The organism is Mesotoga sp. B105.6.4 (assembly GCF_002896535.1).
Taxonomy (GTDB): Bacteria; Thermotogota; Thermotogae; order Petrotogales; family Kosmotogaceae; genus Mesotoga.
Map to the genome: position 1 here is coordinate 1 of NZ_JWIM01000050.1, position 57,671 is coordinate 57,671.

The following is a 57,671-nucleotide window of genomic DNA, read 5'->3' on the forward strand; positions in this document are numbered from 1 at the left end:
ATACTGTTGGCGGTCTGTTGACTTCGTTCACTCTTATTCTAAAAGCTGCAGTACTTGTTCCACCCTTCTCGTCTTCCAGGAATACTGTAACAGATTCCTCGCCAGCTTCGCCGAAACGAGGAGTGTACTTGTACTTGCCATCGACAATTTCTCCCGGTCCTTCGATAGCAAAGCTTACCTCGTCTCCATCGGGATCGATAACCCTTTCGACGAAGTCAATTTCCACTGTATCGCCCTCGTTCAAGACGATGTCACTTAAGAGAAGCTTTGGGGGACGGTTAAAGTCTTTGACTTCGACCTCGAAGCTTGAAAAGGCTTCGTTCCCGTAACTGTCTTCTACCCTGATAATCACGCTCTTCGTTCCAGCATCTGCAAAAGAAGGCTCATATACGAATAAACCATCTTCAAGTAGTCCAGGACCTTGTTCTATACTGAAGAAGATTTCATCTCCATCTACGTCGACGACAGCAGAGGCAATATCCACCGATATACGTTCTCCCTCGTTGACTACTTGATTCTTGATTTGCATTACTACTGGTGGAGCATTGACATCAATGATTTCGAGTGGAATGTCGCGAGCTGTCTCATTACCGTGAGTATCTCTGGCAATTACTCTCAAGACGCCATTACCGGCATCGTTGTAGCCTGGGGAATAGGTGTAGATACTTCCTTCCAGCTCGCCCGGCCCCTCAACCGAGAATTCCAGGTTGTCTCCATCTGGATCAACGGCAATTGAATTCAGGTCTATAGAAAGCGTCTCTCCTTCATTCACTACAACAGGAGATGTATCGATTTCGGGAGGTCGATTCACCCTTATCACATTAACAAGCATTTCATCTTCAGAGCTCTTTCCTTGTTCATCCGTTGCGCGAATCCTGACAGCGATCTCCCCAGCGTACGAAAACCCTGGTTCAAAAGTGTAAGAAAAGCCAGACAAAACACCGGGCCCATCTATCAGTTCAAGAGCAACCTCGTCAACTTTTTCATCACTGACAAATTGCTTCAGATTCACAGAGAGCTTTTCACCCTGGTTGACCACCTGCACAGGTAATTCTATCTGCGGCTCCTTGTTTAGGACTCCGGGAAGCGTAATAATAAGTATTATTGCAGCCACACCAGCAACAACTAGAACGTAGACCATCCATCTCTTCATAAACATCCCCCTTTCTATCTAATCGAAACCTGAGTTCGTTGTATTGATTGACCTAAATGTTTTCATTTCGTGGACGTCAGCTTCTGTAAGCTCAACCTTTTCTTTCACTTCTGATCGTTTCAGATGAAGGTTGTGCGTCAGGCACCTGATCTTGCTCAAAAAGAACAACTACCTCATCGAATCCCATTCCAAGAAAGAGCCCATGAAAGAAGTTTCTCGCGCTTTCTTTTGAAGTCTCTTCAACCCCCATCTCATATGCACTCTGAAGTGCCTGTTTCTCAATCTCCTTACTGTATGACTGAAATGTCTTAAGCATATCCCTGTTACCAAAGATTCTTACGAGTACTCCGCTTTGATTGATTACTTTGATGTCTGGAATCTTACTCTGAGGTATCGTCACTTCGAGTTTGGGAGCAGGAAGGGTGAGTTTTATTCTTCTTGCTTCACCTTCATGGACCTCTATGGAATCTTCCCTTAATCTCCTCAGATCGAGATAACCACGTACCTGGAATGGAACGATGAAGATGAATCGTTGGACCGTTCCTGGAACGAGACTTCCTCTCTCGGGTTCGAAAATCAGCAAGGTAGTCATCTTGGCAGTGCTCAACTCAGAGATTCTCTCTACCTTATGGATTATCGATTCCGATTTGAAACTCGTCTTCTTTCTCGACTGGAAGAAAAGGAGAACGAGTATAGCTATTATTGCGAAAAGTACTATATTCAGAACGAACAACTAGTCACCTCCAAAGTTTGGCTATTTCAGAAGCTATTCATGTAATTTGCCATTAGACTACCCATAGCAGCCATGGAAACTATTGTTATAACTATGAATACAAGGGCTAGGATTATTAGTATTCCCTGAATTCTGAAGTAATGTCTAAGGCTGTCAAGCGCAATTTCCAAGTTGATTGACGCCTTTGATTGGACAAACGAGTCTAATTCCTTCTTCGAACTCCTAAGTTTCAGCCCCATAATCAAAGCAACTACTGCGCTTATAGCACCGAAAATCGAGAAGGGGTTTGCCACCATACCTACGATAGACCCAATAATCCCAAGAACGGCACCTACTATAGTCCATATACCGACAAATCCAGCCCAATAGCTGAGACCGCTCAAAGTTTGATAAGTGATACCTTCTATGCCGGATACCCCATCCGTTCTCTCCAACATATGCAACACCTCCTCTTCTTATCTCACTCCAAGTTTATCAGAGAAGAAAGAAAATCCATTCAACAACTGAGTTGTGTGTAACGGGTTCACTCCAATACTCTTTCTGTCGATGATAAAAAGTCGCCAAACGTTGATCCTATTCATATGTAGAAATCGAAGTCCAGATACTGTTGATGAGATCAGGGATTTGCCGAGTGCATGAAAGAAGCGGTGGACGGGCAACCAGAGGCTTACCATACGCAGTTTGACTGGCCGTTCTGGCTGCAAAACAAACCTTGCTCCGGCCCTTATCGTCCTGCTTTTTGACATCAAACCACGCTCTCGTGTTCTCAAAAGCTTTTTGCTAACCGATTGTCGTTTCCCCCTTCACATGATCTGTTTCAAAGAATACAATGATATAATTAAAACAATCTATATCGGCATTGAGAAGGAGGTTCGACAAGTTATGGAATATCGCAAAGTTGGAAGAAGTGGTCTTCTTATTAGTGAGCTGAGTCTCGGATCATGGCTTACTTTTGGAGCGCAACTAGATATCGATAACGCAAGAGAAACCATGAGAGAGGCATATAAAGCGGGAATTAACTTCTTTGATACCGCTGAGGCATACGCCAGCGGTATGGCCGAATCAATGATGGGCGAGATCCTGAAGGAGTTCAAAAGAGAGGAAGTTGTCGTTTCCACGAAGATCTTCTGGGGAGGAAGCAAACCAAATCAGAAGGGACTCTCAAGAAAGCACCTTCTTGAGGGGACCTGGAATTCTCTCAAACGACTCCAGCTTAATTATGTTGATATACTATATGCTCACAGACCGGATCCCGAGACTCCGATGGAGGAAGTAGTCCTTGGAATGGATTACATTGTCAGAAACGGTCTTGCCTTCTACTGGGGGACATCTGAATGGAGTTCTAAAGAGCTGGAAGAAGCCCACAAAGCTGCCGAGAAGTTGAATGCCATTCCTCCTGTTGTTGAGCAGCCGCAGTACAACATGTTTGTGAGAGAAAGGGTTGAATCGGAGTATCAGTCTATCTACAAACAGTACGGTCTTGGTCTTACTGTTTGGAGCCCTCTTGCCAGTGGTCTTCTTACGGGGAAGTACAACAGTGGTATTCCGGAAAACAGTAGGTTAGCCAAGTTCCCCGGTTTGAAAAAGCACCTTGAAGAGAACAGAATATTCTCTGAAGAAAATCTAAGAAAGGTTGCCAAACTGGCAGATGTCGCAGAGAAGCTCGGGACGGGACTCGCTCAGCTGGCACTTGCCTGGATCCTCAAGAATGAAAACGTTAGTTCAATTATCCTTGGAGTTAGTAGGGTTGAACAGCTTAGAGAAAACCTCAAAGCCCTAGATTTGAAGGAAAGATTGACCGACGATGTTGTGAAAGAAGTAATGGCGATAATCGATTAAGATTCTAGTCTCAATAAATGGAAAATGAGAAGGGAGGCGTTATAAATACTGAAGAAAGCACTCTTGTTACTCTCTTGATCTTTCGTGATCATGTTCGCGAGTTCATGCTTGTACTTGTTTCCAGTATCTATTCCGATCGTTGAAGGGATAAAAGAAGCCATTGATTTTGAACTTCGCGGGAGTTCCGTTGCGTTTTCGAGCTTTGCCTTCGGAACCGAGACAGTTCCTTAGTTGGACGAGATCATTTGCGTATTCACCCCCCAGGGGAATTGGACAAGTAAGTTAGGAATAGTAGACTAAGAAGGGGTGAATATGGATGAAGCATCCGAGAGGCAAGAGTTATGATCCTGAGTTCAAACTTAGATTAGCTAAGGAGTTTGCAGAGACAGACAAGACACTTGAAGAGATTGCACAAGAGAATGGAATAAGCTCCAAGGGTTTGCGAGGCCAGAAAGCAGACGCAGTTGGATCTTCCTGACAATTTCGCAGTTGTTGGTCTTGAAGTCATGGCGCGAGTTGAATGGGCTCTCCAAAACCCTCACCCACAAGACTCAATAAACATCGACTTTTACGTGTTCAGAGAGCCAAGAAAACAAAGATCTGCCGAGGTTTTTAGACAACCCGTCTGTCATAGCAGATCACAGGCTATTTAATGTGATTAATCCGGGAGAAAACTATTTCGAAATTGAATCGAGAGATTCCAAGGCTCTGGAAATACTTCTCGAGATTATCACTGGTGGGATGGCATAAGATATCCATTGGGTGGCAATCTACAAATATGCCGCCACTTCAACTTCAACGGCAACCATCCATCTCAGCGGAACAGTTTGGGTCAAGAGAGTTGTGGAGCGAAATTGATAATGCAAGAAGGGCCCGCAAAGGGCCTTCTTGCATACTAGAGGATTTTTTCGCTAATCGATTTTCCCTGGAGGAAAAGCAGCAAATAATCTCTTCCACCTGCTTTGGAATCTGTACCAGACATATTGAATCCACCGAACGGTTGAACGCCTACAAGTGCTCCAGTACACTTCCTGTTAAAGTATAGATTTCCAACGTGAATCTCTGCCTTAGCTCTCTCGATTCTCTTCCTATCCTTGCTGTAAAGCGCCCCGGTTAGTCCGTACTCCGTACCGTTGGCAATCTCGATTGCGTGATCAAAATCGTGTGCTCTGATAATCGCTGTTACCGGTCCGAAGATCTCTTCTTGTGCAATCACTGCATCAGGCGACACGTCGGCAAACACTGTAGGCTCTATGAAATATCCTTCTCTTTGGAGAGAGTTACCTCCGGTTATCAATTTGCCTTCTCTCTTCCCAACATCAATGTAGCTCAGAATCTTGGCCACTGCGCCTTCGTTGATGACGGGGCCGATGTAGTTGCTAGGATCAGTTGTATCTCCGACGGTTAGAGCCTCGGTTTTCTCCTTCACTAATCGAACTATCTCGTCATAGACATCCTCGACCACGATAATCCTTGATCCGGCGGAACATTTCTGCCCTTGAAAGCCAAACGCACTAGCTACAGCTCCAGATGAAGCTGCACAAATATCGGCCGTTTCATCAATGACCACACAGTCTTTGCCTCCCATTTCCAGAACCACTCTCTTCACCCATATCTGCCCATTGTTATGCTTTGCCGCCAGTTCGTTAATTCTCAATCCAACTTCTTTCGAACCCGTGAACGAGATGAACCTTGTAAGCGGATGCTCTACCAGATAATCGCCGATTTCACTTCCCGAACCTGGCACAAAGTTGACTACCCCATCTGGAAGTCCCGCTTCCTTAAGTATTTCAACAAATTTAGCAGCTATCACCGGTGAGTCCGATGCGGGTTTCAGTAGTACACAGTTTCCCGAAACTGCGGCCGCTGTTGTCATACCAGCCATAATCGCCCCAGGGAAATTCCAGGGAGGAATGATTGCCCCAACTCCTAACGGGATATATATCAGTTCATTTAGTTCGCCTGGAATCTGAACAAGTGGCTGAGGACTCGCGTATCTGAGGGCTTCTCTAGAGTAGAATTCAAGAAAGTCTATCGCTTCTGCAAGATCGGCGTCTGCTTCTATCCAACTCTTACCAACTTCGAGAATCATAGTTGCATCAAGTTCGAACCGTCTTTCCCTCATAATGCGTGCAGCTCTTAGGAAAGGCTTGACCCTTTCTGAAGCCGGCAGCCTGCTCCATGTTTTGAATGCTTGATAAGCGGTTTCCATTGCCTTGTCCACAAAGTCCTTGTTGGCTTTTGAAACCCTCCCGACGACTTCATTTGGATTTGCTGGATTTGTTGAGATGATTTTCTTGTCGGTCGAATAGTATTTGCCTCCGATGAACAGATCATAATCCTTACCTTGAGATCGGATCTTCTCAAAAGCATGATTCATTAAGGATCTTACGTCGGGATCGTCGGGATTGATATAAGGCTCGTTTGCAAAAGGCGGGATTATCTGGAAATCTGTCGCTTCAAACATCTTCGTAACCTCCTATACTACGTTTTTTTCTATTGTAAAGCCTTCCTGGAATCTATTTAGGCTCAGGTTTGAAATGTCAACGCTTCTCGGTTCTCCATGTACTATCCATTCGGCGACAGCCTCTCCAACAGCCGGTGCTAACATGAATCCGTGACCGGAGAACCCAATTGCATAGTAGAAGTTATCAATATCGACGGCGCGATCGATGATGGGTTGAGCATCGGGAGACATGTTATAGAGACCTGCCCAGTGTCTCAATACTCTAACGTCGCGTAGGAATGGAAAGAATTTAGGCATCTTCTCGGTCATTTCTCTTAGGAACTTCCAAGTTGGGGTAACATTATGTCCAGGGAGTTCGTCCTTGTCACCCTGCCCCATGATGAAGTTTCCCGCCTTTGTCTGTCTTATGTAGAAGTTATTCTCGAAACTTATGACCAGCGGATCCATAATATGCTCTAGAGGCTCCGTTACGAAGATCTGGTGTCTATAGGACTCAGTAGGAAGCTCAACTCCAGCCATCGCCCCCACCTCATGGGAGTATCCGCCGGCAGCGTTAACGACAACTTCTGTTTCGATCTTACCTTTGCTTGTTTGCACAGCCACAATTCTTCCATCTTCGGTAATGATATTTTCTGCAGATGTATGAGTTAAGATCTCAACCCCCATTCTCTCAGCGGCCCTAGCATATGCAAACGTTGTCAGGTGAGGATTTGCGTGACCATCACTTGAACAGTAAGCGGCGGCTCTAACACCTGACATGTCGATAAACGAGAACTTCGAAGATGCTTCGTTTTTTGACAGGAGCTCAACATCAAGATTCTCTTCCTGTTGCATCTTGGTGTTTCTTTCGAAAAGCAAAACCTCTTCTTCTGTGTAGGCCAGAAGAAGATAACCTCCCTGAAAGTATTCGATATCGAACCCCACTTCGCTTTCGAATCTCTTAAAATGCTCAACACTCCGCATTGCCAGTCTCACATTCATTCTCTCAGACCATTGCTGTCTTATGCCTCCGCCACACCGACCAGTAGAACCTGAAGAAAGATAGTCTTTTTCAAGAACAACAACATCGCTCACACCATTTTTTGCAAGATAGAAGGCAACTGCAGTTCCGATTACACCTCCGCCGATAACAACAACTTTGTACCTACTCTTCACTATCATCAACCCCAGTTTCAGCTATTGCTTTGAAGCTTACAGGCATAGAAGGTGGTCTGAATATCCCTGGAGCAAGCTCTTCAACAGGCACTCCCGTCTCCCTTGACAGAATCATCAAAGTATTTAGTCTGCACGTCCTACCTCCGCAGGGTCCCATACTTATTCTCAAGTACCTGCGCAGTTCTTCGAAATCCTTATACCCATCTTTTATCGCTTTTCTTATCTGATCTACTGTGACTTCTTCACAACGGCATACAATGGTTTCTGCCTCTTGTGAAGGCACGAAAATGTTTCTAACTCCTTGTGCAACTTCCGAAGGAACAATGATGTAGACAAGATTTGTTTTGTTTGGAGACCTTGCTACTCTTTCCACCTCTGCCGTACATATCACTTCCCCATTCCTTCCCAATGCACTTACATACTGACCCTTTACGGGCAGGGGAAGAAACTCGTAGGGGATACCGATCGATGAGGTTCCGTCTTTGTTCTCTCTGAACATAAAAATCGCAAGACCTGGGCACTTAGTGGCGCAAATGCTACAACCAGTACACCTGGAATAGTCTATTGTGGGAATAGAGTTGATGTTCTCTCCAACTCTTATCGCTCCAACCGGACAACTCGTTTCGCAAGGATTACAGGGGATCGGCTCAAAGCACTCGATTATGGGTCGCAACTTTCCTTTGTAGCTATCGAAGTCACATTCAATTCTTTCACTGAAAGAAGCCTCCTCAACTTTCCCTCCGAGTTTTCTTATACCGGACCTCGTCTTTGATGAAGAAGGACCACTGCGGAACTTCCTTAATGTTTCCTTCAAGTAGTTCAGCCGTTCCTGATCACATCTGCCAGTTAAGTCTTCAACGATTGTAAGTCCAGCAATTCTTCCTTCTATCATTGCCGTTGTTGCCTCTTCTATTCCCGAAACATCACCAGCCACGAACAGGTCGGGTATTGAGGTTCTCATGTCATCATTTCTCAGAGGGACATAACCTCCTAACTCCTGTATGTATTCAATCACGCAACCAGCTTGGGCAGCTAGTTCTATCGATGGGGATAATCCCACTGCGATGCATATGGTATCGACCACGAACTCTCTTTCTGTTCCCGGAATCGGTCTCCATCTCTCGTCAAGCTCAGAAACCACAGCTCCTTTGACTGAATCCTTTCCGATGGCTCTTGAGATTGTGTGCCTTAGATTTACTGGGATACCCAGTCGTTTCACTTTGTCGGCATGCACCTGATAGCCCCCGATTTTGTCAGAAGCCTCGATTATTGCTTTTACCTCTGCACCGGCCTGCATAAGCTGGTAAGAGACAATAAGGCCGATATTTCCCGACCCGATCATCAGAACATTCGTGCCGGGAAGAATACCGAACTGGTTCATGAGAGTCTGGACGGCACCGGCTCCGTATACACCTGGTAGATCATTGTTCTCGAACTGCAGGAATTTCTCTGATGCGCCCGATGCTAGAAGTATCTTCTTAGGCATTAACACTTCAGTCGTGTCCCTTTTCATATCTACTACTGGGACACCGTCGGGATAGATTGCGATGACAGAGTGCTCCGTCAGTATTCTGGCATTCTCGAATGAGTTCAGCTCTTCGTTCAATCTATCGGCTATCTCATATCCCCTAACTGACGCAAAGAAACCCTCATTGCCAAAGAACTTGTGTGTCTGCTTGATGAGCTGTCCTCCAGTGGAAACCGCTTCATCTACCAGCAGTACCGACAGACCGCTTCTCGCTGCTTCTAATGCGCCAGACAATCCGGCCGGTCCACCGCCTACAACAAGAAGATCGAGATTATTCAATGATCTCACCCTTGCCTGACTGCCTTCTAACTTTCATTCCGGGTCTCACCGGAGTTATGCAAGTGCGAACATTTGGTTTTCCATCTACTTCCATTAAGCAGGAAGAACACTTTCCTATTGCGCAGAAAAGCCCTTGAGGGCGGTTTTTCTTGGGGCTGTATCGCAGATTTCTTATACCATTTGCATGTAGAGCAGCCGCAATGGACTCACCCAAATACGCCAAAAGCTCTCTCCCTTCGAAAAAGAAAGTGATCTTCTCGCTGCGCTCAAACGAAAGCAATGGATGCTCAGTAATTCTCTCCAAGGTATCGCCTCCATATAATGTCTATTACAAGTATAATTCCTTTTCTTCTCCTGAAGAAAATCAGCATATTCACGTATACTCATGAACAGGCAAAGTATGCTGCTATAATTGTGAATATGTGCAGTTGCCGGAATTGAGGAGCGAGAAACGGGGTTTCAGATGTAAGTCAAGTTGATTTGCATTGATGAAAGTCATTTGCAGGAAACGGAGGTTCTTATGGATTCCAGACCTATAATTCTAGGACACAGGGGCATGGGTATAGGGGATGGGGAAAATTCCCTCCTTTCTTTAATCAAGGCAGTTGAGATTGGAGCAGATGGTGTAGAACTTGATGTTCAAATTACCAGCGATGGGGTGCTTGTAGTGAATCACGATCCCGATCTGAAGAGAACATTCGGGGCAGACGTTGTAGTCGGAGAGACGACTTTCAAGAACTTGAAGAAGATGAATCTCGTCAATCCAGAAGGCCTTACCACGCTCGAAGAAGTTTATCTTGAGCTTCCCGAAACGGCCTATATAAATGTTGAGATCAAGGATCCCCGGGCCGCTGATGTAGTTGTTCCGTTGGTGAAAAGCTTCAATGCGATGGAAAGAACTCTCTTCTCTTCCTTCCATCACGATTGTATGCGAAGAGTTAAGGAATGTGATATTCAGGCGAATATTGGGCTTCTTATCGGTGAAGAAGCAAGGGGAAAGAATCCTGCCAAGTATTTTGAAGAACTCATGGAGTACAAACCATTTTCATTTAATCTTCCGGTTCAGCTGTTTGATGAGATTGGTTTTGAGCTGGGAGTGAGTCTCATCGACTTTGTCAGAAGCAGAGGAATAAAAGTTGCGCTTTGGACTCTAAACGATCCTGGACTACTTTTGAAGATCAAGGGTGAAGCCGACATAATAATAACTGACAATCTTCAAGGTATAATGGCTGCACTTGGAGGAAAGAGCGAAAGAAGGTGACGGCATTGCTGTATCTTGAAAAATTCGCTTCGGCAATATTGACACCGCCAGGACTTTTCATACTCATCTTTCTAATAATTGCAGTTATCTTGATCAGAAAGGGCGAAGAAAGACGGACAAAGGTAATAGGAATTGTTGTTATTGTTCTGTGTTCCTTTGCGTATCTACTTTCAACTGGTCTTGGTACTTACCTTTATCTTCAGCCTTTAGAGAGGGCATACACTGCTCCTCGTGCCGTGAACGGTCAGGCAATAGTGGTACTAAGCAGTGGGATAGTCATTTCTCCTGAAGGTCAGGTGCTCGACAATCACACCGTAGCGCGGTTATCGAAGGCATATACTCTACATCTTCAGACAAAGTTGCCGATAATTGTGACAGGATCATTCATGCCCGGTCGATCAACGTCTACTGTTGCCGAGCTAATGAGGGATTGGCTTCTTGATCGAGGTGTCGCATCTGCCAGGGTGATTGTCGAGCCTAGAGCTCAGACAACCTGGGAAAATGCGAATTATACGGCAGATATCTGCAGTCAGTTCAACTGGAGCAGTGTAATTCTCGTGACTTCTGCCGTTCATATGAAAAGGGCGGTAAGTTCGTTTGAGAAGTTCTCTCTACGTGTTACGCCTTTTCCAACGGATTACATGTATGACCACACAAAACTCAGCTACGTAGATTTTCTTCCTAACCAGCGGGCGCTCGATGCAAATCTTTCTGCTCTTCATGAGTATTTTGGGCAGTTGAGATATCTTCTGAAGAGTCCATAAGAAGTGAGATCATGTGTGATTCCTTTGTAGTTCTTGGTAGTTCTACAGCAGATGGCAGAACGATTTTCGGAAAGAACAGCGACCGTGAGCCAAATGAACCGCAATCGATCCATTTCTTTCCTCGTTTATCAGGTAATGGAACGGATTTGTTCACAACAACGCAGAGAGTCAGCCAGGTTAGCGAGACTAACGCGATCCTCATTTCGAAGCCATCGTGGATGTGGGGTGGCGAAATGGGAGTCAATGACAAGGGAGTTGTTATAGGAAATGAAGCGGTTTTCACGAAGGAGACGGTCCGGAGAGACGGTCTCCTGGGTATGGACATATTGAGGATTGCGTTGGAGAGATCGGAAAGTGCCGAACATGCTGTCAAAACGATTGTTGAGTTGATTGAAGATTACGGTCAGGGAGCTAACGGAGGTTTCACCAAATATCTATATTATCACAACTCTTTTCTGATAGCAGATAGAGAAAATGCGTGGGTTCTGGAAACCTCCGATAGCTATTGGGTTTCGAAGAAGGTGAAAGGATCTGCCGCGATATCAAACTGTCTGACTCTTGGAGACGACTTTGATGATGGTCATCCTCAGGTCATTCGAAACGCAGAAAATCACGGATGGCATAAGCCCGGGAAAGCGTTTAGCTTTGCTGAATCATACGAAAAGAAACTAATTAGGAAATTCTCGGGCGCAGGAACAAGACTTAGAAGAATGCAAGAGCTTCTGGAAGAGGGAGAAGTAAGTATCGAAAGAAGCTTTGAGATTCTTAGAGATCACGAAAATAGCAAACACCTCGGTTCAATGCGAAATATTTGTATGCACGCCGGTGCCTCATTAGTCAGCAGTCAGACTACTTCTTCGATGGTAGTTGTTCTGGGAGAGAAGCCAGAAATATGGATAACTAATAGTAGTGTCCCCTGTCTATCTGTGTTCAAGCCAGTATGGTTTGATAGCTACGAATCAAGCCTTCCATTTGACGAACCGGAAGACGGGATCAACTACTGGGGGAGCTGGGAGAAATTCATCCGGCTAGCCATTCTACGAGACTCAAAGGCAAAAGAGTTGTGGAGAGAGTACTGCCTTCAGTTTGAACAGGATCTGTTGTTGACTGCCGGGAAAATGAAAGCAGATGATCTCTCGGAGCAGGCATTCGATAAGAGCAGGAATATTGCGAGAAAAATGACCTCGCTTCTAGAGGAAGAAGAGGTAGAAGCAGGCTTCTTCAATAGAAAGTACTGGAACAGACAGAACAAGAAGCTTCAGGAGCTGAAATCAAGGAACTTCAAGAAGGAGATTCCTACGTGAAAAAGGGGTTCTCCCTAAGAATACTTTGAGCCGTCGTTTCCGGTCCGTGGCCTGGAAGCACTATCAAATTAGGTCTTTCAATGAAGAACTGCTTGAGCTTTCTAAGACTCCTCTCCATCTCTATTCCATCGCCGTCTGGTAAATCAGTTCTTCCAACCGAATTCGAGAAGACTGTATCGCCAGAAAAAAGGTATCTCTCTCCGTACATGAAGCAGCAGGAACCCTTTGTATGTCCGGGAGTGTGAAGACACTTCCAGGGTCTGTGAAGAATCTCGGGAGTTACAATCATGCCTTCTTCTATAAGAAGACGGGTTTTTCCGAAAAAGGTGAGAAGGCTTTTATTTGGATCTAGTAGTAATGGTCTGTCCAATTCATGTATAATAATCGCGCTTGCGGCAATCTGATCGGCATCGTGTGTGTGATCGGCATGACCGTGAGTTAGAAGAATGCGTACTTGCTTGTCGCTCACAAGTTTGGTAAACTCTTCTGAGAGACCATAACCGGGGTCTACAATTGTTAGCACTTCCTCTTCTTCTATCACATAACAGTTCTCATCCAGAGCTTTGGCCAGGAGTTTCTTGACTTCTACCATAAACAGCCCTCCCGTCGAAATCGTTCCAGACACCTGCAAAGTCATCAGATATTGAGCAATTCCTATTGTCAGCACTTTAAACAGCGCTAACACTCATGGCAGGCAGCAATAATTGATGCTGAATGTCACTGAATAGCATGGACAGTGACATTAGTTCGCTTTTCTGATCGTAATGCATCATAATTAAATTTACTCAAGAGATTTTACCAGAAAGGCGGTCGCATGATAAAATATCGAGGGGAAGAGGAGTTGGATTTGAAGAATTCTAGAGTTTGCGGTCTGGCCTTAAGATTCAATTATGATGATCCCGAGAGTTTTAGGTCTGAGCTGAGGGCTATTCTTGATGAAGAGGATCTCTCGAGAGAAGATCTCGGAATATTGGTAGCTCTTGATTTTGCATACTCTCAAACATTCGACGAGACGGGTGTATTTGACTTCTCCGATGTGGAAAGTGAGCTTCTGGCAGAAGGAATATACTTTCTAGCGTATTTTTTAGCCAGGAATTCAGAGGACAAGATTGCTTACCTTGTTTCTAAGCTTGCAGTGGATCTAATTGCAAAGGAATGTGGAAAGGAACAGGAAATCAACCTCAAAATGCTCCATATGATGACTTCATTTGAAATGGGCTTTGGAGACGAAACACTCTCGCTTTTCGCCGAACTCGTGAAACTGGAGGAGTATGTACCGACCCAGAAGCGCTTTGAATACTACAATGATCTTGGCCTGGTCTCGACTCAGCTCCAGACCGGTGACAATCCATGGAAATTCTATGAGAGAGCAAAAGAAGTGGCCGAATCACCGGCAAGAATGCAAATGGTTCAGCTGAACATGATCGACTATCTCTACTCGAAGAACAGATTTGCTGAGGCAATAGAGCTTCTTGACCTGGTCCAAGGATGCGATGTGGTTTCAATAAAAGGATACAAACTAATGATTAACTTGAAGATTCTTCTTCAAATGAATGACCTCAGCAGAGCGGCAGTTATTGCCGAACAACTTGAATCGCTCATAAATTCTCATATCGAATGGACAGACATTGCAGTATCATATATTTTTCTTGGACACTTCTACGTGAAGAGCGGTAACGTTTCCAGAGCGGAGAATTATCTCAATCAACTCAAGTCTCTTCCGGATGAGTCTTTGACCAGTTACATCAAGGGAGAAACGCTGATTCTTGAAGCGTCAATAATGCAGGTTAAAGGAGAGCACTTTAGGGCTCTTGAAAACTCTGTTGGCGCATTCGAGTCTCTTACTCTCTACAGTACAACATCGCCTCATCTGAAGGACTTTGTGAACAATCTTTTCGAGAGCATCTCCTCAGTTTTCGGTCAGCTTATCAGAGAGTTAAGGCTTAAGGACGACTATACTGCTCTCCATACGCTTCGAGTCCTAAAAATTTGCTATGAGTTCGGAAAGGAACTTGACCTAGAGAAGATAGATCTTTTCAATCTTTCAATTGGCGCGATGTTGCACGATTATGGAAAGGTGGACATTCCTTTCGATACGCTGAATAAGCCGTCGTCTTTAACCGAAGAAGAGTTTACGGAAATAAAAAGACACCCGGTATATGGCGAACGTTACTTGAGAGACCTGAATTTTCCGAAGGCAGTAAGAGACATTGTTAGGCACCATCACGAGAGAATAGATGGAAACGGTTATCCCGACGGCCTGAAGGGAAACGAAATCCACATGCTTGTTCAAATAGTTGCGGTGGCCGATGTCTTCGACGCGCTGACAACCGACAGGCCGTACAGAAAGGCCATAACGAAAGCAAGAGCGCTGAAGTACCTAGAAGAAAAAGGCGACCAATTGATCTCAAAAGGTCTCCTCACAAGATTCATAGAATTTTCTCAGCGCAAAGAAATAAGTGTTAAAGAAGAAGAAATAACTGCATTGTGGCGTTCAATAATCTCCGAGCTTTTCAAATGAATCGGAATAATGTCAACTCTAATAAGATCAATGACCTTCAGGAATCTTCCAGAGTCCAGGTCCGCCGTCAACGGTTATCTCGTCCTCGGGGATCTTCCAGAGTCCAGGTCCTGCAAAAGCCATACTTCCAAAAGCAACTAAACCCAACAGAATGATCGCAACAATCTTCTTCATTAAAACAACCTCCCTTAATCCCAACAGGCTAAGTGTAGATAAATCAATGACCTTCAGGAATCTTCCACAGACCCGGTCCACCATCAACGGTTATCTCGTCCTCGGGGACAGAATGATCGCAACAATCTTTTTCATTAAAACAACCTCCCTTAATCCCAACAGGCTAAGTGTAGATAAATCAATGACCTTCAGGAATCTTCCACAGACCCGGTCCGCCATCAACGGTTATCTCGTCCTCGGGGATCTTCCAGAGTCCAGGTCCTGCAAAGGCAACACTACCAAAAGCAACAAGTCCTATAAGCAAAACTGCAAAAATCTTCTTCATTAAAACTACCTCCCTTAATCCCAACAGGCTAAGTGTAGATAAATCAATGACCTTCAGGAATCTTCCACAGACCCGGTCCACCATCAACGGTTATCTCGTCCTCGGGGATCTTCCAGAGTCCAGGTCCTGCAAAGGCAACACTACCAAAAGCAACAAGTCCTATAAGCAAAACTGCAAAAATCTTCTTCATTAAAACTACCTCCCTTAATCCAAACAGGCTAAGTGTAGATAAATCAATGACCTTCAGGAATCTTCCACAGACCCGGTCCGCCGTCAACGGTTATCTCGTCCTCGGGGATCTTCCAGAGTCCAGGTCCTGCAAAAGCCATACTTCCAAAAGCAACTAAACCCAATAGAATGATCGCAATAATCTTCTTCATCCAGTACACCTCCAAATCAGTCAACTTCCTTTTTACCTTCTCGATTCACCGTTGCTAATGCTCGTCTTCTTCAGGTATCTTCCACATACAATGCACCCCCTCGGTCAAGTGTTTGAGCAATAATGCGTACATTAACTGCTTTAATTCTCAGATACTTAGTTCTCACATCGTCAAGAATCAGTTGAAAAGAATAAGTCACTCGATGATCCATGGATCTAGAAACTTTCCATCAACTTAAGATTACAAGTCTATTGTAGATCACGTTCAGCTGATTTCTAAAACTTATCAAGAGAAAGCATAGAGATGATAATCGATATTGACGGTCTGTAAATGGTTATAATTGCAGATTCTCAAGATCTAATCGTGTAATCATACGCCTGAAGTATTATATAGTTTTAATCAATATATTCATTTTAATCTTCTTAATTATTCAAGTGGAGTCGTCGCTAGATCAGGAAGAAATTGATCAAATTACTCATGCGAATGAAAAATTCGATGTTTGCAATCAAAAGAATGAAGTTTTTCTTGACTCTATTGCACATGTGTGGCTCAGAAGCCAAATAATATAAGGTTTATAGGGGAAGGAACAAGCTCATGATTACTCCCATCAAACCCGTTCCGAGAACAATCCAGATAACTGAAGGTTTAAACTTATAGAGGATGTAAAAAGCAGCAATGCCAAGAATGAGTGCAAAAATACTATTGATAGATTCAATCCCAATTCTGAAAGTCGCCGAAAGAATCAGCGCGATTATGCCCAAACGTAGTGCATTGAATACTTCGACTGTATCGATCCACTTAGACACAAATTTCAGGATTTTCAATATCAAGAAGATCCAGAACACACTTGGAAGAACTACTCCAACTGTAGAGAATATCGATCCTGGTATTCCGGCAATTTGATATCCAATGAAGGTAGCAGAATTGATTGCTATCGGCCCCGGGGTCATCTGAGAGATAGAAATAAGAGTGAGAAATTCATCAAGTTCAATCCATTTGTTTATGTTAACTATTTGATCCTGAATGAGGCTGAGAGCACCGTAACCACCCCCGAAGGCAAGAAGACCGATTTTGAAGAAGGCCCAGAACAGGTTTATTAGGATCATTGCGTCCTCCGCTTGTCTATGAAGTAGATCAGCATAGAGCAGACTAGCAGGACCCAGATCGAAGATAAATTGAGAAGGACAATTGCAATTGTCCCCGCGGTAATAACCGCCAGTATCATATATCTCTTGAGACTTCTCCTCAGCAACTGGAAAGAAAGATTGGCCAATATGACGGTAACTCCGACCCTTGCTCCTGCAAAGAAGCCCTTGAAAACAGGTAGATCAACGAAATCAGTGAAGAAGCTTGCGATAACCAGTATTATTATGAATGGAGTTAACGAAGCTCCAAGAACCGCGAAAAATGCACCCCAGAATCCGGACAGTCTGCTCCCCAGTATCATCGCGGTGTTGATTGCAATTACACCGGGTACTGTCTGGGCAGTAACAATAACATCAAGAAATTCATCGTTTTGCATAATCTTGTACTTATCAACAATGAATTCTTTGATGACGGGGATCATCGCGTATCCACCACCTATGGTGAACGTGCTAACTTTGACGAATATCCAGAAAAGCCTAAGTGGGCTCATATAGCGCATTGTCCATCATATCCAAATCGGAGAGACGAACTTCCTCCTCTCGGTTTTGATTATTCCTTCAGCGAAGTGCTTTGACCAGTATCAGTATTTCTCTCTATCCTTGACCATTCAGCTCCTATATTTTACAACTCGTTCCAGTTTTCTGCAGTCATATAACCAATTGTCTTTGTGGTAGAGCATACCCTACGTGATAAACTTGTTTTAAGGGGGTGAACCTATGGAAAACAGAATTAGATGGGGTGCAAAAGCCATTTCTTCCGATGGAAAAGATCTCGGAAAAGTCATCCGGGTTGTTATTCATCCCAAGAACAATGAAGTCACTCATGTCGTAATAGAGAAAGGTATCTTCAACAGAGTGGCAAAGCTCGTGCCGATAACGACTGTCTTTTTTGCGGCTCCCGATGAGGTTAGGTTGAAAATTGAATCGAAGGATGTTGAAACTCTGCAGGATTACGAGGAGACATTCTTTGTGACCGGAGAGGAGATTGATAACTTGGAAAGCGGGGTTACTCCGGTATACTGGCTCAGACCGGTAGGTGATTATGCAGAGCTTTATCCTCTTCCGCCTCTCAATACTTCGATAAACGTTCCCAAAGATACTAAGTCACTCGAACCAGGTTGTGATATAGTTAGTGCTGAGGAAAAGATGATTGGAAGGTTAAGAAGCTTCGTTCTGAATGACGAAGGGAAGATAACTCATTTAGTTTGCGAATATGGTAGTTTTGGCTCCAAGTCGAAAAAGCTCATACCGATAGACTGGGTTGAGGAGATTGACGAATGTAAAGTAAGGGTCTCCGCGTCCTCAGTGATGGTGGAGAAACTGCCGGAAATGGATTGATGAAAAAGTTGACGGTTTACTATTTGGTAGCTACTGCAATTCTTTTTATACTCAATTTCGCCGAGGGCACTTATACGCAGCCCATTTTTTTCTTTCTTCCGCTAGTAATCGTTTTCGACTACTTGATTATAATGGGAGTACCGGGGGGTGGTCGCTCCAAGAAGATCTCTGCCTTTCTAGAAGATGTTCACAGTGTACTAACTCTTACCGATACCTTTAACGAAAGTACGAAAGGCAAGATAATCGATTCCGAGAATCTGAAGAAGCTTAAAGAAGTTGTGCTTTCTCTCGAAGAGAAGCTAAGAAAACCATCAGAGCTACAGAGAAAGCTGTACATATTCTCTGCCTATGCCGCACCGCTTTTTCCTCTTGCAGTAATGCTTTCATCGGTACTGGTTCAGAGGAGGACAGAAGTTGCGGCCGGTATATTCTCCTACTGTGCTTCAGGGATAATTGTTGCTTTATCTAGAAAGGCCTTTTCAAGTCTTGAGAAGACAATACAGAAGCTCAATAATGAGATAAGGAAAGCTGTGGACGATATTACTTTGTAGAAACTATCTTTCGCTTACTGAAAGGAGGTTCGAAATGGCGTTTGTTGAAGTTAGAAACGTTAGTAAAACTTATAGGTCAGGTGAGATTTCGGTTGAGGCTTTGAAGGGTGTATCCTTCGATATCTACGAGGGGGAGATACTGTCGATTCTCGGACCATCTGGTTGTGGAAAGAGTACGCTTCTGAACTGCCTTTCAGGAATTGATACCCCGACTGAAGGGAAAGTCATGATTAGAGGTGTGGATCTTCATTCTTTGAAGGACGACGAAAAGACTCGATTCAGGGCAATGAATATGGGATTTGTTTTTCAGTTCTACAATCTTATACCAGTACTGAATGCGGTCGAGAACGTTGAGCTTGCCATGCTTACAATGGGAAGCAACCAAAAAAAGGCTCGAGAAGCCGCTATGGAGATTCTCGCAAAAGTGAATCTCAAGGAGCGAGAGTATTATCTGCCTTCTCGACTAAGCGGTGGTGAGCGACAGAGAGTTTCCATTGCAAGAGCACTTGTTCATAAACCTGCAATCGTGTGGGCCGACGAACCCACCGGAGCCCTCGACACGAAAACCAGCGGCGACCTTATGAATCTTATAACTGAGCTGAACCAAACTCTTAATCAGACTTTCGTTATTGTAACCCACGATGAAAGAGTCTCCGATTATTCCAACAGGATTCTCCATATGGACAGCGGTCACATTCTGAAGATTGAAGAGAATAGAGAATTGAAGGTGGAAGAGTGCTAATACAGATAGTGAGTCTTTTTACGGGGATTGCTGTAATTGCAACCATTGTCTCCATGATAATGAATCCAATAATCTTCAAAATAGGTTACAGGAACGTCTACAGAAGAAAGTCCGATACTTTCCTCGTAATAATGGGATCATTGATAGGAACGGCACTGATAATGGGCTCCATGGCCATGAACGATTCCTTTCAGAAGTTTTTGTTTAGTCAGATTGAGAGAACTCATGGTGAGATAGATGAATTGGTCTACATTCCTTCAGATAATCAGAACGTCGCAAAAGAGTTCATCCCAAACTTCAAGATAGAAGCTCTTGTCGATTCACTGTCCAGAAATGAACAGGTTGACGGTGTTCTTCCCATTCTCAGCAGGACTGTTTCAGTGGGTCTCCCGGGTAACGCAAGAAGTCAAACCGGTCAGAGTATGCAGGTCACCATCATAGGAGTCTTGTTCGATCATTTGTCAAAGTGGCCCGACGCTTCCGGTATCGATCTAGCCATTCCTCCCCCAACGGATGGTGTACCCGGCGTCATAATAAACCGAGAGCTCGCTGATTCATTAAGCGTGTCGGTTGGAGACGAGATCGAAATCCTTGCGGATCCTGGACAGAGGTTGCTCTTCTGGATTCCTCTTCCACAAGTGAAAATTATTGACATTGTTGAAGGTAACGGTGTTTTTAATTATCAGATAGAGAATCAACGGCCAAACGCATTCACTATGCTTATGGATGTTGAAGTTGCGAGAGAGGTTTTGAAAATCGGTGTGGATGATTATTTCAACGCTTTGCTTGTATCCAATCGCGGTGATTTCTTAAAGGGGGAGAGGCTTACTGATGATGTTTTGGTAGCGATAAGAGAGGTGGCCGGCGAAGAGTTTGCTGTTAGAGAGGTAAAGAGGGATTCTATCAGGATGGTTGATCAAGGCAATATCGGTCTTCTATTCCTTATGTTAAGCGTTTTCGCAATATTCGCAGGAGCGCTTCTTCTGACAAATATATATTTGATGCTAGCACAAGAGAGAAGAACCGAGCTTGGAACTCTCAGAGCGATAGGCTATTCGAGAAAAAGGGTCTCAAGAACCATTTTCTATGAAGGATTCTTCTACTCGATAATATCTTCAGCAATTGGTGTGCTCGCTGGTTTGGCTATCGCAAGGTTGACTCTGGGAAGTTTTGTGAGTCTTTCCGAAGATATCGTAACGCTTATTCCCATTGAAGGAGCGAACATCGCATTTGATTCCATGCAGAGCTCGTTTGCCTTTTTTGTGCGTACCGATTCGATTGCTTATGGGTTTCTCCTTGGATTGATCATTCCATTGGTAATAATTCTATATACGGGAAGGAAAATTTCACGAACAAATATAGTTACCGCCGTAAGGAATATTCCCGAAGAACTGGACGAGCGCAAAAGACTCTTATTGAATATCATAGCTTCAGTTGGAGTTCTCTTGTCAATAGTAGTTGCATATAGCGCCTACTCTATAGGTAATGCAAACGGCTTTTTTACGGGTGTCGTATTGACAGGTCTGCTAATACCGATTGCTATTCCAGCGAGAAACAAGAGGTTAATCGAGTCGCTCTTCTCCATTGCGGTCATAGCGTTTACAATGGTCAGTAACTCTTTTTCATTAATAGCTTCCAGCGGTTCTTCCATCTATCTAACGGTTGCAAAAGGGGCTGCGATTCTTTTCGCCGGTCTTTTCCTGATTGTCTATAATCTAAAGACTTTCGAGTTTCTCCTTAATAAGTTGTTCCAAAAGGCGAGAGCTGCCGCACCAGTATTCAAGATTTCGATAGCCTTTTCTTCCAGGAATCGCATGAGGACAGGTCTTACCATTGCCATGTTTGCGGTTGTGATTTTCGTGATTACGCTTATCTCTGTAATACCTTACTCGATGGAGCAAATGCTTATAAGAAGCAGGGACGCGGTTTTCACTGGTTTTGATGCTGGCGCCTTCTCGCTTACAGGAGAGAGAACCATCTCCTTCACTGAACTTCAGTCACAGCCTGAAGTGAGAGAGATCTCGACCGTAGCGAGTTTGAACGTAGCTGTGAGAGAAGAGGATAGCTTTGGACTTGAACAGATATATCTAGTTGACGACCTTTTCATAGACAATAGCAGATTGACCGATATTCTTTATGATGAGCACCTAGACATATCAAGCGGTGAAGAGCTTTGGGATTACTTGCGTAGTAATCCCGGTACTGTAATAGTGTCTAATAGCGTTTTGCCGGATGTTGCTCCTGGAGATACTCTGGAACTCAGAGGGATAGTCGATCAGGGAGATTCCGGTCAAGGTATTGGCGGGTTGTTGAGAAGAGGGGTTTCGTCAGAGTCGATTGACACCAGTCCTGTTTATTTGGAAGTAATCGCTACAATTCCGGAAAATACTATCTCCTTCCTCAATGGACTCCTAATCTATGCAGGAAATGTTCCTAGCGAGTTAGCAGGAAGTGCTGCAGAGAGATACTTACTTTTCAACCTTGCAGGCACTTCTCCGGATCAGAAGAAAGAGAACTTTGACATCCTGCAGAGTAAGATCGAATCTAGGAGCCTCTTCCTCCTTTATGTTGACGACATAATCAATTTAACATCCTCTATGCTGCAAGGAACAGTCAACATTCTCAGATCTTTCCTTTACTTCGGGATGCTAGTCGGGATCGTAGGAATCGCGATCATTATGTTCAAGGCTCTTCACGAAAGAAAGCGAATAATCGGAATGCTTAAGGCAATTGGATTTACGAAGAAGATGGTGTTCTCCTCCTTTCTCTTGGAAAGTTCATTTATCGCGATTGTTGGTATTGTTCTCGGAATTGTAACCGGCACTCTTACAAGTATAGAGATCTACGCTTCTCCATTGATGGAAGGCATGAAACTGTATATTCCGTGGGATCAGCTTGCTGCCATGACCCTGATATTCTATTTTGCTTCACTTGTGTCTACGATTATTCCCAGTTATTCGGCCTCAAGAATAGAACCTGCTGAAGCTCTGCGGTATTTTGAATAGGAGTGGTGAGGTGAGCAGGATATTGGTGGTGGATGACGACAGTTCGGTTAGAGTGCTTCTAAAATCAATACTTGTCAGGGATAGACACGATGTGATCGAAAGCCCCGATGGTGAGTCTGCGTTGTCTTCACTGTCAAGAGACAAGCCTGATATGATTTTGCTGGATCTTATGCTGCCCGACTACAATGGACTGGATATTCTGACTGAGCTCAAGTCTAGTGAAGAGCTGCGGTCTATTCCAGTAATCGTACTTACCGGTTCTTCAGACAGGCAGAGCAAACTTACTGCTCTCAGTTCGGGGGCCGTTGATTTCATCTCAAAACCCTTTCTTCCCGAAGAGGTTTTACTTAGAGTGAATACTCAGTTGAAGTTACACGAGTTGATAAAGTCTCTGAGAATAGCTGTAGACAATCTTGAGAGTGATGTTCTTGCGGCGGGAAAGATACAAAACGCGCTTGTACCGAAAAGCGATCCACAAGGACTTGCTGTCAGATGGATCTACGAACCTTCCTACAGAGTTGGCGGGGATATATTCGATGTGTTTAGGTTGAACGAAAACCGTTTCTTCGTTTATTTGGCGGATATGTCCGGACATGGAGTAAATGCTGCAATGCTATCGGTTATGGTGCACCGGTTCATTGAAGATTTCAGATCCGGTATTAACGACATAGATTTCGACCTGAGCAGCTTCATGAAAGAGCTCGACAAGAACTTCGTGTTTGAGAGGTTCAATCTATTCTTTACTATTATCGCCGTAGTTGTTGATCTAGAAGGCTTTGCTCTTCTGGCAAATGCGGGGCACCCCTCGCCGATGATTCTTAGAAAGGGCTCTGTTGAACTGCTTGATGATAGGAGAGAAAGCCTGATTGGTATGAACATGGTTCGCGGAGAAGTGTCGAGAGTGCCGTTATTAAAGGGAGATCGTCTTCTGTTGTATACAGACGGATTGATTGAGTTGCTGAACGAAAAAGGTGAGATGTATGGTGAGAGCAGACTAAGAGATCTCTTTGAGAGTTGTGCGAATATAGACATTGAGGAAACGTCTGAGCGTCTTAAGACCTCATTTGATAGCTTCAAAGGAAGTGTGTTGGCTGAAGATGATATTACGGCGCTGCTCATAGAGTTCTAGTAAGAACGTCATATGGTCCGGAAATCTATGAAAACTAGGAGCGAGAGTAAGATGTTTGAATTGAAGATGATGGAGAATAAGATCGGAGTAATTTCCCTCTTGGAAAGAGCGAGAATCACAGGAGAGACATCGGCGAGGTTCAGAAAATGGCAAGAGACAGTCGATCTCAAAAGCTGTTCGTCAGTGATCGTCGATGGGACCAACATCGAATTCATTGACTCTATGGGCATTGCCGCTTTGATAAGCATCTACAAGACAGTTGCTGCTGAAGATAGTGATCTCGTCTTGATAAATTTGTCTGATGAGATAAAGAAGCTGCTTAATACTCTGAGGCTCGATAGGCTCTTTGTTGTAAAGGATTGTAGCCTTGAAGAAGTCATCAAGAATTCGTGTTGAGAGATGGGTGAGAAGAAGTACAATTTCAAGGTTAGACCCGAAATGGGCAAAATCGATGCTTTCTCGGCTAAAGTCTCGGAGATAGTAAGAAGGTGCATGGACAATGAAACCGGTTTCAGAGCTGGCTTGATAGTAATTGAGGCTTGCTCTAATATCGTTAAGCACGGCCAGCTTACTGAAGAAGATCTCATATCAGTCAGTCTCGCTATCGGGGAAAATGAAGTAGTAATTACAATCGAAGACACTTCAAGAGAGTTCAATCCACTTGAGGTGGATGATCCAAATCTTGAGAACATCGAGCTTCTGCAGCAAGGTGGAATGGGTATCTACTTAATAAAGAGGTTTTCCAAGAAAGCTGAATACTCCTATGTTGACGGCAGAAACATTCTGAAGATCATAATCTAACTAGAACTTGCTTTTGCTTTCCATCGCTGTGCAGGTTCACAATCAAACTAAACCGTAGTACTTGTTGGTAGTGCATCATGCTCAACTCGATAATGAGTTTGACTTGGCCTTGATCTATGTGTTATAAATTACTGATCGCAAACCAGTAGGTGCTGAAATGAAGAATAGACTTCTTTAATCTACAAAACTGAATACTTCCTCAAAAAACATCGAAAGACTTCAATCCTATTTAGCCGTTCAATTCAAATAACTTTGAGCTTCTAGCCTTACTGGAGGTGATCAATTTGCTTCAAATACACAATCTTTCAGTTTCCTTTGGAAGCGTAGACGTTCTTAAGAAAGTCAGTCTCGATCTTGCTGCAGGAGAGATTTTGGCTGTCACCGGGGCAAACGGTGCCGGCAAGTCGACTCTCCTGAAATCCATCAAAGGTGAAATCACTCCCTCGGAAGGAAAAATAACTATTGAGCAAGGTATCGACCCGCTTCTTGTTAACCAGGAGATTGCAGACTTTTATGGGACAGTGAAGGAGTATCTACTGGGGGCGAAAAAAGAGCTCTTCGACATCTACGAGAAATTGGGCAGCTCTGTAAATGATCCTATGACCTATGCGGAACTCATAAATGAATTTCATAATGTTGGGGGATTCGAGTTCGAAGCAAAGATTTCTTCATCTCTAAATGAGTTTGGCATCAATGTTGACAATCTGGATTTCCCGTACATGAATTTCTCCCATGGGCAGAAGAGAATTCTCTCCCTTGTCAGGGGAGTTCTCTCCGGTTCGAATCTTTTCTTGCTGGACGAGCCGACAAACCATCTCGACATAGAAATGACCTTAAGACTTGAAGAGATCATAACCTCACTAAGCGAGAGGGGTGTTGGAGTTATTGTTGTAAGTCATGACAGGAGATTCATCGACAGAGTCGCTCACAAGACGATCTATCTGAAAAGAGGAGAGGCAATAGGAGTTCGAGGTGGCTATTCTGAGATGCTGGCGCATCTGAAAAGTGATTTCCTATCAAGGAAGAAGAAAAGTGAAGAGATAAGTAAGAAGATACGTCAACTGGAACTCGATGCGACCAGGAGGAAGAGCTGGTCAGATTCAAGAGAGGCTTCAAAGAGATTCGCAAGCGATAAAGGCCATGAAGGACATATGGCGGCCAAACTAGCCAGACGTGCGCTAGCTGTACAGAAAAGGACCGAAAGACTGATCGGTGAACTGGAGTGCGAAAAACCGTTTGTTGAGAAGCCTGTTACTGTCAGGATTCCTAAATATGGAGTTCCGAACAGAAAAATGGTCATGGTGGAGGGCCTCTCGTTCTCTTACGAAGAAAATGAAGTCATAAGGGAGGCCTCTGTTAACATGGATACTTCCGATAGAGTTGGTCTCATAGGGCCGAATGGTTCGGGGAAAACAACTCTGATGAAATGCCTGGTAGGGATTCTGGAACCATCGAGTGGCAGAATGTACAGAAACGAGAGTGTAAACTGGATGTACATTCCACAGAATGTCGCAGAACTCTTCGAAAGAGGAACTCCCTATGAAGAAATCGCCGACCTTGGACTGGAAGTGACCGCCGTCAGAAGTCACCTGGCCAATATCGGTCTCAAGGGAGAGAAGGCCTTCTCGGAGATTAAAAAGATGAGCTACGGAGAGTTGATGAGGCTTGCCTTACTGAAATCTCTTCTTTCAAAGGTTGAGTTCATCTTTATGGACGAGCCAACCAATCATTTGGATATTGAATCTCTAGAAGTACTTGACAGACTTCTCAACGACTTCGCAGGAGGGTTTTTCTTCATTAGTCACGACAGGCAGTTCATTGCAGAACACGGGGAAAAGATTCTCACCATTGAAGAAGGTATGCTTAAAAGCTTCGAGTATTCAGAGGAGATTGATATCGACTCCTTTGATTGTACAAAAGAGATTCTTGCGGACTCCTACGATGAGTCGAACTTCAGGAGAAGCACAAAAACCTTCCTTCATAATTCTGAGGAGGAAGATTGAGAGCTCGGCACCGATGGGGATATTCTAGCAGCTGGAGAACCCAGAGAATAACGAGAAATGCCTCATCCGCATTGGAAACTTTTTTATGAGCCTATTTGATATATAATATTCCTAACTCAATCCAGGAGAAGGAGCGAACCCACATGCTAGAAGTTATTCAGGCTTACAGAAGAGCTATTTTGGGCGGATTTTTGGATTCCGTGGGTGAATGCTATCTCGTCGAGCCTGGATTGCTCTGAATTTTTACTGTAAATCAAGAGGCCGTGACGGGTGTCACGGCCTCTTTCTTTTGGGAGAAATCGTTATGAATAATATGGTTGAGCGCATGAAAAGCAACATAAAGAAGAATTACCTATTCTCTTTTCTTATGAACATGAGACTGTCTAGCGGTCTCTGGATGATCTACATGGCCTCCAAGGGAATGAGCTTGACGCAGATCGGTTTCCTTGAAGGAATATTCCACGTGACCTCTTTGACGATGGAGGTCCCTACAGGGTCTGTAGCAGACTTGTTCGGAAGAAAGCTCAGCAGAACCATGGGGAGGTGTCTATCTCTTGTAAGCATTCTAGTATTGATCGGCTCTAGGAACTTCCTTCATTTCGCACTATTCATGGTACTCGCTGCACTTTCGTATAACCTGGAATCTGGTTCTGGAGAGGCTCTTGTTTATGACTCTCTCAAATATCTGAAAAAAGAAGACAATTTCATATCGGTTCTTGGGAGGCAGGAGGCTATATTTCAAGTGTCTTCAGTTACGGCGCTTCTAATCGGCGGGTTCCTGGGAACGTACAACTATCACTATGCATTTTGGGTTTCCGCTGGGATCATCACATTTTCGGCGGTCTATTCTCTTTCGTTTACAGAACCACCAATCCTCGAATCGGTGAGCCGTAACTCAAAGACCTTCCGGGGCTTCTTGAAGCAGATTGTTGATAGCTTCTCAATAATCGCTAGAGATAAAAAGGTTGCATTTCTTATCTTTTTTGTTCAGACTATATTGGCATTCAGCGCCTGCATATTCTTTTACATTCAAAACTACTGGAAAGGACTTGGCCGCACGGAGTTTCAGATTGGCATATACCTCGCAGCCGGGTCGTTTCTTGCCGGTTTAGTGGCCATGAAGGTTCAGAGGTTATCTCATCTGCTGAAGGAGAAGAAAGTCCTGATCATACTGCCTCTTGTTTCTGTCGCATCCATGTGGGGTGTGGCTCTTTGCTCGAACAAGTTACCTTTCTTCATGGTTGTAACTATGATTGAAGCCATGCTGTTCGTAGCAGGTAACGACTACATAAATAAGCTGATTCCATCCAGGAGCAGGGCAACGATAATATCCTTTGCAAGTATGATGTATAGCTTAGTAATGATAATTTTCTTCCCAATTTTCGGAAGAATCGCTGACACAATCTCGTTTGGAGTTGCTTTTGTCTCACTGGCTGTGATGGCAAGCTGTCTTTATGTGTTCAGTATGTATTTACTCAAGAAGATCGGATGAAAGAATTGATTCGCGCTCCTTAAGGCAATGTCGGTCAAAAACCGCCTCGGGTTACAGTATTAGGAGAGTGGAACGCTCAGTAAAGGTGACAGCTTACAAAATGATCTTTCGTTACCTCGGTCATTTGCGGCTTCACACTCGAACAAATCGCCATTCTCCTGAAACATCTGGGGTGAAAGAAGCATCCAGTTGGTGGGTTCAAGGGACTGGGAGCATCACCTTCAAGTATTATTCTTTCGAGCTTATGATCGGTTTCACCGGGAATCGCCGAAAGGAGGGACTGAGTATATGGGTGAAGCGGTGATCTGTAGAGTTCTTCAGATTCGGAGAGCTCAACGATTTCGCCAAGATACATGACGGCTATTCTGTCGCAGAAGTAATGAACAACGTTTAAATCATGGGAAATGAAGAGATAGGTCAGAGAAAGCCTCTCCTGAAGATCGTTCATAAGGTTAAGCATCTGTGCCTGGATAGAGACATCGAGCGAAGAAACCGGCTCATCGGCTATTACGACTTCTGGATTAAGAATTAACGCATTCATGATTCCTACGCGCTGCTTTTGACCTCCAGAAAGCTCGTGAGGGAATCTTCCCAACAGATCCTTGTCAAGTCCCACAAGGTTCATGCTCTCCAAAATCAGCTCTTTGATCTCTCTCTTTTGCATTCCCATCGCTCTCAAAGGTTCTCTCAGTATCCACTCGACTGTTCCTTTTGGATTCAAGGATCCTGAAGTGTCTTGAAAGATTAGCTGAACCTTCTTTCTGAATTCACGTTTTTGATCTCTCTTCAGCGAAGTAACGTCGTCGCCTTTGAAGAGGATCCTCCCCTCCGTCGGTTTTAGAAGCCCCACGATTGTATAGGCGGCTGTTGATTTTCCACAGCCGGACTCACCTACAAGTCCGAAAGATTCTCCTTCAGAAATACTTAAGGAAACTCCGTTCAGTGCCTTGATCATCCCCGGCTTCTTCAGCAATCGGGTTCTTCTCAGTATGTAATGTTTTTTAAGGTTATGAATCTCCAGAATACCTCTCTTCATCAAATCTCTCCAGCAAGGAAGCATCTCGCTTCGTGATCATTGTCCATCTTTTTGAAGCCGGGGAACTCTTTCTTACATTTTTCGACAGCGTAGTCACATCTTGGCTCAAATGGGCAACCGTAAATCATGTCTGCTATTGACGGCACCCGGCCTCGAATGTCGAAGAGCTCTTTGCCTTTTGAGTCTCTCTTAGGCATGGCTTTTATGAGGCCCATTGTGTAGGGGTGGGCCGGATCTGTGAAGAGCTTATCGACAGGTGCTTTCTCAACGATGTGCCCGGCATACATAACGTAAACCATCGAGCAGATCTCCCGAACTACTCCTAGATTATGCGAAATAAAAATCATTGAGGAGTTTCTCTCACGATTTATCTCTCTTAACAGCTCCAGTATCTGTGCCTGTATTGTTACGTCCAAAGAAGTAGTCGGCTCATCTGCGATTATCAGTTTTGGATTGCAGACTATGGCTATGGCTATAGCTATTCTCTGCCTCATACCGCCCGACAGTTCGTGAGGGTACTTGCCATATGTCCTTTCTGGATCAGGAAGACCGACACCTTTGATGATCTCAAGAACCCTTGAGAATCGCTCTTCCTTGTCAAGAGAAGTGTGCATCTTAAGGTTCTCCTCAATTTGCCACCCGACCTTCAGTAGAGGATTGAGCGATGAAAGTGTCTCCTGAAAGATCATCGAGATATCTTTGCCACGTATTCGCCTGATTTTCTCCTCATTTAGAGAGAGCAGATCGGTTCCTGAGAAGAAGAGACTTCCTGTCACGTGCGAATTGCCTGGAAGCAACCTCATTATCGAAAGAGCTGTCACTGTCTTTCCGCATCCAGATTCTCCAACGATCCCGATTATCTCCTTCTCCAGCACCTCCAGAGATATGCCCTTCACTGCGTAGAGCATCCCTTCTGTAGAATCGAAGGCGATTTTGAGATCTTTGATATCTAACAGAGGCTCTATTTCAGTTCGCATATGTTCTCACCTATTTTCTCTTCTCTCTCATGTCCCGAATCCCATCTCCGAGAAAATTGAAGCCCAGCACAAGTAGGGTAATAAAGATTCCGGGTGCTATCGCGTACCAGGGGCTGACGGTTATGAAGACCTGAGACTCACTCAGCATTCTTCCCCAGCTGGGATTGGGTGGCTGGATTCCAAGTCCAAGATAACTGAGCGCCGCTTCGGCCAGAACTGCATTTGAAAAACCCATAGATGCTGCCACAACAATTGGGGAAAGTACATTAGGCAAAATGTGTCTTAACATAATACGGAGGTTTGAAACTCCTCTTACCTTTGCACTTCTTACGTAATCCAGCTCTTTATACTGAACGAAGCCACTCCTTGTGATCCTGGCAAACGAAGGAATCGACATGATACCTATTGCGACGATCGTGTTTCTCAAACCTACCCCAAAGACTGAAACAAACATCAATGCAAGGAGAATGCTGGGGAAGGCCATCATTGCATCGATGAATCTCATAATTATCTCATCGACAATTCCTCCGAAGTAACCAGACACGGCACCGATCGTTACTCCAAAGAGAGTTCCGATAGAAACGGCAACCAATCCTACAAAAAAGGCAGTTTGAGAAGCTTTCATGATCCTGCTAAGCACATCTCTTCCGAAATTGTCTGTACCCAGAAGATGGCGGACTGACGGAGGTGAAAAACGCTCTTCCCTGTTGATTTCCGTTACTGAAAACGGAGTGTAAAACAAACTCACAATCATCATTGAGAACAAAAGAGATATCAATACAATTCCAATTCTGAGATTTATGCTTCTCTTGTCCATACTATCCTCATGCGCCCAATCTGATTCGAGGGTCGATTACGGTATAGACAATGTCGATCAGGAAGTTGATAATCACAATTATAAACGCAATGTACAGTACCATCCCCTGGACGAGAGGTAGGTCACGGGTTGAGATCGCATTGATCAACAGTCTTCCAAGACCTGGGAGCGTGAAAACCTGTTCGATCACTATCGAGCCTCCAAGAATGTTTGCCGCTATCATACCGAGGACTGTAACGATCGGAATTAGAGAGTTCTTCAGCACATGCTTGTACAACACTGAGTTTATGTTCAAACCCTTTGACAGGGCCAGCTGCACATAGTCGCTCTTCATCTGATCCATTACGGAATTTCTCGTATACCTGATAATCGAGGCAATTGACGGAAGGGCTATTGCGATGGCGGGGAGCAGTAAAGACTTGAAAGCTCCTACGGCATCCTCGCTCCACGGGACGTATCCTCCAGGCGAAACCCAACGGAGAACGATTCCAAATATGTACATCAAGATTATCCCGCTCCAGAAAGAAGGAATGGCCATTCCAATTTGTGAGATCATAGAAATCAAAATGTCGGGAAGTCTGTGACCATATTTTGCACTGACTATTCCAAGAGGAATTCCCACTAGAGTAATGAACATCATGGCCATAAGCGCCAGCGAAAGAGTTACCGGTATCCTGTCTAGAATCAGATCAGACACTGGGACTGAGTATCTCATAGAAGTGCCGAGGTCTCCCGTCAAAAGACCCTTAAACCACCTCGAAAGTCTCTCGCCGAGAGGATCGTTTAGTCCCAATTCGGCTGAAAGAGCTTCGAATTGCGATTCTTCAGCGTCTACGCCGAGTCTCGACAGTGCAGGATTCCCGGGGATCACCTCGAAAGCCACAAAAGCTATGAGCGAAACCAGAAGCACTGTCAGAATCATTGCAAAGAGTTTCTTCAGATATACATACACAGATGACGCTCCTCCCTAACGGTAATAAAGAGTTGACATATCCTGTACGTACAGTGGATAGACCTTGTACCCAAATAGATTAGGAGCAAGTGCCACAAAGAAGTTGGGATCCATTATGTAAACTGCCGCAGCGTCTTCTGTGAGGATTATCTGTGCCTGCTTAAATAGAGAGGCCTTCTCTTCAATGTCCGTTTTTTCAATGGCCATTTTGACCACTCGATCGTATTCGATGTTGAAGTAGTTGTAAAAGTTTCTCGGATAATCGGAAACGTATCGCCTCAAAATATCGTATGCGCTTAGTTTCCCAGTGAGACCAATTATTGTCATTTCGTACTCTCTTGACGTATAGACCTTGTCCAGCCATACGCTCCATTCTACCAGCTCTATTTCGGCTTCTATGCCAACTCTCTTAAGCTGTTCGACAATTATCTGGGCTGTATCTATGTGAAACTGATAGTTCGAAGGTACTGTGATCTTTGTGCTGAAACCGTCGGGATACCCTGCCTCAGAAAGAAGCTGTCTTGACCTTACCAAACTGGTTTCATAGTAATCCTCGAGACCCTCCTGATGATACATGCTCATTATCGGCGACATGTTTGAACCGAGCTTCGTCCCGTAACCGCCAGCCACGATTTCTATAATCTCGTCCTTGTCCACTGCATGGTTAATCGCCCTCCTGACTCTAATGTCGTCGAAGGGGCTGACCGCATGGTTCATTGCCATCAACTGGACCATGTTTTGCTCTGCAGTAATTAAGTTGAATCGATTACCCAGAACCATTGCCTGAATTGCATCGAGTCTTGGAAGTATCTGAACGTCCCCGGCCATGAAACTCATGATAGCAGCCTGGTTGTCGGGAATTATTCTGAATTCGACTTCGTCCACTATAGGCAGCTCGGGATTCCAGTATTCGTCGAATTTCTCTATTACAAGCCTCTGACCCGGCTGATACTTGACGAATTTGAACGGTCCAGTTCCTATCGGGTTGACTTCATGGTTGTCGTTATTTGCGGGAATTATCGCGATGATGAACTTCTCGAGAAAGTCGGTGTTCAAGGTACTGAGTTCCACCTTTATTGTCTCTTCATCTACCGCTTCGATCTTTGAGACGAATTTTTCGAAGTCTGATGAAAGGCCCCTTTCCTGATTGTTTCCTTTCAGCCTGTTGAGAGAGTACAGAACATCGTCAACTGTGACCTCAAATCCGTTATGGAACTTCACACCGCTTCTTAACGTAAAAGTATAGGTCAGGCCGTCCTCCGATATATGGTAACTCTCGGCCACAGCCGGAACAACACTTCCATTCGAGTCGGGTTTGAGGAGACCCTCAAATACGTTGAACATCATTTCGTAAGTGCCCGAAGCAGCCGCTCTATGTGGATCAAGAAAATCGGGATCCTGCATCACTGCGACCACGATTTTTTGAGACAGCAAACTGGTCAAAGAAATAATAGAAAGCATTATTATCAAGAGAATCTTTCTCATTTCATTCCTCCCTAAACAAATCTTTTCAGTAACCTCTCTGGTGCAGCCGTCGGATATGCTTCGATCATTGCGTCCTCAACATTTGTTATTTTAATCTTTATGGCTGCAGAGACCTAATGCTGCTTTCAAAGTGAGACATATGAAATAGATTTGCCAACCGTTGTATTTCAACTATAGTCTAACGCAGATGATTTCATTCTGCTCATCGAAGCGATGATCGATTTGGCTCATGACTGTGCAGAAAGACTCTCTCTTTGAGCCACCAGTTAAAATAAGAGCCTCTTGGAGATTCAATAGACTTAATTCAAAGCCGGTGAAAGCGACAGATGGTTCGGTAGGAATACTGTGGATATCAATTCCGGCAGGTGAACTCAGAACGACGAGCAATTCGATTGGTTAATCCAGAATCCATCTCAGTATTGCAGAAGTGAGTTATCATTGATTATGGGCTCCACAAACTCTCTCAACTGGAGGTGCCTTTTGTTCAGAAGACTGGCTACTGTAGTGTTATCTGTCACGTCTCTTTCTTTTCTTCTATTTGCCAATCCCATAGATGAAGTTATGAATAAGAGTATTGCGTTTGAAGGCTTTTGGGGAACCGTTCTTGTCTCAAGAGGAGATGCGATCTTGCACGCAGCAGGATACGGAATGGCAGACATTGAAAGGAATATCCCCAACACTCCTGAAAAGAAGTTCAGAATTGCATCGATTACCAAGCAGTTTACCGCAGCTGCAGTTCTTAGGCTACTGGAAGAGGGGACAATATCTCTTTCAGATTCTGTTGCAAAATTCATTCCCGAATTCCCTAACGGAGAGAGAATCCTTATTCATCAGATGCTTAATCATTCTTCTGGAATTCCAACAATGATTAACACGTTAGAACTTCTTGGAGAAGTCAAGAAATTTGAGGAGGATAGAACTCTTCAAGAAGCCGAAATCGCTTACATCTCCTCTCTGCCTCTGAGATTTGAACCTGGAAGCAGCTTTCTCTACAGCAACAGCGCGTATTTTCTTCTCAGCGTCATCATAGAAAGGGCAAGCGGGAAGCGCTATGATGATTATCTGAGAACGAACTTCTTCGAACCACTGGGAATGAATAATACCGGTTACGATTACAATGAATACGATAGCGGATGGGGTCTTCCTTACTACTGTGATTCCTATGTTATAGATCTCTCTAGCGTAAGACCTGCTGATTGGGTCGATAGAAGGCTTCCCGGTGGAGCGGGGGGGTTATACTCCACTGTGTATGATCTGTATCTGTGGGACAGAGCGCTTTCCTCCGGAGAAGTGCTTTCAGAAAGCTCCTTAAGACTAATGGAGAGTCCAACGAATGAACTCTTCGAGGCAGGCTATGGAGTCTTTATCGGTAACGAGCTTATAGATGGCGAGTACAGAAGGGTCGTTTATCACGACGGGGACACGAAGGGTACCTCGACTAGAATAAATCGGTATGTCGACGACGACATCTTTGTGGTGGTGCTGAGCAACATCGAGGGAAGGGATTTCACCGCGCTCTCGCACGAACTGGCGAAAGCAGTGATAGTGAACGGTATGGGAACGGATTGACTCGACGGGTTGAACGTTCTTGTGCCGGAAGGTGAAATCAAGAGAACCGCTCTCATTCATTTGAAGAGCGGTTCTCCGTTTTGCCGAAAGTGCAATTTGCCAATGGTCTGATCTTCAATTGGTTTTGTACAGAGCTTCTACAGTCTTTTTTATGTCGGAGTAATTGAGCATCAACTTTCCGTTCTGCGGCCGATCAGTGTCGAGGCTGGTCTCGTCGACCCAGTAACTGTCCAGTTCAACGATAACGCCCTTCGAATCGACGATGAAAACCCTCTCCTCGCCTGGGAAGCCGTAGAAATCGGCCAAGCTTCTTTCGTCTCTCAAATAGATATTTTCTAACAGCGCCGCTTCCGGCTCAGCTTGCTCCTTTCCTGTGAGTATCCATAGAACCTTCAGATCTGTGTACCTCCGGGCGAGATCGATGATTCCGTCCAATCTATACCTTTCGAAAGCGCTCAGAGAACTGCAGTCGCAATCGGTGTATACGGGTTCGACGACTGTCGCAGGCGAGACTTTGCTGAGAACGATCAGGCTGGGGGACCCCTCAAAAAAGGCCGCATTAACACTTGGATCCGTCTGGAGAACTCCGGGAATTGGAAGAGGTTGTCCCTTGAGAAATTTCGGTTTCTCCGTCGGAGTCTCCTTAGTCTCCTCAAAGGAAACCTTTTTCCCGTCTTCGGAAACCTCGCCGAGTCTGTATGCCCTGCCGTTCAAAGAGAAGACTTCCTTATGCAGGAAAATTTCATATGAGTCATGGATTAGAGCTATTTCGCCGTCGCCGTCCGTATCGACTCCGAAGTAAACCTGGTCGGTAGAGTAAAAACCTTTGGGGTCTTGCGTGAAGAGTTTGATCTTTCTCGGGCCGTCTTCGCCCCAGACTAACCCCTCCATGTGCTCGTACAAACAATATCGGATCTCCAGCTCGCCAGTCAACCCCGTCTTTCTGGCTAACAGTTTGACAGATCTTGATTCCCAATAACCATCGAGTTCGTAAAAGACTTTGACTCTGGTAATCCACTCGTAGGTCGTTGTGTCTTGGTGGGACTCCTTGAAGTCCGGTGCGATCGTTGGGTCGTCAAGCACATTGCCGTTGTTGTCCGCGTCGATCCACAGGAGGGGGATCTCTCCGGGTATTAGCGCGAATACTATCGGCTTGGCGCCGAGCTCGAGAAGGCCGTACTTCAACCCTTCTATAGATGGAGTTTCCAGAGTGTCAGGTTTTGATTCGCTGAGCGGGACGAGCGTCATTTCGTTTCCGGCCATCCATGGAATCTGTTTAGTCAAGTAGCCTGTAAGGCCGGCGGCAAAGGTCGTGACGAAACACAGGGAAAGGATTAGAACAAGCATTGTTCTTTTCATAAAATCACCTCCAGTTATCTGTGACATTTCGGATAAACTTTATGAGTCCGAACAGGCACATGATGACTCATAAGTGAAACAAGAGCCTTCATAAGGCCCGGTGTTTATGAAACAACCGACCGAACCTTCAACCTCTCCGATGCCGGAAAAATCACCGCTGAAACTGCAGGACTGAACGAGGAAAAAAACGACGTAACAATCTAGATAGAGATGTAATATTACGGCCAGTGGATTTCCGTTGCCATCGAAGTTCGCCGCTCTGCCAGTTAGCACGCAGTCGTATCCCTGATCGCCCCGGAAACAGCTTCCGTAGCATCTGATGATATAACAACCCGGAAGTTCGACGCGCGTCTCCATTTCTTTAACCTGATCGTTTGCGAAAGAGACTGAGAGAAGAAAACAGAGCAGAAGTAGAATTACCGTACGCCTCATAATACCACCTCCAATGATTGAATTGGATGGGCCGCATGAGCATGTGCACCATAGTTTACCAGAACACCATATGGTAAACCAAAGGCAATAAATAGTTTTTATACACATATTTCATGATATTGGAAAAACATTGCTAGCCAGGCGGTAAAGGCGATCAGGAAACCGAACTTTTCGCTTGAGACGGTCGGAAAGAGTTTATCGGCTGAGTTATTTTTGTGCGGAGTTCTGTATAGCGCCAGCCATTGATTATTGGAAGAGGGCCATTGGGAGTCAGAGGGAGGCTGGATTGTCGCGGTAAGGAAGATAACGGCAAGCTGCCTTCAAGGTTGTGACGAACTGCCTAAAGAGTCTATAGAAACATGCGTTACTGCAGTCATTGTTGGATTTTTATCGAGAGTGGCCCGGTACTAATGGAGAGAGTGAAAATGAACTTAAAAAGGTCTCGCTTGCGACTGCAAATAAGAGTATTTGTGTATCGCATCTATATGACCTTTTTCGATTTCTTAATTGAAGTAATGGAATGTATATTTGAATAGAGAAATTTCGCAGAAGGAGTGGGCACTTTTCATTTAAGCGAAGCTTTTTGTGTAGGATTTTCTTCTCCACTTCGATAATGAATTTTCGATTCGACTTTTGGGCTCGTGGTATCATAGTTCAGTTCCCTTCCCGGAGGTGTACGATGATCCCAGAAAAGGTGCTTGCAATACTGAAGGCCAACGACCTGAAGTTCTACGAATTTCCCGAAGGGACTACACCCACAGCCACGACGGCTGCGCAGATGTTGAAGGTGAAAGTCGGCCAAATTGCAAAGTCGATTCTCTTCACTTGCAAAAGTGGAAGAGCTTATCTTGTGGTCTGCCCCGGTGATCGGAAGGTCTCGCTTTCGAAGCTGAAGAAGATAGCCGGTGAGAAACCTCGTCTGGCCGATGGGACCCTAACGCTTAGAGTGACTGGTTTCTCCCCAGGCGGAGTTTGTCCCTTTGGACTTTCAGGAGTCAAAATCATTGTCGACCAGTCTCTTCAACAGTATGATACTGTTTTTCCTGCTGCGGGGACTTCCGGTTCCGCTGTCGAGACTAATTTCGAAGAACTTGTAAGGATAACTGGTGCCGAGGCAGCCGATGTCAGCAATCCTATGTCTCAATCGTAGAACACTACCAGCGGCAGCCCGCTGACCGGGTTTTGCATGATTTTTGATTTGAGGTCGTAAACCTGCCTAATGATTTCCGGAGTAACGACATCCCAGACCTTGCCTGAAGTAATCACTCTTCCATTATTGATGAATAAGAGCGTGTCTGAAATCTCTACCGCCTGATTTATATCGTGAAAGATCGCTATTGCACTTAGTCCCTTTGCGCGGACGAGATCAGTCGCGATTTTTCCAACTCTTCTTGCGTGCCCCGGATCTAGATGAGTTGTGAACTCGTCCATAAGAAGTATCTTTCCTTCCTGGGCAAGAGCCTTTGCGATTATTACACGCTGTTTCTCGCCTCCGCTGAGTGTACTGAAGGGACGATCCTTGAATCCGTATACTTCCGTAAGCCTCATCGATTCGTCAATTATCATGTAATCCTCATTTGTTAAGTTTCCCAGTCCCCTCAAATGTGGGTTTCTTCCAAACGAAACAATAGTCTCAACTTTCAGATCGAATGACGGTTCGAAGCTCTGTGGTATGTAAGATACTATTCTTGCCAGTTTTTTTGTTGAGAGACCGTGAAGATCTTCTCCCATGATTTTCACAAGTCCGTTCCAGTTCTTTCTAATTCCACAGATAACACCCATCAGAGTTGATTTTCCACTCCCGTTTGGTCCCAGTATTCCAAGCACTTCCCCGTGCCTGAGTTCCAGATCGATTCCACTCAGAACCTCTTCCTTTCCATAACTGAAATGCAGATCTCTTACCTGTATTGGATCAACCATCATTAGCCACTTCCCTGCTTCTTAGAAGATATATGAAGACGGGAGCGCCTACCAGGGCAGTCACTGCACCGATTGGGAGTTCCGTGGGTTGAAAGAGCGTTCTCGCAATGGTATCGCAGACCACCAGAAAAACCCCGCCGAACATCGCAGTTGCAGGTAGGTTCAGCTTGCTGTCAGTGCCAAAGGCCAGCCTAACCATGTGGGGTATAACAAGCCCCACAAAACCAATCAAACCGGCTGTTGCGACTGCAATTGCCGAAACGATTGATACGGTGAAGAATACGAGGAACTTTATGCGCTCCGGGTGAACTCCGACGGTTATGGCGTGTTCTTCTCCGGCTGCCATTATTATCATTCTTCGGCGAATTATCGTGAACAAAGCATACTGAAGAATAATAATCGGAAGTAGTCTGAAAAAATCATCCCAGGTAACACCCGAAAGAGAACCGAGAGACCAGAAGTGCAAGGTAATAACATTTCGCCAGGCAAATACGACAAGAAAAGTCACCGCCGCGTTGAAAAGAAAGGAGACTATTACTCCGGAAAGAACGAGTGTTGTTATAGGGATTCTCCCTCCTCTCCGGGAGATTGTATAGGTCAGGAATGAAGAAAACAAGGCAAAGACGAAAGCAAGGAGATCCATGTTCAGCGATATTCTGCCAACATCTCTCAAGAACAAAGACAACACAGCTCCAAAGGAGGCTCCTGCCGATATGCCGATAATATATGGGTCTGCAAGGGGATTCTTTAGGGTAAGTTGAAGTCCATTTCCACCTACCGCCAACCCTGAGCCGATCAGGAAAGCCACTAATAATCTCGGAAGTCTGAGATTCACATAGATACTGGAAGCTGGTTCCGAAGAGTCTCCAAGAAATATGCCGAAAATCTCATTCAACGAATAATTGACTGTTCCGAAACTCGAGAGCCACAGCATCCCAAGTACGGATGCTGTGGAGAAAAACGCGAAAAGTGCAGCGCGTTTCAATAGAAGAACTCTTTCAACGTCTTCACGAGGTCCACAAAATCAGGGTTTGCATATGCGGTTAGGCCGTCGTAAAGCGGGTAGACTCGGTTATTCTTCACTGCAGGAAGATCTGCAAAGGGTTTGTAAGAAGTTATCATTTTTACCGCCTCTTCCTGACCGCCTTCGTAATAATATGGCACAAGAATTATGTCCGGCTGGGAGTTAAGAACAAATTCAGGACTGACGGGAAACCATCCGTTATTTCCGCTGTAAGGTGCTCCGACGTTTGCTCCGCCGGCATATGCGATTGCCTGGTTAACGAAAGATCCCGTTCCACAAGTCCAGATATCGCTTACCTCACCGACTATCATTATATACACAACTTTGGGCTTCTCACTCTGTGGAACATTATAGGAGTCTTTTGCGATTTCAAGAACCTCATCTCTGAAGTTCATCGCCGTTATACGTCCTTTATCAGGTATGCCGAACAAATTGCCGACAACCATGAGGTTTCTGTAGATATCCTCGAAAGAGTTTGGATTCATTACGAAGGTAGAGATCCCGATCTTCTCGAGCTTGGCAACTTCCGGCTCTTGAAAGCCACCAGAGATCATTACCAGATCAGGACCAAGCGAGAGAATCTTCTCAAGGTTGAGAGGAACGAGATTGCCTATTTTCTCCACTTCATTCGATAAGGCATACGGGTCCCAGTCAGTCACTCCTACGATCCTGGATGATACACCCAGAACTTCGAGATATCTGGTGATCGCAGGCGAAGCTATGACAACCCTATCGGGGGGATTGTCAATCGCCACGAGTCTTCCAAGATCATCCACGATTTCAAATGCTAGTGACAGAACAAAGAACAGTACCATAAAGCCGACTGCAAAAAACCTCTTCAAAAAACTCACCTCTTCTGCAAGGAATTTCACCACCCCTCTGCCTCGGAAGGATGGTGATATCTGAGCCTCACACAGGTCTCCTGACTTGCGGATCAATCTACTGTCTGCGCCTTCCCGGTTGCCCAGTGGCATGTGCAGAGTTCGTACCGCTTACAGTGGCGGGACCGTACCGGATTCACACCGGTTTCCCTTGATGTGAAGCATTGTTTCTGAGAGCTATCTGGAGAAGTATCTGTCCAGATCCTCCAGCCTTATTACCATGGATATCGGTCTTCCATGGGGGCATACAAGAAGATTCTTCTTCTTCAACTCTTCAAAGAGAACTTCAGCCTGCCCTATGTCAAGTCTGTTTCCAGTCCTAATTGCCGCTTTGCACGCGATTGAGGCTAACAGATTATCGAAAACCCTCTCGGGAGTTTCAAGACCTTCCAACCTCATCTCATCTAGAATTTCCTCGAGAGTCTCTATTGCACCCTCCGTCTTAATGACTTGAGGAATGGATACCATTATGATTTTATCATTGCCGAAATTGAAAGTGAACCCAAGTTTCTTCAACGCTTCCTCTCTCGCGATAATCAGATCCATTTTGGACCTCTCGAGATTCAGCTCAAGCGGCATGAGAAGATTCTGAGGGGAGATCTTCTTGCTTTCTTTGAGAGCCTCGAAAATGATCCTCTCATGAGCGGCGTGCTGATCGATCAACAAGAGACCGTCCTCGAATTCCGCAATCAAATACCGTTCTCCGAAAACGCCGATGAAGCTAGCTTTTGCTCCCACACTCTTTTCTTTGGTTGCTGATTGTTCGCGCTCTTCAGCGGGAGTGAATGATCTGAAAAGGTGACGATCTAGTCTGGACTTCGCATAAGTGTCGCTCGCACTGTTATCGAAGACTCTCTGGTTCCTCCAGGAGTGTTTTATTCCGCGATCCCTTATTAAATGCTCCTGATCAATGTCTGAGATATCTCTCCGTTCAACCGATCTTCCGGCGGTGCTCTCTTCGCTATGAACCACATCGATTGTGAAATGACCGGCGCCTTTAACGGCAGACCGTACAGCTCTCTTCACTTGATCCAGAACGGATGAAGTAGACGCAAATTTCACTTCGAGCTTCTGTGGATGGATGTTAACATCGACTTCGTGAGGATCGATATCGATAAAGAGAACTGCAAAAGGAAAATTCCCCTTTTGAAGAGTCTCTCCGTAACCCCTCTCGAGAGCATAATTCAGTTCAAATTGCCTCACATATCTACCGTTCACGAAGATGTTTTCACCCATTCTATTCTTTCTTGTGCGATTTGGAAGTGTAACAAAACCCCGTATCTTTATTTCTGCTGAGCTTTCCGAAACTGGTATCAAGTCTTTTTCAGAAAGCCCTGGATAGATAAGTGCAGCTCTGGCCTCGACCGATTCAAGGCCCCTTGTATCGAATATCACTTGAGAATCCCGAGAATAAGTGAAATCGATCTTGTCGAATGCGAGTATGAACCTCTGAACCATCTCAGTTACCATTCGGCCTTCAATTGAAGCGGATTTCAAGAACTTCCTTCTGGCGGGCGTGTTATAGAGAAGATCGTAGACTTCGACCGCAGTTCCATTTGAACCGCTGAGAGGTTTCTCTCCTATGATATCGCCTCCGGCAATGTCGAGAGCCACCCCAAGTTCCTCTGTATCTGAGACGGTTGACAGCCGCATGCGCGACACCGAGGCTATCGTTGAAAGGGCCTCTCCCCGGAAGCCGAATGTGAGAAGAGTATCGAGATCATCTATGGAGACAATCTTGCTGGTAGTATGAGGCAGAATAGCAACGCTTGCTTCTTCTCTGGTCATCCCTCTTCCGTTGTCTCTTACCATTATGTATTCTTTTCCGCCCGATTTGATCTCGATTTCAATAGCCGTTGCACCGGCATCTATACTGTTTTCCACCAGTTCTTTCACTACGGAAAAGCATCCCGTTACGACTTCACCTGCGGCAATCTTCCTAACAACATCGGACGACAGTTCGCGTATTCTCATTAGTTTTGTTCACTCTCCTCGTACGGCGAGCTGGCGTCGTCTGTCGAATAAGATAATAGCCGCAGCGGCAGCGACATTCAGTGAATCTACCGTTCTCTCCATGGGAATCGAAATGAGAACGTCGCTTCTCTCTTTCACCAACCGCCTGACTCCTTTTCCCTCATTTCCGAAGATTATCGCCGATTTGTCAGAATATTCGTTTTCGTAATAAGGGATTCCGTCCATATCTGAAGCGTATATCCAGAATCCTCTTTCTTTGAGAGATTTCTCAAATTGCGCCATATTGACTATCTTGATTACCGGGATACTAAAGGCAAGTCCTGCAGAGACCTTTACGACTGCCGGAGTAATTTCTGCAGAGTTGCTTGAAGTGATTGCAATGGCATCGGCCCCGACCGCAACCGAAGTCCTGATAATCGCTCCAAGATTATGTGGGTCCTGGATCTGGTCTAAAAGCACAATGGTTGCTGTGTTCTGTTCTTCAAGATTATCGAGCATTTCTTCGGAATCCACGTATGAGAACTCCTTGAGATCAATCACCACTCCCTGGTGCTTCTTCTCTCGGCAGAGATTTGCGAGTTTTTCCGGGGGCATCTCTTCTATTTTAAACCCCTTAGCTTTCGCTTCGTTGGCAAGTTCAAGCAACTGAGAATCGACATTCCTCTGATTGGTAAAGAGTATTCGTTTGATTCTCAGTAGTGACGAGTCGATTCCAAGCAGTTCTTTCAGAACATTTCTGCCATGGAGATACATTAAATCACCCTTTCGAGCAGATCTTTTATCCTTTTGACTCTTCCCTCAAGGAATAGATGACCAATAAGGACCTCGAGAGCGGTAGCCATTCTATAATCCTCGTCGTCCCCATGTTTTTTCGAGCCTCTTGAATTGTAACCCCGTCTGACGATCTTCCTCTCCTCTTCATCGAGAAGTCCTTCGATTTCTTCGAGAGCCTTTTTCTGACCGGGAGCGCTTACATAGTCTTTCACAATATTGTGCTGATGACCTGCCCTCCGATGCGCCTGCGGGAGAGTCCTCAATCTGAAGTAAAGAGTGTACACTGCATCTCCCACAAAGGCAAGACTGTCAAGGGAAAGCTTGTCGGGAGCGGCTGAGACGTCAAAGAGGCTGCCTAAGGAGGCATCGTCAAACTCATTATTAAAGGTATTCATCGATCCTGTCTATGATGGCTTCCAATTTTGAAACATCCTTTCCACCTGCCTGGGCGAAGTCTGGCCTGCCTCCTCCTCCTCCTCCCAGGTCGTGGGCTATCTTCTTTGCGATTTCTCCTGCCTTGAACCTGTCAGTAAGTTTCTTCTCGACCTTCACGACGAAAGAAATAGAATCTTCCAGTTCATTGAAGATAATAACTATGCCGCCATTTTCCTTGCTGAGGAGGACATCTGCACCGTTTCTCAAAGCGCTGGACGGCGCGTTCTCTACTCTTCTGATAAGCAGATTGACGCCTTTGACCGTCATTCTCTTATCTTTCATTAGTGCATCGCCTGAAAGTAGCTTCTCTTTTAATCTGACAATCTCCTGGCCTCCCGACCTAAGTTCGTCGAGTATGCCCTGAAGCCGCTGAATTATTACATCCTCAGGAACTTCAAGTACTTCTCTGATCGTCTTCTGTCTGTTGAAAAGATTGCGAAAATATTCGAGCGAAGTGGTTCCGGTTATTGCCTCAATTCTCCTTGTTCCGGCCGCTACGGAGGTCTCCGAAAGAATCTTGAAGAGGCCGATTTCTCCGGTGTTGTTTACATGAGTTCCTCCGCACAGTTCTCTGCTGAATCCCTCTACAGTGATTACTCGAACCTTGTCGCCGTACTTTTCTTCAAAGAGGGCCATTACGTCTTCACCCTTTATTTCATCGAAGCTCTTCTCTGCTTTTTCGACTGGTTTTGCTTTGAGGATCTCTTCGTTAACCATGTTCTCCACTTTATTTATCTCATCGGTTGACAAAGACTGGAAGTGTGAGAAATCGAAGCGCAATCTGTCAGGTAGAACCAGTGAACCAGACTGATGAATGTGGCCTCCTATGATTTTTCTGAGAGCTGCGTGCAGCAAGTGAGTGGCGGTGTGATTTCTCATTATTGCTTTTCTTCGGTCTGTGTCTACAATTAGCCTGGCTTGATCCTTCACCCGCAGCGTTCCTTCTTCGACTGAAATTCTGTGGACTATCATCTCTTGATAAGGAATGAACACACTCTCAACTCTAGCCAGTGCTGTCTCGGTCTCGATAAGCCCGGTGTCCGTTACCTGCCCGCCTCTTTCGGGATAGAAGGGAGTCTTTTCAAGGATGACGTCTCCAGTCTCTCCTTCTTCAAGGGCTTCCACGGCATCGCCGTCCTTTAAAATCGCGACTATGGTCGATCTGTCTTCAAGTCTCGAGTAACCTGTGAATTTTGAATTGCCGGTCGTTGGAAAGATACTGGAGTAGACCTCGATGTTTCCCAGATATTTCCTGTCTCCCAACGCCTCTCTTGCCCTCTCCCTTTGCAACTTCATTTCTCTTTCATAACCTTCTTTGTCTAGTGTAACGCCGGTATCTGCAACGATCTCTTCGACAAGTTCCAGTGGAAATCCATAAGTGTCGTGAAGAATGAACAACTCGGAGCCAGACAGTTCCTTCTTATCTACTAGAATTGATTTAAGCCTCTTCTCGCCGTTCAGCAGCGTTGAAAGAAATCTCTCCTCCTCTTTCATTATGATTTCCTGCGTAAACGAAAGCCGGTCTTTTAGCTCTGGATATACGTTCCCCATCTGTTCAGCGACCGTCTCCACTATTCTGTAAAGAAATGGAGAATCGTAGCCAAGTAAAGAACTGTGCCTCACAGCCCTCCTTAGGACTCTCCTGAGCACGTAACCCCTTCCCTCATTGGAAGGTAAGACTCCGTCGGAAACCATGAATGCAATTGATCTCGCATGATCTGCGATAACTTTGATCGAGACATCGGAGATTTCCTTCTCCTTGTACTTGACTCCCAGAAGCTCTTCTATCTTCCTGATTATGGGTATGAACAGATCAGTATCGAAGTTTGAGTCGACATTCTGAAGAATCGAGGCAGCTCGTTCAAGCCCGAATCCGGTATCGATATTCTTTCTTTCTAGATAGGAGAGATTTCCTTCCTCATCCTGGTTAAACTCAGTAAATACAAGATTCCAGAATTCAAGGAATCTTCCGCAGTCACAAGCAGGACTGCAGTTTTCGGGATCAGGGCAGTTGTTTCCGTAACCCCTGTCTATGAAAATCTCTGAATCAGGTCCACAAGGACCCGAAGGGCCGGCTGGTCCCCACCAATTATCCGCCTTCCCAAGCCTAACAATCTTCTTCTCGGGGACTCCGACTTCATCTCTCCATATTGAGAACGCTTCATCGTCATCTAGGTAAATCGAAACCCATAGGAGCTCATCCGGTAGAGCCAAATGCTCCGTAACGAACTCCCAGCCCCACTTTATTGCTTCTCTCTTAAAATAATCTCCAAACGAGAAGTTTCCAAGCATTTCAAAAAAAGTCTGATGTCTGGGAGTTCTACCAACATTTTCAATATCGTTGGTTCTCACACACTTTTGACAAGTTGTGACTCTCTTGTATGTGGCTTCGACTTTTCCCCAGAAGATTGGTTTGAAAGGAACCATACCGGCAACAGTGAACATCAGTTGTGGATCGTTAGGGATAAGAGAAGCACTCTGTATTCTTTTGTGGCCCTTCGATTCAAAGAAGTTGAGATAACTCTCCCTTATCTCAGCTCCGGTCATGAATTTCATTGGTTAGCCCCCTTAAGTCAAAAGAGTAAGGAATATATAGAACATGGGTGTTACAAAAAGAACACCATCTATTCGATCTAGCATACCACCATGGCCGGGAAGTAGATTACCGGAATCTTTAACGCCGTGATACCTCTTGAAAGACGACTCCACAATGTCTCCAATAGTGCCAAATACGGATACAACAACCGCCAGAACCATGAAATGGGGTATCCCGAGATCGGGTCCGTTGTAGAGTCCTACGAGCTTACTCATAGAGACGAAAAGCAGCATGAAGAGAAGCGTGGTAACATATCCTCCGATTACACCTTCGAGACTTTTCTTAGGGCTATAACTTGGAGATATTCTGATCCGACCGAAGCGTTTACCTATGAAATAAGCTCCCGTGTCGAAGAGCCACACCGATGTGAGAGCCATCAAGGCCATTGAAGAACCAAATCCTAGATAGATGTGATAGAAAAATGCCAAATCGAAACCAACATAGATTAATGAGAACACAGAATTGGCAATAATCTCTTTGGCACTTCTAACATTGGATACTGTTACTATCACCACAGACGCAAGTGCAATTACCCCCACTGCGAAAATCAGTTCAGGTCTCGGAGCAAAAGTTTCAACATCGTTGAACCTGTCAAGCAGTATCCCGTATATTACGATTATTGCAGGAATAATACCTGACAGGGCAATTCTAACTGTCTGATGATTACTGTCCTTCAGGCTGAACTTCAAGTATTCGTAGTTCGAAAAGAGAACAACGGCAGATACCAGACCAATGAAGGAGTAGTAATTTGCGAAACAGAGAACCACGAAAGGTGCCACAACTGCAGCCGTAACTATTCTGATATTTGTCTCCGAGATCTTCTTCATCAGCTCAATGCACCAAACCTTCGCTTGCGTTTAGAGTACTCATCCAATATCCTCTCAAATTCCTCTTTCTCGAAATCAGGCCACAAGGTTCTTGTGAAGAAGAGCTCGCTGTAAACCGACTGCCAGGTTAAGAAGTTGCTTACTCTCTTTTCCCCAGAAGTCCTTATTATCAGGTCTGGTTCAGGCACATCGGGGAGATACAAGTTCTCTTCTATATCCTCTTCAGATACCCTATGCTTTCCGCTCTCAATAACTCTGTTGACTGAATCGACAATCTCTGCCCTTCCTCCATAATTCAAAGCAACTATAACATTCAGTTTCCTGCACAGTGAGGTTTTCTTCTCGATTTCTTTTGTGAACTCGTTGAGTTTCTGAGGGAGTTCATTCAATCTTCCAATGAAGCGCATCCTCACTCCCTCTTCCAGCATATTGTCGAGCTTGCTGCTTATGTAAATGAGCATCAGTTGGAAAAGGAAATCTATTTCTTGCCTGGGTCGTCTCCAGTTTTCCGTTGAGAATGCATAGAGAGTTACATAACTAATACCGAGATCGGCACACCAATGAGAGGCGGAGTCTGCAATTTCTGCCCCCTTCTTGTGCCCCTCAATTCTCTCGAGTCCTCTCCTCTGAGCCCAACGGCCGTTTCCATCCATTATGAAAGCAACGTGAACGGGAAGGGACATTAAAACTCCATGATCTCCTTGCTCTTCTTCTCGAAAGCCTTGTCCATTTCTTCTATGTACTTGTTCGTAAGTTCCTGAATATCCTCCTCAAATTTCTTCAGGTCATCTTCGGTCATTTCAGAAGCCTTCTCAAGATCTCTAGCTTCCTTTATCGCGTCCCTTCGAATGTTTCGAATCGCTATTTTACCCTTTTCCGAATTGTCTCTTGCGAGCTTCACCCATTTTTCTCTCTGTTCCGTTGTCGGTATAGGGAAATTTAGCTTAATGTTTGCTCCATCATTAATTGGTGTAAGGTCTAGTTTTGACGCAAAGATGGCCTTTTCAATCTGACTGAGAACGGTCTTATCCCAAGGCTTAATAATCAGTGATCTTTCTTCAGTCACGGTGATTGTCGCCATCTGATTGATCGGAGTAAGGACCCCGTAATAATCGACTTTTACAGACTCAAGAAGGGCAGGAGAAGGTCTACCCGTTCTCATCTGACCGTACTCTTCAACGATCTTTTCAACACTTTTTTTCATTCTGCTTTCGGCATCTTTTAGCAGGCTATTCATGATCTTCCTCCCTTTCTTCCATTCGTCAACGGAATTATATCATGTAAGACTTTTCGTATTATGAGCGACTGAACTCCAAAAAGGCTTGTTAGTTGAATTGGATAGTCTATTCTGGTAAAATCATACAGGTGCTCTAACCATGACAGGAGGTATGTAAATGTTTTCAATCCTTAGTTTCATAGCATATGCCCCGGCCGGAGATGTAGCGGCTCCTTCGGCGGATGCTGGGGCTTCAACTGGGGGCTTTTCGGGGATTATTATCTGGCTAGTCCTTATGGTTGCCTTCTTCTACTTCTTGATAATTATGCCTCAGAGAAAGAGGGATAAGCAGTTCAAGCAGATGATGGAGAAGCTTAAGGTTGGTGATAAAGTCGTCACAGCCGGCGGAATAATCGGGAAGATTACCATGATAAAACCGGATAGTCTCAGGATCAGGACCGGCACCGGTACGGAACTGGACGTCACAAGAAAGGCGATCGCCGTTGTAGTGAACAAGGGTGAGAATGAAAAGGAAGAAGTAGAACCCGACGTAAATGTTAAGCAGTAATAGTTTCAGTTATATTCGTAGATATTGGAAGGGGGTGTCTGTCCGAGTCTTTCGGGCAAAGTCCGTATGAGAGCAAACCGAAAACGTTTGATCGTCACCATGGTGGTGTTGATTGCAGCATTGCTCCCGCTGTTAATACCACATGGTAGTGCGCCAGCCGATAGCAGCTTCCTCGACAAATTAGCTGCAAACATCAAGTTAGGGCTTGATATAAAGGGTGGAGCTCTTCTTGAGTACCAGATGGTTACCGATGTGTCAGATTCAGAAATGAATGCCCTTGCAGACAGGGTTATTGAAGTCTTAAGGGCAAGGCTAGACGCTGCAGGATTCACAGAGGCAACCGTAGAAAAAGTGACCACAGGAATCTCATTTGGCGAGGATATTCCGCCGGTAAGAGTAAGAGTCCAAATTCCTGGAATTACTGACGTTTCGAGAGCGGAGAATCTTGTTGGGAAGACAGGTAAACTCTACTTTGCCGATGTTCTTGCTATCGAGACCTCGGTTTCTACGCCCTCGATCCCTGCAGGTATGTCCCTAGAGATTAGCAGGAGGAAACTTCAGGGAGCCGAACCTTACTGGGTTAAGGAGCTTCACTACGGGGAGTATGTTGGCGGAGTGCAGAACAATACCTGGTACTTTATCAGTCCAATGATTAGCGTAGGTTCAAGTTATGCTGAACTAGACGGAAGTGTAGTCACCGATGCCAAGGCTCTCGTCAATAATCAACCGAGACCTGGCCAGGGACGTTTCATGGTTTCTTTGAAGTTCAGTTCAGACGGTGCCCGAACCTTCAGGGACATCACTTCTGTGAAGTCCACATATGCCGATTCAGACATCAAGAAGAGACTTGCCATAGTACTGGATGACAGGGTGATTATAGCTCCGCTTGTTCAGTCTCAAATCTCTGATGGTAATGCAGTTATCGAAGGTTTGAATTCGATTGAAGAGGCTAGAGAAGTGTCGATTTTGGTTGGAAGTGGAAACCTTCCAGTCGATCTTGCATCCTTTAATAAGAGGGTTCTCTCTCCTACTCTCGGCAGAGATATCATCAATGCAAGTCTGTGGGCGGGGGTTGCAGGAATTTTCATTATTATGATCTACATGGTTATCTTCTATAAGAAGATGGGTCTCGTAGCCGATCTTGCGCTGTTGTACAATGCGATCCTCCTGTTTGGCATGATTTCGCTGACCGGTTCAATACTTACATTACCCGGTATAGCTGGTATCGTACTGACCATAGGAATGACGGTCGATGGAAATGTGCTGATCTTTGAGAGGATAAAGGAAGAGCTAAGACTGGGCAAGACGCCAGAGAACGCTATAGACTCGGCATTTTCGAAAGTTGTATGGACGATCTTTGACGCGAACCTCACCACAATTCTTGCCGGACTAGTTCTCTACTACTTTGGAACGGGTACAGTGAAGGGATTCGCTATTACTTTGATAATCGGTGTTATAGGCGCCATGTTCACAAACATCGTTGTGTCGAGAACGGTCTTGACTGGAATGTCGGGAAGCTTGAAGCCTCATCACTATGTCGAAGTTGAAACGGAAGGGAGAGATGCAAGATGACCTTCAAAGTTGACTTTGTTGGAAAAAGAAAGTACTTCATTGCTCTTTCCCTTGTACTGATTCTTGTTTCACTTGTCTTCATCTTTACCAAGGGCTTCAATTTCGGAGTGGATTTCACTGGTGGAATTGAAATCAGCGTATCCGTTCCCGATATTGACATGACCGTAGCGGAGATGCGAGAGCTCCTCAGTGCAGAGGATCCAAGCTTTGCCGCAGCTAGAATCATTAAACAGAGGCCTTTGATTGAAGAAGGTTCTTCCGAACAAAGAAGCAGATTCTCGATAATCGTTAACACTAGCGAAAGCGACGAATCGGTGACATCAAAGATCCTGGCCGGTCTTGAGAGCGAGGGAGTAACGGAGAGTAATATTCTATCTGTTAGTACAATCTCCGGTTATGCAGCTCAGGAAATCAGAGGGTATGCCTGGATTGCAGTGATCGTGTCGATGGCTCTTCTGTTGTTGTATATAACAATTAGATTCAAGTTTTCATTTGGAGTTGGCGCGATTATTACTCTGATACATGATGTGATTATCGTAATGGGTTTCTACAGTATTTTCGGAATTGAATTCAATGCACCGGTAGTAGCATCTCTTCTTACGCTTGTTGGATACTCTTTGAATGACACTATCGTAGTCTACGATAGAATCAGAGAAAACACCAAGAAGATGAGAGGCAAGACAATAGAGACAGTAGTCAACACAAGCATCAACGATGTGATAGTCAGGTCTATCAATACCTCTTTGACGACGTTCCTTGCGGTTCTAACGCTCTTCATATTCTCCGGAGAGGTTTTGAGACCATTTGCATTTGGAATGCTGGTTGGTGTGATAGTTGGAACATACTCCTCTCTTTACATCTCCAGTCCGGTGGTTATCGAATGGCTCAAGCGAGTCGAGAACAGAAAGCATGCTTGATCGTTGTCTACCTCTTGAAATGTGAAACCTGGTAGAGTATAATTTTTCTTGAGTGGGGACGTAGCGCAGTTGGGAGCGCGATACAATGGCATTGTATAGGCCGAGGGTTCGAATCCCTTCGTCTCCACCAGGCGGGGAACGTGAGTTCTCCGCTTTTTTGTTACGGTGATTTGTATGAAGAGATTTTTTCTGGCGGTTGTTATTTTATTGGTTGCTGTAACTCTTCCCACGGTTTTTTTCACCGATGACGGGAGAGCCGTTGAAAGGATAGTTGAAATACTGGAAAGAGCGCAGGAAGAAGTGGTTCTTGTAAGTTATTCCCTTGACGAGCAAGAGGTGATTGACTGCCTCAACCGCCTATACATCAAAGGTCTCAATGTCTCGGTTGTGATTGACAATTCTACTGTTTCGAGAACTTTTGCGAAGTCTCCTCAGTTTAAGGTTATGACTGACACAACCGCGGCGCTCGTTCATTCGAAATTCATCGTTGTCGATAGTCAAATAGTGGTCTTCGGAACAGGAAACTTCACCGAGGGTAGCCTCAGAGAGGACTCAAATAGCTTCATCATGATTGAGTCGGAAAGCCTTGCCTCCCTGTTTCTTGATTACTACAAGGCGATTCTGACTGGAGACTCAAGAGGAGTGACAAGCGTCGGAAATATGACCCTATTTCTCTGCCCTTCTGAAGAAGCGCGCAAGAGAGTAATCAAGGAGTTGATGAGTGCCAAAGAGGAGATTCGATTCGCCATGTTCGCTTTTACAGATCCCAAAATTCTCGCAGCTTTGAAGTTCTGTGCTTCAAAAGGGGTTAGGGTTTTTGGGATGGTTGACAGCTGGAACGAAGATTCTCCGCTCAAAGACTATCTCACAACCGGAATGGAGGTATCACGTGGTGTTTCCATAACTATTCACGATAAAACGTTCGTGATAGATCGAAACATCGTTATTACGGGATCGGCAAACGCATCACTTAGCGGATGGGGAAAAAATCGCGAGATAGTTGTTATAATCGAGTCTAGGGACGTTGCAAATCAATTTATAAGCCATTTCGAATACGTCAGGGAGGTCTCGAAATGATAGTCAGGACGGCGCTTGCTCAGATAAACACGACGGTTGGGGATCTTGATGGAAACAAAAGGAAGATAATCGAAGCGATCGACAGGGCGACAGCGCTTGATTCAGGAATTGTTCTATTCCCTGAGCTTACGATAACCGGTTATCCGCCTGAGGACCTCTTGCTGAATACTGGGTTTCTAAGAGAGAATTTCGCTGTGCTCAAAGAAATCGCGGCTCAAACGGCCAGAAGCAAAGCAATGATCGTTCTTGGATTTGTTGACTTCGTCAATGAGATCTATAACGCGGCAGCAATTCTCCAGAGAGGGGAAATCAAATCAGTCTATCGAAAGATGAGTTTGCCCAATTACTCTGTGTTTGACGAGAGAAGATACTTCTCTCCAGGAGCACACCCGCTTCTCGTTAGATTTGGCGAAGCAAAGATTGGGATCAATGTTTGCGAGGACCTCTGGGTGCCGTCTGGCCCAATAAATGATCAGACTATTGCGGGAGCGAATCTTATTCTCAATCTATCTGCTTCACCGTTCACCTCGCAGAAGCATAAAACCCGGTCTTCTCTTCTGCTGACGAGAGCGATGGAGTATTCCAGCACCATAGCCTACTGTAACCTGGTTGGTGCTCAGGATGATCTAGTATTCGATGGAAGGAGCTGCGTAGCAATGCCAGACGGAAGGCTGGTGGTCGGGAGGGCCTTTGAGGAAGATCTGCTTGTGCTGGACATAGACACAGATATTTCCACCAGATACAACCTCTTTGAAGGAAAAAGGAAGGTCTACTCCAAGAACGTGAGTATCGAAGAAGTGACAGTTGAACCATCATACAGAGAAACAGCTTCAGAGCTTGCTGTTCGAAGAGAATCAGAACTGAGTAAATACGACGAGTTGATAGCCGCTTTGGAACTTGGTATAGGAGACTACTTGAAGAAGAACAACTTCGAGAGGATAGTTCTTGGGCTAAGTGGAGGAATGGACTCCTCCCTGGTAGCGGTTCTTGCAGTAAGGGCGATAGGTAAAAACAATGTCAAAGGCGTGTTCATGCCTTCACGAATAACCTCGAATGAGTCTAGAAGAGATGCAATGGAGCTTGCAGAGAATCTGGGAATTGAGATCCTTGAGGTACCGATCGAGAGCATAGTGGATTCTACTCTAAAGGCCTTAAAGACTACCTTCAAGGATGCAGCGGAAGATGTTACTGAAGAAAACCTGCAGGCAAGAATCAGGGGAAACATTCTCATGGCGCTTTCAAACAAGTTTGGATGGCTTGTACTTGTAACAGGCAACAAGAGTGAGATGGCAACGGGATACTCAACTCTCTACGGAGATATGGCGGGTGGACTTGCGGTTCTTAAGGATCTCTACAAGACTCAGGTCTATATGATCGCAGAACGCTTGAATGAACTTGAAGAGAAAGATGTCATTCCGAGCAATGTATTCTTGAAGGCACCGTCTGCAGAACTTAAGGAAGGTCAGAAGGATCAGGACACTCTCCCTCCATATGAGATTCTAGATGAAATCCTCAGGTTTCACATAGAAGAAGGTCTCTCAGCGGAGGAGATCGTACTCGAGGGGTTCGATAGGTCGACAGTAGAGCATTCGCTGAAACTGTTGAGAAAGAACGAGTACAAGCGCAAGCAGTGCGCTCCTGGGATAAAGGTTTCCAAAAGAGCGTTTGGGAAAGACTGGAGAATGCCAATCACAAATCATTACTGAATGTTTTTGGCCTAGGAAATACAGTATTTGGCAAGATAAAAATCTAGAACCGGGATTAACTGTTTAGCCTCTAATGTTAGAGTGCTCAAATCTGTAACTTCTTCCCGTAAAAACGATCAGATGGCAATGATGAACTAGTCTGTCAATTATTGCGCTTGTCAGTCAATCGTCATGATGTCGTTCACGAAGAGGTGCTTGAACGGCAAGACTCATAGTAGCTCGGTTTCGAAATCTAGAATGACTCAACCAATATGGCCGCTTATGCGGGGAAATGCAACTACCATTAATTGCTTAATCTTTGTTACGGCTTATTACTTAGTCCGTCTGCCTTCCTAGAAAGATGGTGCCTACCTCTCTGACGGAATCGCGCACAATCTTCTTGGTGAACTCAACTGGGGGTTCTGAGTTGCTGTTGGCGGGAAATCTTATTCTCTCTCCTGATGATTCAGAAGATCTAGATGCAGCCATCTCAAGAAAGGCCCGAAGAGTCTTAGAATTCGTTTCGTTAGAACTTCTTCCTTGTTCTTCTTCGAGTTTTGTGTTGAAGTATTCTTCGGCAGCTTCATTCATGTAGATCAATCTATTCTCCATGTCTGTCGCGACAGCCAGGTCTCCCGTTCCGTTGAGGAGCAGTGAATGGAGATTGGCTCGTTTCTGAAGCTCGATGCTCTCGGTGACGTCAATTCCAATCACAAGCTCATATACATTCTCATCGACTCTCAACATACTTCTTTTCTCTTCTACAGTAAATACGGAACCGTCTTTTCTCTTGTGCAGGTGTCTTCCTTTCCATTTTCCAGACTTCATAATGGAGAATTGCATGGACTTTGCTTCTACCTCGTCTTGCACCAGATACGAAGTGAGACTGTCCCCTATCATTTCCTCAAGATCATAACCATGAATCTCCGCAGCAAATCTGTTCAGATAGACTATTCTTCCCTTCTCGTCAACGGCTATCGCAATCTCCTCAGCATTGTCCAGAAAACGCCACTGGAAGATTAGTTCTTCCCTATCCCTCTTCTGCTTCGAAACGTCCATGAATGTTAGTTGTACAACTCTCTCTGCACCGTATAACATTTCTGAAGTGTTGAAAATCACGTAGATTTTTCCCCCGGCCTTCGTCAGCATTACGATCTCTCTATCGGTGTCAAAGTTCTCTATACCAAGAATAGTCTGCAGGGCAAAGGGTTCATCGTATAAAAGATCCTGTATACTCATCTTCTCGAACTCTTCTTCTGAGTACCCGAGAAGGTTCTGCGCAACCTTATTACAGAAGATTACGTTTCCATCTCTCTTTCTAAGGATGAGCATTCCGCATCCCATACTATTGACGAGGCCCAAATACTTTTCTCGCTCGAAATCCAGAGTCTTCTGAAGTCGGTGCTTTTCAAGCATTGAGTAGACGATTTCGGGAAGATAATGCAGATAACCCGGTCCCTTTAGCAAATACTCGCCAGATACCAGGGAGAACTTCTCTATTGACTTCTCACTTCCGACAAGGCAAAGGTATGGAATTGTTCCTGCACGAAGATTATTGATGATGTCTTCACTGACATAATCAAAGATCATAGCATCTGAAAATCGACCAAACTCGTCAGACACCTCTTCGACGTATCTGACGTCAAAACGATCATCGAAAGCCTCAATTAACCTTCTTGCATCCTTCTGGCTTCTTCCCACCAGGATTATTCTTGGCTTTGAATAGAAATCAAACACAGACTTCACCCCTGAATAGAACGCACCGAACAGCGAGAGTACCTATACATCCACCCAAAAAAGCAAAGAATTGCCAAATCTGACCGTAAACGGAGCTAGACTCACAGTGTTCTTACCGGAGGTTACAGTCGTATTGCTTACAAATACCGTTCAAAGCCTTACAAGGAGAACTGGATGGTTATAGCTACGCAAAGAAAGTTACATTTTCATTCTAGCATAGATTGTAATAAGATCCAAAATTAGTACTTTTTCGCATGCTCAAAAAACAACCGGACTTTCGTCCGGTTATAAAGATGGAGCAGGCGATGAGATTTGAACTCACAACCTCCGCCTTACCAAGGCGGCGCTCGACCGATTGAAGCTACGCCTGCTCTGCTGAAACTATGATATCACAGCACTTTTCAAGTTTCAATATCAAGTTCCCTTGCTCCACCTTGTCTTTGGCTTTCTTGAAGCAGTTGCTTCATCAAGTCTTCCGACAACTGTCTTCTGAGGAGCAGCTTTGAGTATGCTGGGATCCTCCTTTGCCTCTTTCAGAATTTTCTCGAAAGTATCGGCAAAAGCATCTAGAGCCTCTTTGGTTTCAGTCTCTGTAGGTTCTATCATCAATGCTTCATCCACAATCAGCGGAAAGTAGACTGTAGGAGGGTGTATTCCGTAGTCTAGGAGTCTTTTGGCAACATCCAGGGTCTTCACTTCATATTCTGATACAAGCTTGCTGCCTTTCAGAACGAATTCATGCATGCATATATCGGGATAGGCAGTCGGAATGAGCTTGTTGAGTTTGACTCGAAGATAGTTGGCATTTAAGACAGCCATCTCGCTAGCTCTCTTGAGACCATTGCCGCCCATGGATAATATGTATGCGTAAGCCTTCAGTAAAACACCGAAATTACCGTAGAAACTCCTAACTTTTCCTATTGAATTCGGAAGATTGTAATCAAGTGAGAACCTCCGACCATCAAAATTAACCACAGGAACAGGTAGCAAGTCTGCAAGAAAGCTCTTCACTCCCACAGGGCCGCTTCCGGGGCCTCCCATTCCATGAGGTGTCGAAAAGGTTTTGTGCAAGTTTAAGTGAACGATATCAAAACCCATGTCGCCTGGCCTCGCGTGGCCCATTATCGCATTGAGATTGGCGCCGTCATAATAGAGCAAAGCGCCCTTCTTGTGCGCGGCCTCCTGAATCTCGCAGATCTCGTTTTCAAAAAGGCCCACTGTGTTCGGGTTGGTAAGCATTATTCCTGCTACGTCTTCATCAAGCATCTCAACAAGGCTATTGAGGGCAACCCTACCGTTGCTTCCTGAAGGTACTTCGACGACCTCAAAGCCTGCCATGACTGCCGAGGCGGGGTTAGTCCCATGTGCCGAGTCAGGTACAATAACCTTCTTTCTGTTGCTTTCACCCCTCAGTTCGAAGTATTTTTTCATCAGAAGCATTCCGACCAGCTCGCCATGTGCCCCTGCGGCCGGTTGAAGAGTGAAGTTGCTCATTCCGGTGATCTCGCACAGAGAGTTCTGTAAGTTGAACATCACTTCTAAAGCTCCCTGGACAGTCTCTTCAGATTGGTACGGGTGTATCTGACTGAAACCTTCAAGACCAGCGACTTTCTCGTTGAGCCTTGGATTGTACTTCATTGTACATGATCCAAGAGGATAGAAACCGGTATCAACTGAGTGGTTTTTCTCCGAGAGTCCGGTGTAATGCCTGATTACCTGAAGCTCGCTAAGCTGAGGAAGACCGGGATTCTT

Annotated in this window: 56 protein-coding genes, 2 tRNA genes and 1 riboswitch (1 of these 59 running past the window's edge); of the genes, 23 read left to right on the forward strand and 35 right to left on the reverse strand. The window is 45.0% G+C overall.

The annotated features are described in order from the left end of the window. From RJ60_RS10900 to RJ60_RS10910, 3 genes are all read right to left on the reverse strand, one after another. The coding region (locus RJ60_RS10900; protein WP_374704113.1) for an Ig-like domain-containing protein at positions 1-1,153 on the reverse strand (1,153 nt) is incomplete at its 3' end. A gap of 91 nt (positions 1,154-1,244) precedes the next feature. Next, a complete protein-coding gene (locus RJ60_RS10905) occupies positions 1,245-1,886 on the reverse strand; it encodes a DUF4230 domain-containing protein (RefSeq protein ID WP_099829980.1) in 642 nt (213 codons plus the stop codon). Positions 1,887-1,912: 26 nt separating this feature from the next. Further along, positions 1,913-2,323 (reverse strand): DUF5362 family protein, encoded by a 411-nt coding sequence (locus RJ60_RS10910; protein ID WP_099829981.1) that lies wholly within the window; start codon positions 2,321-2,323, stop codon positions 1,913-1,915. Positions 2,324-2,768: 445 nt separating this feature from the next. On the opposite strand from RJ60_RS10910, the gene RJ60_RS10915 reads away from it, so the two are divergent. Next, complete coding sequence (locus RJ60_RS10915) at positions 2,769-3,725, forward strand: aldo/keto reductase (RefSeq protein WP_099829982.1); 957 nt, start codon at positions 2,769-2,771, stop codon at positions 3,723-3,725. 316 nt (positions 3,726-4,041) lie between these two features. Further along, the gene (locus tag RJ60_RS15460) at positions 4,042-4,203 is read left to right on the forward strand and encodes a transposase (RefSeq protein ID WP_108702527.1); all 162 of its coding nucleotides are present in this window, start codon (positions 4,042-4,044) and stop codon (positions 4,201-4,203) included. 417 nt (positions 4,204-4,620) lie between these two features. On the opposite strand, the gene pruA is transcribed toward RJ60_RS15460, so the two are convergent. The 4 genes from pruA to RJ60_RS10935 are packed head-to-tail and all read right to left on the reverse strand — an operon-like array spanning position 4,621 to position 9,458. Next, positions 4,621-6,192, reverse strand: coding sequence for an L-glutamate gamma-semialdehyde dehydrogenase (pruA, locus tag RJ60_RS10920; RefSeq protein ID WP_099829983.1), 1,572 nt, complete (start codon positions 6,190-6,192; stop codon positions 4,621-4,623). 12 nt (positions 6,193-6,204) lie between these two features. Next, positions 6,205-7,353: an FAD-binding oxidoreductase gene (locus RJ60_RS10925; protein ID WP_099829984.1), complete on the reverse strand. Its 1,149-nt coding sequence runs from the start codon at positions 7,351-7,353 to the stop codon at positions 6,205-6,207. Further along, entirely contained in the window at positions 7,337-9,154 is a 1,818-nt protein-coding gene (locus RJ60_RS10930) for an FAD-dependent oxidoreductase (RefSeq protein WP_099829985.1), read from the reverse strand. The genes RJ60_RS10925 and RJ60_RS10930 overlap by 17 nt, the downstream gene beginning before the upstream one ends. Then, positions 9,147-9,458, reverse strand: coding sequence for a (2Fe-2S)-binding protein (locus RJ60_RS10935; protein WP_099829986.1), 312 nt, complete (start codon positions 9,456-9,458; stop codon positions 9,147-9,149). Before RJ60_RS10935 ends, RJ60_RS10930 begins: the two co-directional genes overlap by 8 nt. Positions 9,459-9,674: 216 nt before the next feature. Between RJ60_RS10935 and RJ60_RS10940 the strand changes: the two genes are divergently transcribed. The 3 genes from RJ60_RS10940 to RJ60_RS10950 are packed head-to-tail and all read left to right on the forward strand — an operon-like array spanning position 9,675 to position 12,483. Continuing rightward, positions 9,675-10,415 (forward strand): glycerophosphodiester phosphodiesterase family protein, encoded by a 741-nt coding sequence (locus RJ60_RS10940; protein ID WP_099829987.1) that lies wholly within the window; start codon positions 9,675-9,677, stop codon positions 10,413-10,415. After that, a complete protein-coding gene (locus tag RJ60_RS10945) occupies positions 10,412-11,179 on the forward strand; it encodes a YdcF family protein (protein ID WP_099829988.1) in 768 nt (255 codons plus the stop codon). The genes RJ60_RS10940 and RJ60_RS10945 overlap by 4 nt, the downstream gene beginning before the upstream one ends. An 11-nt stretch (positions 11,180-11,190) precedes the next feature. Then, positions 11,191-12,483 carry a carcinine hydrolase/isopenicillin-N N-acyltransferase family protein gene (locus RJ60_RS10950; RefSeq protein ID WP_099829989.1) on the forward strand — a complete coding sequence of 431 codons (1,293 nt, stop codon included), beginning with the start codon at positions 11,191-11,193 and terminating at the stop codon, positions 12,481-12,483. On the opposite strand, the gene RJ60_RS10955 is transcribed toward RJ60_RS10950, so the two are convergent. Next, entirely contained in the window at positions 12,476-13,075 is a 600-nt protein-coding gene (locus RJ60_RS10955; protein ID WP_258006284.1) for an MBL fold metallo-hydrolase, read from the reverse strand. The two genes, RJ60_RS10950 and RJ60_RS10955, sit on opposite strands and share 8 nt — an antisense overlap. Positions 13,076-13,330: 255 nt before the next feature. On the opposite strand from RJ60_RS10955, the gene RJ60_RS10960 reads away from it, so the two are divergent. Further along, entirely contained in the window at positions 13,331-15,004 is a 1,674-nt protein-coding gene (locus tag RJ60_RS10960) for an HD-GYP domain-containing protein (RefSeq protein ID WP_243392327.1), read from the forward strand. 27 nt (positions 15,005-15,031) lie between these two features. On the opposite strand, the gene RJ60_RS15585 is transcribed toward RJ60_RS10960, so the two are convergent. From RJ60_RS15585 to RJ60_RS10970, 6 genes are all read right to left on the reverse strand, one after another. After that, entirely contained in the window at positions 15,032-15,178 is a 147-nt protein-coding gene (locus RJ60_RS15585; RefSeq protein WP_165775390.1) for a hypothetical protein, read from the reverse strand. 178 nt (positions 15,179-15,356) lie between these two features. After that, positions 15,357-15,503: a hypothetical protein gene (locus tag RJ60_RS15590; RefSeq protein ID WP_180979936.1), complete on the reverse strand. Its 147-nt coding sequence runs from the start codon at positions 15,501-15,503 to the stop codon at positions 15,357-15,359. A 43-nt stretch (positions 15,504-15,546) separates the two neighbouring features. After that, complete coding sequence (locus tag RJ60_RS15595; RefSeq protein ID WP_180979936.1) at positions 15,547-15,693, reverse strand: hypothetical protein; 147 nt, start codon at positions 15,691-15,693, stop codon at positions 15,547-15,549. 43 nt (positions 15,694-15,736) lie between these two features. Then, positions 15,737-15,883, reverse strand: coding sequence for a hypothetical protein (locus RJ60_RS15600; protein WP_180977902.1), 147 nt, complete (start codon positions 15,881-15,883; stop codon positions 15,737-15,739). 572 nt (positions 15,884-16,455) lie between these two features. Further along, positions 16,456-16,989 (reverse strand): chromate transporter, encoded by a 534-nt coding sequence (locus RJ60_RS10965; protein WP_099830371.1) that lies wholly within the window; start codon positions 16,987-16,989, stop codon positions 16,456-16,458. Next, positions 16,986-17,528, reverse strand: a complete 543-nt coding sequence (locus tag RJ60_RS10970) for a chromate transporter (RefSeq protein WP_243392380.1) — start codon at positions 17,526-17,528, stop codon at positions 16,986-16,988. Before RJ60_RS10970 ends, RJ60_RS10965 begins: the two co-directional genes overlap by 4 nt. Positions 17,529-17,745: 217 nt before the next feature. Here RJ60_RS10970 and RJ60_RS10975 point away from each other — a divergent pair, with 217 nt between their 5' ends. The 9 genes from RJ60_RS10975 (at position 17,746) to RJ60_RS11015 (ending at position 28,089) form a co-directional block, all read left to right on the forward strand. Then, on the forward strand, positions 17,746-18,366 hold the full coding sequence (locus RJ60_RS10975; RefSeq protein ID WP_099830372.1) for a PRC-barrel domain-containing protein: 621 nt from the start codon (positions 17,746-17,748) through the stop codon (positions 18,364-18,366). Further along, positions 18,366-18,917: a hypothetical protein gene (locus tag RJ60_RS10980; protein ID WP_099830373.1), complete on the forward strand. Its 552-nt coding sequence runs from the start codon at positions 18,366-18,368 to the stop codon at positions 18,915-18,917. Before RJ60_RS10975 ends, RJ60_RS10980 begins: the two co-directional genes overlap by 1 nt. A 34-nt stretch (positions 18,918-18,951) precedes the next feature. After that, a complete protein-coding gene (locus RJ60_RS10985) occupies positions 18,952-19,659 on the forward strand; it encodes an ABC transporter ATP-binding protein (protein WP_099830374.1) in 708 nt (235 codons plus the stop codon). Then, entirely contained in the window at positions 19,653-22,664 is a 3,012-nt protein-coding gene (locus RJ60_RS10990; protein ID WP_099830375.1) for an FtsX-like permease family protein, read from the forward strand. Before RJ60_RS10985 ends, RJ60_RS10990 begins: the two co-directional genes overlap by 7 nt. 10 nt (positions 22,665-22,674) lie before the next feature. Further along, complete coding sequence (locus RJ60_RS10995) at positions 22,675-23,793, forward strand: PP2C family protein-serine/threonine phosphatase (RefSeq protein WP_099830376.1); 1,119 nt, start codon at positions 22,675-22,677, stop codon at positions 23,791-23,793. A gap of 51 nt (positions 23,794-23,844) precedes the next feature. Further along, positions 23,845-24,189, forward strand: a complete 345-nt coding sequence (locus tag RJ60_RS11000; protein ID WP_099830377.1) for an STAS domain-containing protein — start codon at positions 23,845-23,847, stop codon at positions 24,187-24,189. Positions 24,190-24,192: 3 nt separating this feature from the next. Further along, entirely contained in the window at positions 24,193-24,594 is a 402-nt protein-coding gene (locus tag RJ60_RS11005) for an ATP-binding protein (protein WP_099830378.1), read from the forward strand. Between the two features lie 275 nt (positions 24,595-24,869). Then, the gene (locus RJ60_RS11010) at positions 24,870-26,597 is read left to right on the forward strand and encodes an ABC-F family ATP-binding cassette domain-containing protein (protein WP_243392381.1); all 1,728 of its coding nucleotides are present in this window, start codon (positions 24,870-24,872) and stop codon (positions 26,595-26,597) included. Between the two features lie 304 nt (positions 26,598-26,901). Further along, positions 26,902-28,089 (forward strand): MFS transporter, encoded by a 1,188-nt coding sequence (locus RJ60_RS11015; protein ID WP_099830380.1) that lies wholly within the window; start codon positions 26,902-26,904, stop codon positions 28,087-28,089. A gap of 76 nt (positions 28,090-28,165) precedes the next feature. Here the strand turns inward: RJ60_RS11015 and RJ60_RS11020 are convergent, their stop codons facing one another. From RJ60_RS11020 to RJ60_RS11040, 5 genes are read right to left on the reverse strand one after another with little or no spacing between them, the layout of a single operon-like run. Continuing rightward, on the reverse strand, positions 28,166-29,125 hold the full coding sequence (locus RJ60_RS11020) for an ABC transporter ATP-binding protein (RefSeq protein ID WP_099830381.1): 960 nt from the start codon (positions 29,123-29,125) through the stop codon (positions 28,166-28,168). Further along, entirely contained in the window at positions 29,125-30,102 is a 978-nt protein-coding gene (locus RJ60_RS11025; RefSeq protein ID WP_099830382.1) for an ABC transporter ATP-binding protein, read from the reverse strand. The genes RJ60_RS11020 and RJ60_RS11025 overlap by 1 nt, the downstream gene beginning before the upstream one ends. 10 nt (positions 30,103-30,112) lie before the next feature. Then, on the reverse strand, positions 30,113-30,919 hold the full coding sequence (locus tag RJ60_RS11030) for an ABC transporter permease (RefSeq protein WP_099830383.1): 807 nt from the start codon (positions 30,917-30,919) through the stop codon (positions 30,113-30,115). 7 nt (positions 30,920-30,926) lie between these two features. Then, a complete protein-coding gene (locus RJ60_RS11035; RefSeq protein ID WP_099830384.1) occupies positions 30,927-31,871 on the reverse strand; it encodes an ABC transporter permease in 945 nt (314 codons plus the stop codon). Between the two features lie 15 nt (positions 31,872-31,886). Then, positions 31,887-33,356, reverse strand: a complete 1,470-nt coding sequence (locus RJ60_RS11040; protein ID WP_099830385.1) for an ABC transporter substrate-binding protein — start codon at positions 33,354-33,356, stop codon at positions 31,887-31,889. Positions 33,357-33,836: 480 nt separating this feature from the next. Between RJ60_RS11040 and RJ60_RS11045 the strand changes: the two genes are divergently transcribed. After that, complete coding sequence (locus tag RJ60_RS11045; protein ID WP_099830386.1) at positions 33,837-34,925, forward strand: serine hydrolase; 1,089 nt, start codon at positions 33,837-33,839, stop codon at positions 34,923-34,925. Positions 34,926-35,039: 114 nt separating this feature from the next. Here RJ60_RS11045 and RJ60_RS11050 read toward each other — a convergent pair whose 3' ends face one another. Further along, entirely contained in the window at positions 35,040-36,284 is a 1,245-nt protein-coding gene (locus RJ60_RS11050; protein WP_099830387.1) for a hypothetical protein, read from the reverse strand. A gap of 39 nt (positions 36,285-36,323) precedes the next feature. Next, positions 36,324-36,716 carry a hypothetical protein gene (locus RJ60_RS11055; RefSeq protein WP_099830388.1) on the reverse strand — a complete coding sequence of 131 codons (393 nt, stop codon included), beginning with the start codon at positions 36,714-36,716 and terminating at the stop codon, positions 36,324-36,326. Between the two features lie 679 nt (positions 36,717-37,395). Between RJ60_RS11055 and RJ60_RS11060 the strand changes: the two genes are divergently transcribed. After that, positions 37,396-37,866, forward strand: coding sequence for a YbaK/EbsC family protein (locus RJ60_RS11060; RefSeq protein WP_099830389.1), 471 nt, complete (start codon positions 37,396-37,398; stop codon positions 37,864-37,866). Here RJ60_RS11060 and RJ60_RS11065 read toward each other — a convergent pair. The 10 genes from RJ60_RS11065 to frr all read right to left on the reverse strand — a co-directional run bounded on the left by RJ60_RS11065 (position 37,857) and on the right by frr (position 48,387). Further along, on the reverse strand, positions 37,857-38,639 hold the full coding sequence (locus RJ60_RS11065) for an ABC transporter ATP-binding protein (RefSeq protein ID WP_243392382.1): 783 nt from the start codon (positions 38,637-38,639) through the stop codon (positions 37,857-37,859). The genes RJ60_RS11060 and RJ60_RS11065 overlap by 10 nt on opposite strands. Next, positions 38,629-39,621: an iron ABC transporter permease gene (locus RJ60_RS11070; RefSeq protein ID WP_099830390.1), complete on the reverse strand. Its 993-nt coding sequence runs from the start codon at positions 39,619-39,621 to the stop codon at positions 38,629-38,631. The genes RJ60_RS11065 and RJ60_RS11070 overlap by 11 nt, the downstream gene beginning before the upstream one ends. Then, positions 39,618-40,511: an ABC transporter substrate-binding protein gene (locus tag RJ60_RS11075; protein ID WP_243392386.1), complete on the reverse strand. Its 894-nt coding sequence runs from the start codon at positions 40,509-40,511 to the stop codon at positions 39,618-39,620. Before RJ60_RS11075 ends, RJ60_RS11070 begins: the two co-directional genes overlap by 4 nt. Before the next feature lie 43 nt (positions 40,512-40,554). Then, positions 40,555-40,716, reverse strand: a riboswitch (cobalamin riboswitch). Between the two features lie 2 nt (positions 40,717-40,718). After that, positions 40,719-42,515, reverse strand: a complete 1,797-nt coding sequence (gene mutL / locus RJ60_RS11080) for a DNA mismatch repair endonuclease MutL (protein WP_099830391.1) — start codon at positions 42,513-42,515, stop codon at positions 40,719-40,721. Between the two features lie 9 nt (positions 42,516-42,524). After that, on the reverse strand, positions 42,525-43,268 hold the full coding sequence (rlmB, locus tag RJ60_RS11085; RefSeq protein ID WP_099830392.1) for a 23S rRNA (guanosine(2251)-2'-O)-methyltransferase RlmB: 744 nt from the start codon (positions 43,266-43,268) through the stop codon (positions 42,525-42,527). Next, entirely contained in the window at positions 43,268-43,684 is a 417-nt protein-coding gene (locus RJ60_RS11090; protein ID WP_099830393.1) for a Mini-ribonuclease 3, read from the reverse strand. The genes rlmB and RJ60_RS11090 overlap by 1 nt, the downstream gene beginning before the upstream one ends. Then, positions 43,671-46,280 carry an alanine--tRNA ligase gene (gene alaS / locus RJ60_RS11095; RefSeq protein WP_099830394.1) on the reverse strand — a complete coding sequence of 870 codons (2,610 nt, stop codon included), beginning with the start codon at positions 46,278-46,280 and terminating at the stop codon, positions 43,671-43,673. The genes RJ60_RS11090 and alaS overlap by 14 nt, the downstream gene beginning before the upstream one ends. 12 nt (positions 46,281-46,292) lie before the next feature. Next, the gene (locus tag RJ60_RS11100) at positions 46,293-47,147 is read right to left on the reverse strand and encodes a phosphatidate cytidylyltransferase (protein ID WP_099830395.1); all 855 of its coding nucleotides are present in this window, start codon (positions 47,145-47,147) and stop codon (positions 46,293-46,295) included. Next, on the reverse strand, positions 47,147-47,830 hold the full coding sequence (uppS, locus tag RJ60_RS11105) for a polyprenyl diphosphate synthase (protein WP_099830396.1): 684 nt from the start codon (positions 47,828-47,830) through the stop codon (positions 47,147-47,149). Before uppS ends, RJ60_RS11100 begins: the two co-directional genes overlap by 1 nt. Next, complete coding sequence (frr, locus tag RJ60_RS11110; protein WP_180977903.1) at positions 47,830-48,387, reverse strand: ribosome recycling factor; 558 nt, start codon at positions 48,385-48,387, stop codon at positions 47,830-47,832. The genes uppS and frr overlap by 1 nt, the downstream gene beginning before the upstream one ends. Before the next feature lie 154 nt (positions 48,388-48,541). Here frr and yajC point away from each other — a divergent pair, with 154 nt between their 5' ends. The 6 genes from yajC to RJ60_RS11140 all read left to right on the forward strand — a co-directional run bounded on the left by yajC (position 48,542) and on the right by RJ60_RS11140 (position 54,203). Then, complete coding sequence (yajC, locus tag RJ60_RS11115) at positions 48,542-48,931, forward strand: preprotein translocase subunit YajC (RefSeq protein WP_099830398.1); 390 nt, start codon at positions 48,542-48,544, stop codon at positions 48,929-48,931. Between the two features lie 99 nt (positions 48,932-49,030). Continuing rightward, the gene (gene secD, locus RJ60_RS11120; RefSeq protein WP_258006287.1) at positions 49,031-50,503 is read left to right on the forward strand and encodes a protein translocase subunit SecD; all 1,473 of its coding nucleotides are present in this window, start codon (positions 49,031-49,033) and stop codon (positions 50,501-50,503) included. Next, positions 50,500-51,420, forward strand: coding sequence for a protein translocase subunit SecF (secF, locus tag RJ60_RS11125; protein ID WP_103134721.1), 921 nt, complete (start codon positions 50,500-50,502; stop codon positions 51,418-51,420). The genes secD and secF overlap by 4 nt, the downstream gene beginning before the upstream one ends. A gap of 54 nt (positions 51,421-51,474) precedes the next feature. After that, positions 51,475-51,550 (forward strand) — tRNA-Ala (locus tag RJ60_RS11130). 44 nt (positions 51,551-51,594) lie between these two features. After that, positions 51,595-52,497 carry a phosphatidylserine/phosphatidylglycerophosphate/cardiolipin synthase family protein gene (locus RJ60_RS11135; RefSeq protein WP_103134722.1) on the forward strand — a complete coding sequence of 301 codons (903 nt, stop codon included), beginning with the start codon at positions 51,595-51,597 and terminating at the stop codon, positions 52,495-52,497. Further along, positions 52,494-54,203 (forward strand): NAD+ synthase, encoded by a 1,710-nt coding sequence (locus tag RJ60_RS11140; RefSeq protein WP_103134723.1) that lies wholly within the window; start codon positions 52,494-52,496, stop codon positions 54,201-54,203. Before RJ60_RS11135 ends, RJ60_RS11140 begins: the two co-directional genes overlap by 4 nt. A gap of 63 nt (positions 54,204-54,266) precedes the next feature. On the opposite strand, the gene RJ60_RS15825 is transcribed toward RJ60_RS11140, so the two are convergent. The 4 genes from RJ60_RS15825 to gcvPB form a co-directional block, all read right to left on the reverse strand. Continuing rightward, on the reverse strand, positions 54,267-54,365 hold the full coding sequence (locus RJ60_RS15825; RefSeq protein WP_308410914.1) for an ATP-binding protein: 99 nt from the start codon (positions 54,363-54,365) through the stop codon (positions 54,267-54,269). Positions 54,366-54,518: 153 nt separating this feature from the next. Further along, entirely contained in the window at positions 54,519-55,919 is a 1,401-nt protein-coding gene (locus tag RJ60_RS11150; protein ID WP_103134724.1) for a PAS domain S-box protein, read from the reverse strand. A gap of 294 nt (positions 55,920-56,213) precedes the next feature. After that, a tRNA-Thr gene (locus RJ60_RS11155) sits at positions 56,214-56,290 on the reverse strand. Positions 56,291-56,333: 43 nt separating this feature from the next. Next, on the reverse strand, positions 56,334-57,671 hold the 3' portion of the coding sequence (gcvPB, locus tag RJ60_RS11160; protein ID WP_103134725.1) for an aminomethyl-transferring glycine dehydrogenase subunit GcvPB. The gene runs 111 nt beyond the window's last position; the window shows 1,338 of its 1,449 coding nt (coding positions 112-1,449); its start codon lies off the right edge, out of view; it ends in the stop codon at positions 56,334-56,336.

Bases quoted from the DNA above. Each gene is read 5' to 3' on its own strand.
- RJ60_RS10910 (WP_099829981.1), bottom strand. From the start codon at position 2,323: ATGTTGGAGAGAACGGATGGGGTATCCGGCATAGAAGGTATCACTTAT.
- RJ60_RS10915 (WP_099829982.1), top strand. From the start codon at position 2,769: ATGGAATATCGCAAAGTTGGAAGAAGTGGTCTTCTTATTAGTGAGCTG.
- RJ60_RS15460 (WP_108702527.1), top strand. From the start codon at position 4,042: ATGAAGCATCCGAGAGGCAAGAGTTATGATCCTGAGTTCAAACTTAGA.
- pruA (WP_099829983.1), bottom strand. From the start codon at position 6,192: ATGTTTGAAGCGACAGATTTCCAGATAATCCCGCCTTTTGCAAACGAG.
- RJ60_RS10925 (WP_099829984.1), bottom strand. From the start codon at position 7,353: ATGATAGTGAAGAGTAGGTACAAAGTTGTTGTTATCGGCGGAGGTGTA.
- RJ60_RS10940 (WP_099829987.1), top strand. From the start codon at position 9,675: ATGGATTCCAGACCTATAATTCTAGGACACAGGGGCATGGGTATAGGG.
- RJ60_RS10950 (WP_099829989.1), top strand. From the start codon at position 11,191: ATGTGTGATTCCTTTGTAGTTCTTGGTAGTTCTACAGCAGATGGCAGA.
- RJ60_RS10955 (WP_258006284.1), bottom strand. From the start codon at position 13,075: ATGGTAGAAGTCAAGAAACTCCTGGCCAAAGCTCTGGATGAGAACTGT.
- RJ60_RS15585 (WP_165775390.1), bottom strand. From the start codon at position 15,178: ATGAAGAAGATTGTTGCGATCATTCTGTTGGGTTTAGTTGCTTTTGGA.
- RJ60_RS15590 (WP_180979936.1), bottom strand. From the start codon at position 15,503: ATGAAGAAGATTTTTGCAGTTTTGCTTATAGGACTTGTTGCTTTTGGT.
- RJ60_RS15595 (WP_180979936.1), bottom strand. From the start codon at position 15,693: ATGAAGAAGATTTTTGCAGTTTTGCTTATAGGACTTGTTGCTTTTGGT.
- RJ60_RS15600 (WP_180977902.1), bottom strand. From the start codon at position 15,883: ATGAAGAAGATTATTGCGATCATTCTATTGGGTTTAGTTGCTTTTGGA.
- RJ60_RS10965 (WP_099830371.1), bottom strand. From the start codon at position 16,989: ATGATCCTAATAAACCTGTTCTGGGCCTTCTTCAAAATCGGTCTTCTT.
- RJ60_RS10970 (WP_243392380.1), bottom strand. From the start codon at position 17,528: ATGCGCTATATGAGCCCACTTAGGCTTTTCTGGATATTCGTCAAAGTT.
- RJ60_RS10975 (WP_099830372.1), top strand. From the start codon at position 17,746: ATGGAAAACAGAATTAGATGGGGTGCAAAAGCCATTTCTTCCGATGGA.
- RJ60_RS10980 (WP_099830373.1), top strand. From the start codon at position 18,366: ATGAAAAAGTTGACGGTTTACTATTTGGTAGCTACTGCAATTCTTTTT.
- RJ60_RS10985 (WP_099830374.1), top strand. From the start codon at position 18,952: ATGGCGTTTGTTGAAGTTAGAAACGTTAGTAAAACTTATAGGTCAGGT.
- RJ60_RS11000 (WP_099830377.1), top strand. From the start codon at position 23,845: ATGTTTGAATTGAAGATGATGGAGAATAAGATCGGAGTAATTTCCCTC.
- RJ60_RS11005 (WP_099830378.1), top strand. From the start codon at position 24,193: ATGGGTGAGAAGAAGTACAATTTCAAGGTTAGACCCGAAATGGGCAAA.
- RJ60_RS11015 (WP_099830380.1), top strand. From the start codon at position 26,902: ATGAATAATATGGTTGAGCGCATGAAAAGCAACATAAAGAAGAATTAC.
- RJ60_RS11020 (WP_099830381.1), bottom strand. From the start codon at position 29,125: ATGAAGAGAGGTATTCTGGAGATTCATAACCTTAAAAAACATTACATA.
- RJ60_RS11025 (WP_099830382.1), bottom strand. From the start codon at position 30,102: ATGCGAACTGAAATAGAGCCTCTGTTAGATATCAAAGATCTCAAAATC.
- RJ60_RS11030 (WP_099830383.1), bottom strand. From the start codon at position 30,919: ATGGACAAGAGAAGCATAAATCTCAGAATTGGAATTGTATTGATATCT.
- RJ60_RS11040 (WP_099830385.1), bottom strand. From the start codon at position 33,356: ATGAGAAAGATTCTCTTGATAATAATGCTTTCTATTATTTCTTTGACC.
- RJ60_RS11050 (WP_099830387.1), bottom strand. From the start codon at position 36,284: ATGAAAAGAACAATGCTTGTTCTAATCCTTTCCCTGTGTTTCGTCACG.
- RJ60_RS11055 (WP_099830388.1), bottom strand. From the start codon at position 36,716: ATGAGGCGTACGGTAATTCTACTTCTGCTCTGTTTTCTTCTCTCAGTC.
- RJ60_RS11060 (WP_099830389.1), top strand. From the start codon at position 37,396: ATGATCCCAGAAAAGGTGCTTGCAATACTGAAGGCCAACGACCTGAAG.
- RJ60_RS11065 (WP_243392382.1), bottom strand. From the start codon at position 38,639: ATGATGGTTGATCCAATACAGGTAAGAGATCTGCATTTCAGTTATGGA.
- mutL (WP_099830391.1), bottom strand. From the start codon at position 42,515: ATGAGAATACGCGAACTGTCGTCCGATGTTGTTAGGAAGATTGCCGCA.
- rlmB (WP_099830392.1), bottom strand. From the start codon at position 43,268: ATGTATCTCCATGGCAGAAATGTTCTGAAAGAACTGCTTGGAATCGAC.
- RJ60_RS11090 (WP_099830393.1), bottom strand. From the start codon at position 43,684: ATGAATACCTTTAATAATGAGTTTGACGATGCCTCCTTAGGCAGCCTC.
- alaS (WP_099830394.1), bottom strand. From the start codon at position 46,280: ATGAAATTCATGACCGGAGCTGAGATAAGGGAGAGTTATCTCAACTTC.
- RJ60_RS11100 (WP_099830395.1), bottom strand. From the start codon at position 47,147: ATGAAGAAGATCTCGGAGACAAATATCAGAATAGTTACGGCTGCAGTT.
- uppS (WP_099830396.1), bottom strand. From the start codon at position 47,830: ATGTCCCTTCCCGTTCACGTTGCTTTCATAATGGATGGAAACGGCCGT.
- yajC (WP_099830398.1), top strand. From the start codon at position 48,542: ATGTTTTCAATCCTTAGTTTCATAGCATATGCCCCGGCCGGAGATGTA.
- secD (WP_258006287.1), top strand. From the start codon at position 49,031: ATGGTGGTGTTGATTGCAGCATTGCTCCCGCTGTTAATACCACATGGT.
- secF (WP_103134721.1), top strand. From the start codon at position 50,500: ATGACCTTCAAAGTTGACTTTGTTGGAAAAAGAAAGTACTTCATTGCT.
- RJ60_RS11135 (WP_103134722.1), top strand. From the start codon at position 51,595: ATGAAGAGATTTTTTCTGGCGGTTGTTATTTTATTGGTTGCTGTAACT.
- RJ60_RS11140 (WP_103134723.1), top strand. From the start codon at position 52,494: ATGATAGTCAGGACGGCGCTTGCTCAGATAAACACGACGGTTGGGGAT.